Origin of the sequence: Coprococcus sp. RTP21281st1_F1_RTP21281_210402 (assembly GCF_040915325.1) — a bacterium.
Classification (GTDB): Bacteria; Bacillota; Clostridia; order Lachnospirales; family Lachnospiraceae; genus Coprococcus; species Coprococcus aceti.
Map to the genome: position 1 here is coordinate 1 of NZ_JBCPDQ010000011.1, position 56,455 is coordinate 56,455.

A 56,455-nucleotide genomic window follows, 5' to 3' on the forward strand; every position below is an offset into this window, starting at 1 on the left:
GGCCGCCATCAAACAGTGTGTACCATGAGTTGTTACATGTGTGGTAAGCCTTAGGGCCCTCCTCCCAGCATGTTGCAACTGCACACTTGACTGATGGGTACTTCTCCTTGATGTAGTTTGTGAGCTCGGCGTCCATGTAGTATGAACCAGTTGATTCAGGGTAGAAGCCAAATATATCATGGAACTTTCCAAATACGTCATCAACGATATTCTTCTTGTCCTCCATTGAGAACATCCAGATACAGAAGTCCTTGGTCTTGTACTTCTCTCTGAACTCTGTGCAAGGAAGTCCGAGAAGTGAGAGCGCTATCTCATCTCCGTACTTCTCGTGGTGCTCCTTTGCCAGTGACACAGCCTCCTCATTGAAAAGACTGGCATATGTCATCTGAATAGTAGTCTTGAGTCCGTTCTTGTGAGCTGTCTCCTGCTGGAACTTGAATATGTCCAGTGACTCTGTGAGGAGAGCTTTTCTTCCGATATCCTCTGCCTGACCATGGCCTGTAACCTTCTCGGCATACTCAGGAACCATCTCAGGACGATGGATAATGTTTACAATAAATGTATTCTCCATATCTTAAATCTCCTATTTCATATATGTTGTAACCTTTTGATCTAAAGATGATCGTCCCCTAACAAGTGACAATATCTTCATTTTTCATCCTGTCAGCCCTATTTTAGGGCTAATTATAGCAGGCATCCACACCACCATCCATATGTGGTCCATCCGGTACGCAGACACCTGCCCAAAATAAATTTTCTCATTTCTCTCAGACCGTCCGCCTTAACCCTTTACAGAACCGCCAGTTACACCCTCTACATAGTACTTCTGCATGATGACGAACAGTATTGAGATAGGGATAGCTACCACGATACCGCCGGCACAGAATACTGAGAAGTATTTGTTGACAAGTGATTTTTCAAGCATATTGTAAAGACCTATAGCTACTGTCCAGTCCTTCGAAACTCCTGAGTTGAGCATAAGCTTTGCGAATACAAAATCGCCCCAAGGTATAAGGAAAGAACTGATTACCTGATACACTACTATTGGCTTACACAGAGGAAGAATTACCTTCGTAAATATCTTTGCCTCCGAAGCGCCCTCAAGTCTGGCAGCCTCCTTAAGTGACATTGGTATTGTGTCCATGAATCCCTTCATGATGAGGAATCCAAGTCCCGATCCCGCTGAGTAAACTATGATCATACCGAAATGGCTGTTTGTAAGTCCCAGCATCTTCAGGATAAAGTAAATTGCTATCATGAGAAGTGGGCCAGGGAACATATTGAGTATCAGCGACGCACTCATGATCTGTTTTCTGCCGTTGAATCTCATACAACTCATCGCATAGCTGACCATAATTACAAATATAGTAGAGATGATACATGTAAATACTGCAATGATAAGTGTATTCTTGAACCATGACACATACTGCACAACCGAATCAGGTCTTGTGAGCAGCTGAACAAAGTTGTCCATAGACCAGCTAGTTGGGAAGAAATGCGCTGTGTTGATTCCCTTATATCCGCTGAATGAGGTGACAACCAGCCAGATGATCGGAACCAGCCAGATAACCGCGAGGACAAGTAATACGATATGTTTAACGATCGAACCTATTGTTTTCTTCATTACTGGTACTCCTCCTCTTTATCTCCTGAGATCATTCTTGAGAATGATATAAGTGTAAATGCTGCACATATGATAAATACTATGATACCGATAACAGATGCCATCTTGTAGTCGTAGTATTCATTTGTAAGTCTGAACAACCATGTAACAAGAAGGTCAACTTCCTTTGCATGCGAATTGGCAAGCGCCTGATTCTGTGTGACGAATACATCCTGTGTGAGCAGGTAGATTACGTTGAAGTTGTTGATATTCTTTACAAAGTCTGTTATAAGTGCCGGGCCCTGAATGAACAGGATATATGGCATTGTGATCTTCCAGAACACCTGGAAATTTGTTGCTCCATCAATCTTTGCACTCTCGATCTGATCTGTAGGTATATTCATCAGAACACCTGTTGCGATCAGCATCTGGTATGGAACACCGACCCAGATATTGATGAGAATGATCATTACCTTTGCCCAGTGAGGATCGGTCAGGAACGGTATATATGTAAGATGTTCACCGACAAGTCCTACATGCTTAAGCATGTCTGTGATACCAATATTTGAGCAGATAGTGTTCACAATACCGGAATCAGCGAAGAAGTTTCTAACCAAAAGCAGTGTTACGAACTGCGGAACTGCTATTGATATGATGAAAAGTGTTCTCCACATCTTTGGCAGCTTGGTTGTCTTGGAATTGATCGCCTTGGCAAGAAGGATACCGCCTATGAATGTGGTAAATGTTGCCATGACCGCCCATACAAGTGTCCAGCCAAGAACCTTTCTGAATGAATATCCAAATGTGACTGTCATGCTGTTTGAAAACAGGCTTGCGAAGTTCTTGAAGCCCACCCATGTAAACAGTGAGTTTGGTGGAAGGTGCTGCTGGTCATAATTGGTAAATGCCACCGCTATAAGAATAAGTATCGGCAGAATATTCATTATGACTACACCAATTGTCGGAAGTGTGAGAAGTGTTATGTGAAACTTCTCGTTGAAGAGTGACTTCATATCTTCCTTGAATGTATTTATATGTTCTCCATTTTCCTTCATCTGCTGAAGCTTGTACACTGTCTTGATATTGTGAATGTAGAAAAGCACGAATATAAGTATGATGAACAACGCAACCACCGAATTGAGAAGGATCTGGAAAGAATTGTCGTAATTATTAGTGGTTGTCTGCATGGTGAGTGGATCAAATACCTGCTCAAACTTTACAGTTCCAAGAGTTCCAAATTTGGCAAGGTTTGGTGCCGCATAGCCTACGCACATCAACACAAACGCAGCCTCAACGATGAGCATGATCAAACCATTGACGATCTGCTTTCTTGCGAAGTAACCTGCACCCATGATAACCGCTGAGAGCTTAACCCATATATCACCTTTTGCAAAAGCAACACCAAAATTCTTGAAGTATCTTCCTATGGCTTTAAAGAATCCTGATATTTTCTTCATGAAAAAGCTCCTCTCTTTTTAAAATGCCCCACATGCCACGAATGACATATGAGGCATTCTCATTATAACCTATAAATATTATTCAAAGTACTTCTTAATTGAGATTACTCCTGTGATACAGGTGCTTCAATTCCTTCTACAGCATTGTCGAGAAGCTTCTGAAGATCTGTTCCGTCCGGATTACCCTGGGCAAGGATTGAACCAAGTGTCTCAGCTGGTGTCCAGTAGTTGCCGCCTACACGCTGTGGTGTTGCATATGCTGCCTGAGCTGCAAGAGCTGATATAGCTGGATCAGCCTTAACTTCTTCTGACTCTGAAGCGTTGATGTTTGAAGGACCAAGGCCTCTCTGCTTAAATCTTGTAACCTGTGTATCCTCTGATGTAAGATACTCAGCAAGAAGCATTGACCAGCCTACGTTCTTTGAATGTGGGTTTACACCTACAAGCTTGCATCCTGAGAATGAAGCCATCTGAACCTGCTTGCCTGCAACTGTGTATGTAGGAAGCTTAGCTGCTGCATAGTTCTCGCCCCATGCTGCCTGAGCGTCTGCCGCTCTCCATGTTCCGTTAACTGCTGCACAGATCGTACCCTCAGCGATTGCTGTTGCCTGTGTAGGATCATCCATATCTACAAATGCGCCAGTCTTAAAGAGATCAAGAATTGCCTGAGCTACGTCTGTACCGCCTGCCTGATTCCAAGTACATGTATTTGTAAGTCCGTCATCGTTAAGTGTAAGGTCAAGACCTGCACCCTGGAAGAATGAGTATACATACCAGGCATCTGATACGTTCATAGCAATCTTCTTATTTGCCTTCTTTGCTGCCTCGATCATAGCATCCAGTGACTGAACATCATCCTCTGTGAATACTGATGAATCATAGAACATGAAGTATCCGTTATCTGCTGTCATTGGATATGCATATAATGTTCCATCAACAGAAGCTGCCTCAACAGAAGCTGCTACATTCTCGTTTGCAACATCAAAAGTATATGTAGCCTGTACCGGCTGAAGTGCTCCAGCCTTAACCAGCTCATTGATCTGATCATCAGCAAATGCGAATACATCAGGAGCAGCCTCAACGTCTACCAGGATATCATCCTTTGTCTTTGACTCTGACTCGGCTCCGAGTGTGATGTTGAAGTCAACATCTGAATACTTTTTCTTGAATTCTTCAATAACCTGTGTTGTGAGATCCTGATCTTCCTCAGAAGCCCATACCGAAAGATCTACAGTTCCTGTTGTTGCATCAATTAAGTTCTGAATCGCATCATCTGATGCTGCAGCCTGTGTTGTGCTGTCGCCAGCAGCTGCTGTTGTTCCTTCGTCCTTTGAATCTGCGTTGCCACATCCCGCAAGGCATCCTGCCATCATCGCAGCAACAAGTGTTAATGATAAAACTTTCTTTCTCATTCTTATGTCCTCCTCTTTAAATAAATAATAAGAAAATTAGTTGCCCTTATTGTTTCCCGTGCGCAATCGGTTGTTCTTTATGGTTATATATTATCAGTTCTGTTTATTGTTGTCAACTACTAATTCATATAACTTTTAAAATAAAAAAATATACATTTTGCACAAGCCGCTTCATTCGGAAACGTTTCCATGTTCGTTATATTTTGCGCACCCGTTTGCGTTGCACACTATATATGGTAATATTTGTTAATCATCCGCAATCCCATATGTGAGATTTTCATGTTTCATTTCCTTTTCTAGCCATTATTACACTCATTTAGGCCGTTTTTTCATTACTTTCCTCTTTGTTACACCATAGAATATTGCTATAACAGCAATATTCTATGGTGTATTTTCATGCCCGTCGCGCATCATTTTTTTGCGCATATTGCGCATATTCTGGCCCTTTTCACATAAAAACAGGGCGTCAGCCAAACACTGACGCCCCTCTAGGAAGGATATATAACTATGAATTACTTCGTTGACTCTTTTAATCTGAGTTCATAACCCAGATGTGTCTTCTTCTTAACTTCGTTGCCCTCTATAAAATCCACCAGCAGTTTACATGCCACCATTCCAAGCTCACGCGGATCAAACTGGAGCGATGTGATCGCAGGCTGGTAATTGTTCAGAAGTGAGCTGTTGTAGAATGACGCAACTCTCACATCAGTTGGCACCTTTATGCCCTTCTTATCCAGTATATTAAGTACATTCTGGCATATTCCATCATCCATACACAGTATGCATTCTGCTTTCTGCTTCATTATCTCTTCAATGGCATGTTCACATAATACGGAATTATCTATATCAAAGTATACCAGGCTGTTATCTACCGGTACCTCCATATCCTCCATCGCATCAAGATATCCTCTATACCTGTTGAGGGTTACCACATGATTCTTATTGCCACCCATGAGGGCTACCTTAGTCATTCCTTTGGCAAGCAGTATAGATGTAAGCTCACGGCATGCACTTCTGTGATCATGATCAACCTGGACAACATTGTCATCATCCATACTTCCAACCACAACAAATGGTATCTTTTTTTCCTTGAGATATTCTGCCGGGGCATCATTCACAAGAGTTCTTCCAAGTACAACCCCATCCACCTTATGATTCTCAACAATTCTCTCCAACTGGCTCATATCATCCGGTGACACTGTACACACAAGCACATCATAATCCACTGGCGCAGCCATCTCCAGCAATCCCATCAGGCACTTCTGAAAGAACGGCAGATCCACCACGCTGTAGTCGCTCGGCATGACCCATCCTATATTATAGGATTTTGACTGTGCCAGCCCCTTCGCTATAACGCTTGGCTTATAATTATGCTCCTCTATATACTCGAGAACTCTCCGCCTTGTCTCGGCACCGATCCTTCCCTTTCCGGAAATCGCTCTCGATACTGTAGTCTTAGATATATTTAACGCCTCAGCCACATCAGAAATGGTCATCTTCTGGCCTGACTCTTTTGTCTCCATGTTCAAGTCTCCTTTTGTTCAGCACATATCTCCGCATTTGCGCAACGCTCCATGCGCAATCGGTTGCCCTTGATATTATCATAGCTTTTTTTGTGCACAAGTCAAGATTTTTTTGATTTTTACCATGTCAAGTTGGATATTTTGTCAAAAAGAACAAAGATATTTTTTTTATTTGTGCAATTATATCTTACTTTGATGCCCACAGATCCCTGAGAGCCTGCTGCAAATAAGAGAAATCCACAGATGGCACATCCTGATTCAGTCTGCCCTCTTTCCTGCACACATCATATAATCTTATTCCAAGAGATGCCACATCCCGTCTGTCCTCCGCAGGCAGACTTGCATACAGCATGTCAAATTCAACCAGAGCTTTAAGGTCACCTGACCAACCCGATGCAAGCCAGGCTATATCAGCCGTCTTGTCATCTCCAAGTGCTTTAACGCTCTCAACCAGTTGACTATATTTACTGTTGACAGTTCCATTCTTCATACCCTGCCAGTGAAAAAGTGCAGTCTCAGACACACCGAGAACACTAGCTATAGCCGGAATGTGCCGCGCTGTCGGAAGCCTCTCCTCATTCTCCCACTTGTAATATATCCCTTCTGTTATCTTATGATTCTCCGGCAGGAGCTCATTTATCTCCGCAACCATATACTTTACCGTATACTTCGAAGATCTGCTGTTTTTGCGGATATCCCGCATATTGAAGCCTATCGTATCTACCATTTCTGTAGAATCCGACGCCCCCTTTTTTGTTCTCCTTCTATTCATCTCTCTCCTCCATTGTATACATTTATACATATTGTTTATTTTATAATTAATATATTGATATGTCAAAATATCTCAAAATGGCTTAAATACGTTACTTTTTGAAGGTACTTCGTGTAATAACATATCATGGCAAATCAATTTTTTGCCCCTAAATTGCCCCTAAATTGCCCCTAAAAAAAGCCCACCATATTGCTATGATGGGCTCTCTGTTCTACTTCAAAATCTCATTGACTTTGTTCTGGATTATAGTTGGATTATACCCCGCTGCCTTAAGCCTATTGATACGCTCCTGTCCGTTGCCCCACTTGCCTATGATGACTTCATGAGCAACTGCATTGATGATCTTGTCCTGTGTCATCTGTGATGCCTTGACAAGTTTGTTGACTGCTGCCTGAACCTTGCTATAGTCATAACCAGCCTTGGCCAGTCTACTCTTGCGATCAGCACCATTGCCCCATTTGCCCGCTAACACCTCTTTAGCCAGTGTATTGACGCTCTTCTTTGCTGTCGTGGATGCAGATGCGGTCTTGACCTTACCGGCCAGCTTATTCCAGCTCGCTGCACTGATATAAGCCTTATTGAGATCAAGGCTGCCGCTGTAACCTGAGAGCTTACCGACAGATGTGTACTGACGTATAAGGCAGTTGTAAGCTCCCTCATTCCATGGGTGCTCCTGGTATCCGGTCTCATTGCAATCTGGGTACTGAGCGACCCACAGGCCATATCCAGCTTTCTTCACGGCATCCATAGCGCTCTTCTGCACATATATGATCGGCTTGATGCCGGTCTTCTTCTGCACATAATTACACCACTTCAGGCACCACTCCAGATCCTTGACACCAAACAGATGGTTGTTTTTTGCCTCCCAGTCCAGAACAAGAATTGCTTTGCCGATATATTTCTTGCTATAGGCGATAAAATACTCCGCCTCACTGTGTGGATCTCCGCCATTTGCGTAGTGATACACGCCCAAGAGCTTCTTCCTATTCAGGACCTTATCACAGTGACTAGCAAAGTATCTGTTCTTGTAGTTCGTTCCCTCGGTCGCCTTCACGATGCAGAAGTCGTATGGCACTTTGGCAAGGTCTATTCCAGCATCCCCCTGCCATGCACTGATGTCAATTCCGTTCATTTTGATCGCCGCCTTTCTCTTCACTCTTTGATGTTAATATGTCTATTGCTTTATTGATTACCTCAGGAAGCGGTACGCCCATGAGACCAGCGTTCTCCACAATACTGATCGTCTCATTTACAATAAATCCTATTATCACCGCATCCCGGATATAGTTTGACCCTATCGCCAGATCGAGCCTATAGGCTATCAATACAAACAAAAGGGACATGCCCTTACGACATAATCCCTTCCATCCTGCCTTGCTCTCCAAGGCCCCTGACGATGTTTTCTTACTGTTGTGGAAAACTCCAGCCACCACCAAACCACTCACATAGTCAATTGCCATGAACATGACCAGTGTTGCCAGTCCAGCATCCCATCCACCAAACAAGGATGCTATCACACCGCCTATTGCTCCGGCGGTTGTACATATTGCATTTTTCATACTTTCTATCCTCCTAAATTAAGATGTCCATTTATCGCCTGTCAGCCATGTTCCAGAGAGTGATATCTCATCATTTGCTGCAAGTTTCACTGTAGTACCCATCATGCAGATGTTTCCGTCAGGCCCCACGATTCCTGTAACCGGCGGTCCCTGCTGACCGGATGATACAGCTACGATCGATACCGGCCTGAAACCAGTCGGGACGGATGCAACACCTACAGTTCCGGTCCTACCAACAGCGTATGACTTCTTGACCTTACATGACATGTACATCTGCACAACATTGCCGATACGTCTGAGGTTTCTGTTTGTTATATTAGATGCATTTGTGCTGTTAACCGTTATTGCACCGGATATACCTGTGCCATCAAGTGCCATTCCAATGCCGCTGTCAAGATAAGATGAGCTACCTGTCTTCCTGTTTGTACCGGTTGAATAGTCGCTATCTGTTGTCCTCGTAAATGCAAGTGCATTTCCATATAAGTTATTGTAGGTCGCCACTGCCCAGGTAGAATTTAAGGTTGGAAGCGATATGAGCGGGTAATAGTCGTTGTCAAGGATACTGTCGCCTGCATTAAATACCGCATTATCCCTTGCGGTCAGCCAAGTGGATGCTACGATTGAGCTTATTACCTTAAAAAGTGACGCTCCCACATCTCCTCTGACTGTCAGTGACGACTCGCCAGAGTTATCACCAATGATAGTATGCTTTCCAAGCTGTACCACACCTGACTTAGCTAAGCTGATTGAACTTCCATTTGTTATGTATATACCATCACTGCCAATCACAAGATGCTGTTTCAACCCATCTATACCTACTATGATGTTGCCATCCTTGAATGTAATATACTTTTCATAGTTGTCCGGATCCGCTTCGTCAACGTTTATAAGTTTCTCCCAGAATAGCTTCAATTCATTCCCCGACTTCTCAACTGACAGAGCCTTGTTGTAAGCTGCCTTTGCCGCTTCATAGCTGCTTGACTTAGATACATCCGAATAGGACACAGATCCATCACTCAAGATAGTTTGATCTACAAAGTACAAAGTATTGGTTGATCCACTGGTGTAGCTTGGCTCAGTTGTAACCCATTTCCCACCGGGAGGATTTGCCGTTGGCTTAGCTGGTGCTGTAGCTGTGGATGATTGAAGTAGATAATACCTTGTTACACTCTTGACATCCTTGACATTAAATATGGTTATTTCCGCTTTGGCTTTAATGATTGGTCCATTTGCCGCCATAGATACACCCCCTATGCTTCAAGCTGACATGTTATAGCCAGTGAGTTAGGTACATCTCCTGCACCCACCGCATAAGTATTTGAAGACTTCTGGTATACTCCGCCTGCATACCACTTGACTGTACCTATCCCAGATACTACTCCTGTTGAAGAAATAGTTTGTTCAGCACTGCCCTTGAATACATGTGCTGTAAGTACCGTAGAACCGGTGTTATTCTTAAAGATGATTCCGGCACTTGATGTAATTGTTAATGTCAGTGCATCCGCTCCTGCATTGCCCTGAGGGCCCTGTGGGCCTGTTGCTCCTGTTGCGCCTTTCTCACCCTGAGGGCCAGTTTCTCCAGTTGCGCCTTTATCACCCTTGGCGCCCGTTTCGCCTTTGATTCTTGCCCATGTATAAGCCCCTACTGTTGCCGGGTCTGCTGGGTTATAATCAGTGCATGTGCCGATATACATTCCAACATCTTCTCCTGAGTTGGATGTGAATGTCTTACCTCCATCGTTTGAATACTTCACATGAAAATATGGTGTCTTGCCGTTTGTTCCTGGAGTTCCCGGAGTGCCATTTGTGCCATCCTTAACAGTCTGAGTATGTGTGCCGTCCTTATCAGTGATAGTGATTGTTGTTACACCATTAGCCTTTGTGACAGATACAGTTGGTGATACCCCCTGCGGGCCCTGAGGTCCCTGTACTCCCTGATCACCTTTATCGCCTTTAGCTCCTGTTGCTCCTGTCTTCGCTACGGCAAACGAGAACTTCTTGTTGATCGTTACCCCATCAACAACAACTGGGATAGTTGCCTCGCATGCAGTTGTCAGCTTCGCCGTCAGAGTAAATGTGATTGTGACTTTTGAAGTTCCACTGTTACTTACCGCAGCTGTCACTCCTGTTGGGCAAACTATTGCCTTGGCATCTACTGTAACAACGGAACACATGTTATTACCACAATATGCTGCCGCATCTGTTGTGCATTTAGAACCGGCCGCAGCTCCCTGCGTGTCCCCAAGGAATGTGTATGCTTCGCTTGACAACACTACGTTGTAAGCATCTGATACATCAAGTACAGTAACCTGATCTGCTGCTTTTATTGTTGCCATATATATAATCCTCCTTAATCTGTTATAAGTTCACACATGAAAGTTACTTTTGTGTCCACGTCATCTGGTGAAAGGGTAAAAGAAAATCCGTCGTTACTCATTCTTGAATCGGCGGATGATATTATTCCATATTCTTCTTCATCAAGTTTCTGCCATTTCCACTGGATGTAGGCTGAACTTCCATACACTTCATGTAACTTATCTATATCTGTTATCCTGTCTTTTCCGTGGTATATCACCACAGACAAGACTGTTGATACTGCATTATTTTTAAATACGGTTCCTCTTGATGATTCTATCCTCAGGAGTGTGGTTATCTCATCTCTGACATTATCAACATCCTGTTTTATGTCACTTATAATGTTTTCTATGTTCTGCTTGCCAAGGGTGAATTTATCTGCCGATATAGCAAGATGGGATTCTCCCTTATTATCCACATAGAACATTATGAAATTGTCAGAATCACCAATGTTTATCTGGCCATCACTTCCGAGATATGTTCCCCGGGATGTATTACTCATACTCTCTTTTGTGCCAGAGTATAAACAACCATCCGCTATGTGCCAGCCGCCTATTGTTGCTCCAAATGCCACAAGATCATCAACAGCTATCTTAGTTGCCGTGATAGACTTAGCTCTGATCACACCGCCATCAAGGCTGTTGTAATCCGTCTGCTCTTTCTCTACTGTGTTACCATCAGTATTCAGTTTGTAATACAGACCATCTTCACCCTTGATGACGAGCTTATCCGCTATGACTGTACCACCCTTGATACTGTCTCCCAGGATAGTCACACCAACGAGTGTTCCTGTGACCTTCTGATCACCGACCACAACATCTTCAATCAATCCCGACTTGGCGAAAAACTGCTCCAGAGCTGCCTTACCTATATTTGCAAAATCTATCTGTGCATACTTGATAGCCGCATCTTTCGCATCCAGCTTATCTGCATACAAACGCCTGTATACCTGCTGCACATAGTTCTCGGTTGGGCTTACATATGTCGCTTCACTGAGTTCTGTACTGCCATATGATCCGATAGCCGTTATAAGCCCGCCGTCATAACTGAAATCCAAGCTCATGACCGGCACCGGATATGCTTTGCCATCTCTGCTCAATACCTGTACTATATCTCCAAGCTCAAGTCTCATATCACCCGCAAAACTGCATGTCGTTGGATGATAGCTCATATCCTTCAGCTTTGCATACAGGCCGTCAAGAATCTCCTGTGTCATCAGGAAGTTGCTTGTTGCTATTCCTGTAAGCCCCTGTCCTGATTTTATTGTGCTGTTCTCATCAACAGCACATGAGATATACCCAACCTGAAACATGTTCTCTTGCACAACAACATCATCAAACGACCTGTTAAGCCCTACCGAATAATCCGTTGTCGTGTACCACCTGAAATCAAGCACTCCGTCCCTGTCAAATGTTGCAAACTTGCCGTCAATGCCAGCTATGAATCCAACTGCCTGTCTGTATGTGTAGCCATCAAAGTTTTTTGATATGTTGATTCCTGACGGAGCATTCTTCATTCTGATGCCTGTCAATGTCTCTATCTCTGCACATACCTCCGATATATCACAAGGATATAAGAGATTAGACAGATAATATCCAGACAGCTTGTAAGCCATCCTGTCGTATGCAGTGAACGTGATCCTGCCATCATCAACAGTAGGTTTCTGCGCCATGAAGTATCCCATCTTGACATACTCTATACTGTCATCATCAAGCATGAGGCCTATCTCAAGCAGAAATTCCTTGCCGGTCAGACTTATATCCGGCTGTATCATTGTGATATCAAGCTGCGTGGAACTGGCGCACCCTATCTCTAAGGTGCTTGTTCCAGTTCCGGCTATACACTTCATATCAACACTGACAAAACCGGATTCTATGACAGTGTCATCACATGTTATACGTGCTCTGAAGGTTCTGCCATCGCCCATTATTCTATTGCCAAAGTTATCTGATACTTTCGTGTACATCCGATATCTCCTACTTCTCTATCAGGTCAACTCCAACCCCTGTATACCTGTACATTCCATCACGTATGTCATATACCGGGTATGTCGGAGTGCCTGCATACATCCTCTTTGTTACATATTGCTTTGTTCGTGGATCCTTGAATTTAACATCAAAAAAAGAATCATAGATTGCACTCTCTATAAGTGCTATCTGTGATTCTGTGAGGTAATTCCACTTAATCTTCAATGTCATCTTTCTGGCCACGATATCACCGAACATTTCTCCATCCGAGACTCGCCCAGTGTTCTTGCTCCAGATCTTCTCTGGCGCATAAGTGAGACCACCATTGATCGCTGGATCTGGCATGTCCACTCCATTTATAACAAGCTCTGCTGCCACAGTCTCACTCCTTTCCTATACCAATATTGGATTCTTGCCTGTCTGGATGGTCCTGTCGTTGATGTCCTTTATAACAACATCTGTAACCTGTTTGCCGCCGACATATACATTTATCACAGGTGTGTTTCCACCTGACTTGCCGCCACCACTGTTCGCCGCTGTGACCGCCCTGTATACACCAGCTTCAATACCTTCGACTATCTGAGCATTATTCGCAACCGCTGTCTTACCATTGCTGAACTTACCAACAAGCTCTCCGTGGTTCGCCATGAACAAGCCGTCCTCCGGGAAACCGCCAGTCGCAAATGTGGATATATGTCCAACATTAAAACCAATTGTAGTTCCATCGAATAATGTCTTATATTTTCCGTGAATAATATCATAATAACGGATAGGATTAATCTTCCAACTCAGCTTGTTAAGATTGTCGATAATGTAAGTATTTATCCATCCAATAACCGTATTTATGGCTGATCTGAAACCGTTTTTTAGTGCCTGCACAGAAGTAGCTGCTACGATTGTGAACCTTACAGTCTTATTTTTCCACTGTGCCGATCTATTGTTCCACCACGTTTTTATGCTCTGAATCGTTGTCACGGAATTAACGCTAAACTTTGATATCTTATTTTTCCACTGTGCCGATCTATTGTTCCACCACGTTTTTATGTTCTGAATCGTTGTCACGGAATTAACGCTAAACTTTGATATCTTATCCTTCCACTGATCCGCCCTGTCCTTCCACCATTGTCTTATAGCCGCTGGTGTAGTTGCTACAGTGGCAGTCAATATAGCGGTTTTATCTTTCCAGTCCTGCAGCTTATCTGTTGCCCAGTCTTTTATCTTACCAACAGTTTCCTCATCAAGCGCCGCTGACAACTTTGCAGCTATAGGCAGTGACTTGTTTTCTGAGTCTCCCCACAGGCTCTTTATCGATTCCCAAATATCTGACAAAGTATTCTTCAACTTGAGACCAACCTCAAGTGCTGTATCCTTGAGTTTAGCCCATACATCTTTGATACCTTCCCATATCTTCTGTGCCTGATCTGACCAGTCTGTGCTCTTGATCTGATTGATAATAGCATCCCAGATAGCAAGTACCAATTTGTAAAATGCGCCTGCAACACTGATGACAGCCTTGATAGCACCTGTAATGATTCCTATCCAGTCTACCGATGTTATTGCATCGACAAGATCTGTACCAATAGAATCCCAGTCCACTTCATCGAAGAATGTCGATATACTGTTCAGTACACCCTTTACACCCTCACCGAAGGTCTTACCACCCTCCTTAAAGTCTATCGCTCCAAAGAAGTTATTAACTGTCTTGCTTGCACTCTCCCCGGCTTTCTTCCAGTCAAACGTCTTGGCAAAGCCAAAGCCTGTATCTATGACATTCTGAACCGCTGTACCAAGCGTATCTCCAGCCAGCGACCAATCTGTAGTGGACAGCGTGCTGTTTAGTGTTTCCGCAAGGGACTCTCCCCACTTCTTAAAATCAAACTTCTTCTGGAATGTATTGATTGCTCCCAGAATTGTGTTGATTCCATTACCAAGTGTGGATCCTACAAGATTCCAGTCTGTCTCCTCAACTGCTCCATTTAAAAAGTCGGCTATCTTCTCGGCTATGCTGCTGCACTTCTTCTGGACACTGCTCCAATCAATAGATCCTAAAGCACTGTTTATCTTGTCTCCAAGGGCCTTTCCAACAGCTTCCCAGTTGCCACTCTTGATAGAATCTGCAAGGCTGCTTGATATATCAACCTTTGTGGTTTTCCAGTTGCCTGTATTCAGTCCGTTTCCGGAGCTGCCGCTTCCGGAGCTTCCACTGTTATCATCCAGCTTGGTGATCTCGTCAAACCCCAGCAGCACATTCTGCAGTTCTTTAGCACTTGCAGCCGACTGGTCAAGGCTTGCCGAATAATCTTTCTGAGTATATACAGCCTTTTCAAATGTTGTTTGACCTGTAAGGTATGCAAAGAACTCAGCCAGCTTGTTAAATGCATCAGCCACAGTGTTCACTATACTTGTAAGTATTGGTGTTATATAGCTGAGTAGAGGCTGAAATGCTGATAAAATGCTGCTCTTTAAGTAGGTAAATGAGGATGCCAGCAGTGACAGATCATTGTTCACGACAGCCGACTGCTTTGCAAAGCTCTGCAAGGTTTCACCCATGCCACTCATAAGCTGCATGAACAGCATTGAGAGCACCATAGACTTCACCATTCTGGCAGTCTGTGTAAACTTAGAGCTTAATCCTGACAGCTTATCTTTAAGTGATGATAATCCTCTTCCTATCAGTGTTGTATTCTCATAAAGAGAGAGCAGTCTGCGCCCAGCATTGCCCGCCGCAGTTCCAAAGTTTCTTATGTGGGACACACCATTTTGGAACCTATGAATCAGTGATGCAGTAGCATTACCGACATTCTTGACAGTAGATGCAAGTCTGCCAAAAAAGCCAGTAGATGTATTCTGAGATGTATTCTGCAAAGCGGCACTGAGCTGTGATATGCGTTCCTGTGCCTGCTGTATAGAATCCCTTGTCTGCTGCATATTTGCCTGAAGCATTTCCTGCTTACCGCTTAAACTTGCTGACTGTGTCGATGCCGTACTATATGCGTTCTGAAGTGATCTCAGTTTATTCTCCTGCTGAGTAATAATAGAGTTCATTCTCTGAAGCCCCTGTGTGCTTCCAAAGTTTCTGCTTTCGGCACTGACTCCTTCCATGGCTGTTTCCAACTTCTCAAGTCTTCCCCATGCCTGTTCACTTGATGTATCCAGTTCATTCATCTTTTTAGTCATGTCTTCCATGGACATGAACGAATTACCAACATCTATGATGTCATAAGGAGACTGCTTGAGTCTCTCCATGGCATTGAATAACTCGTTGGCTGATATTTTATTTTCATCAAGTGTAGTCTTGAGTCTGACCATCTCTGCATTTATGCTGTCGTCAATATTCAGCTCAGACATTATTGAGGACATCGCCTCATAATCTCTTTTTAAACCATCAAGTCTTGTTTGCTGTGCCTGTATATCATTACTGGTTTTCTGAACCTTCTGATTCTGTATATCGTACTTCTGATTCACTGCGTCCAGCTTTATCCTGTACCCATTGAGGGTATTCTGCAGCTTCTGGAGCTTGGCCTGTTCCGCATCAAGAGCTTTCTGTGTCTTTTCCTGTGTTGCATCACCGGGATTGCTCGAAACCTTATACGATCTCGTCTCGCCGCCATTGTTTGTATTCCCACCCCAATTAGCTGTTGGCCTTGAGTTGAATACATCCTGCATAGTTTCTTTGACTTTTTTCCATCCGGTCGTTATTTTGGCCGTTTCAGCAGTGCTCTGCTTTGATACAGTCTGCATCTTGGAATTTATCTCACCAACCGCCTTGCCTGTTCCGCTAACAGTCTTCGTAACCTCTGACATCTGCTTGTTATATGCAGCGCTCTGCTCTGTGAGCGTCCTGAGGTCTTTTGACATATCCTTGATAGGCTGCGTTATCTCATCCAAGGCACTTGCTATGTCCATGGTCTGTGCTTCAGTTCCCTTGAGAGTTTCGGTAATATCTGAAAGAGCTTTCTTCAGCTCATTGGTGTCAGCAGTAAACTTGACGGATATCTCCTCTATTGTCATATTCTGTCCCACCTCCTTCCTTTTCGTATTTCTTCATGATTTATTTTTTGCTCTTATCCACATGCCTGTACATTATTGCCTTGTACTTCTCAAGCTCTGCCTGTCTCTTTTCTTCCTCGTTCCAGTATGGGAATATATCTGATACATTTATATCTCCATCATTCTTCCATACCCACATGGATATAAGCTCAGCCTGCCTGAATGCTATGTTGGCTTCGTGCTGGTGCTTCCTGCGTTCCCGCTCGTTGTAAACCTTTATCATTTCAACAAGCTCACCCCAGGTATAATCCAATGCCTCAAAGAAGCCCACACCGGCTATCCTTGCTTCAAAGAGAAGCCTATCTATATCATAAGGGAGTGCTGTCTGACTTATCTTCGGAATCGCCCGCCGTTGGGGTCTGTCCATTATCCTTCTGCAGCTTCTCTACCCTTTCCTCAAGGCTGTCAAACATAGTCTTATATGTTGTATTGATGCTGTTCACAACACTGTTTGCCTGGTCCTTCTTGATGATTCCAGAATTGACTGCAATGTCGGTAAGGACCTTTGCAAAGTCCTCAGCTCCGCTTCTGCCGTTCTCAACAAGCAGATCGTAAAACTCCTCTCCATCTGTGATCTCGTTGTCATTGTCCTTGTAACCCAGAGCTATGCCAAGAATATCAACCGCTCTGTCTATATCATCTACTGCACCCATAAGAGTTGCCAGCATGTTCTCTTCGTACTTCTCCTTGAGAATCTTCTGACCACCTGCTGTAAGTCTCAAGTGAAACTTCTTCTCTGCTCCATCTACCTTGAGTTTGATTTCCAATGTCTGCATATCTGCTTTACCTCCTAAAAAGGCAGGGAGACCATGCCCCCTGCCTGTGATGTATTATTTCATATTGTTGTATTACAAAAATGGATTATGCTTCTACCGGATCCGTAACCTCCCACTCACCCTGAAGGTTTACAACTGCCTTTGCCTTAATGAGGTTGTTGACCTCGGCACCGGTAACTGTCGTTGTAACATATCCCTTATTCTTGAATACTGTCTTGTCAGGGAATGTGACCTCAACATCAACTATAGCCCCAGCATCCTCAAGGCCCTTGAGTATACGATAGTCTGAGGTTGCTGCTCCATTGTCATAGAGATACTCTACCTCCCAGCTATCGTTCTCCTGCACACCTGGAACACTTTTCTTTGACTTATCCTTGAAGCATGTAGCATCAAGTGATGAAGGTGTTCCTCCAATGTCTCCTATCTTTGTTGCATAATTAAGGGCTGTCTTGCCTATCTTGATATCAAGACCTATTGAGGCAAGTCCCTGCTTTGGTGTATCTGCCATTGTTTTATACCATCCTTTCTGCTTATGAAATAAGCCTGTTTGTTCTTGTGTCTACTTTGCTGCTATACCTGAGAGTCTTTCTGCAATATCCGCTGGCATCAACATTATCTCCATCGTCATCCGGGCTTTCGTAGTCCCTGTTGAATCCAAGATCCACCATCTTCTCATCAACCATCAGCATGATGGATATGCATTCCTTAAAGGTTCGGCTCCATATATCTATCTGAAAGCCCAAATTTTCAACAACACTGTGCATCCCTGTGCCAGTATTTGCTATCTGAATAAATGTAACCAACGGAACATAACTTATAGACTTTGGATATCCATGATTAACCTTTAATTCGTTATACTCTATGCTTTCAAGCAGCTCCTTGATCTGTTTTCTTGCATCTATCATCTAGTGATCTTGCTCTCCATTCTTACCGCTGATTTCAGCCTTTCTACTATGTGTTCCTCATTGTTCTTCATAGCCGGATAGAGGTATGGCTGTGGTGCCTGTCCTCTGGTTAAATATCCTATAACCTCACCATCCTTCTTTATCGGGATGAAGTGATATTTTTCAGCCTGAGCCTTATCTATCTTGTCAACAGGTATCATCCATGGTGTCTGCCTGTATCTGAGGTCTATTCCCTCAATCTTAAGGCCTGCCGCCTGTCCAACAGGTCCTGTGCCAAACTCCACATATGCTGCATAGCTCGCATTGTTGTATACCTCACCAACAATCTTATCCTCTGTCTCAGTAACCCTTGTCTGTATCTTCTCTCTGAGATATCCACCATCAACAGGCGCAAGCGCTCTGGCTTCTCCTGCTATGCGGTCGGCTTCCTGTTCCACAATCTGTTTTACATTGCCGTCAATCCCACTAGCAAGTTTATCCAGAGCGCTTATAAGTGTATCTAATCCTTTGATTTCAATAGGCATATCTACTTCACCCTCTCAATGATAACAAGACGATAAGATGGATAAGGCTTGATGGATTCCACGTTGTACATGTTATCGCCCACCTTCACCCTGTCTTTTTCTTTCAGACTGATGGAGTCATCGAAAACACATCCCTGAAGCATCTCGTTAACACGCTCACCATACTCAGCTACCTCAACCTCTGAAGATATAGGACTCCACAGAATCCTCTCAAGGATTCCTGATGGATCTGTCTCATATCCATATGATTCATGTCCATACTCATCCTCTTCAACATAACTGCGATATATCCCGCTATTCTGTCTCTTCTGTGCTATCTTTCTTCTTATGCTTGACATATACCCTCCTGTATCTCTTGAGGCTGTCCAGGACCTTATCAACCTGTGTATCAAAGCTCTCTCCTGTGAGATATGTTGTATTCTCGGACACAACGCCCTCTGAGTAGCTCTCAGACTTTATATGCTTGTCAGCCTGGTCTCTCTCATAGAGTATAGCTGCGATCTCGACCGCCTTTGAGGCAAAGGCTTCATCGAACTGCTTCACATTCAGAAACAGAACTATCTCATCCTTCGCCTCTTCCAGATAATCGGTAAGGATCTCATCGCTTATATCCTTATCAGAGCCTATCTTCCTCTTAAGCCTTGCCAGTGAATCCATCATGTATCACCTCTCAGTCGGTCGCCTTTGTGGCTGTCTTTGTTTTCTTCTGAGGCTTTGGCTCTTCCTCTGCCTCGGTATCCTCCACCGGCTCATCCTCTGCCGGTGCCACGCTGGCCGGCTCATCCTCTATAACAAAGGTCTTTATGTCCTTGCGGCAATGCTCTACAACACGCTCATTCCGGCAAGTGAAGCTGTGTCCTGTGATAATATTCTTTATAATAGCCATATCTGCCCTCCTACTTTCTATTTACTGTGAGAGTTGCAAGTGCATCCTTCTGCAGTACCTTGACACCACAGAGGTGAAGTCCCTTGACAGCATCTGAGAAGTTGCTCTCTGGTCTGTAGCCCTCTGTCTCAGTGATCTGCTCGGCAAATGAAGCACCAGCATTTGTACCGCCAAGTATCTTGTACTTTGTACCATCGGTGTTTGGTGTATTGTTTGATACATAGATCTGGAAGCCTGCAGCAGCTCCGATGTGTCCGCCCTGAAGGATTGCCATGTTGACATCTGTACCATTGCCAACGAATCTTGAATCCTTCTGAAGGAGTCCATGATAGAATGGCGGCACTACTACCCAACGGCCTACGAGCGGAACATTCTTCTCTGTGAGCTCTGTTCCAAGATCTACAAGCAAGTCATATGCATCATCCTTACTTGGAACAATTGGAGACTCATCACTTCCGACTGCTCCGGCAGCACCGGCTACCATGATTCCTGCAAGCAGTGAATCAACCGTATCATTCAGACCATATGCGGTTCTTGCCATAGCCTCGTTCATGAGCTTAGGGTTAGTCTGCGCATTGTCCACATCCTTGATGGCAAAATTGAAGTAATTTGCCTGATCAATAACAAGTGTATTCTGCTCACCTGTAAGCTCCTCTGGATCATCAATCTTTGCTCCTGTATACTTCTTGATCGTGATGTCACCGATCTGGTTGATCTTTACAGTATCACCATACTGCTTGATCTCGCCCTCATAGTCTCTGTTGACAAGTCCTGCATATACATGGATCTTGTCAAGATGTGCAAGAAGTCTTGCACTCCAAATCTGTGGAATAAAATTCTTTACTGACATATTTCATCGTCCTTTCTTACTTGTTCTGCTTGAGCACATTCTGCACCTCATCCCAGTGTGCATTGATCTCCTCGGCACTCATAGACTTAATGCTATCCATGGTTATTGTCGTGCCCTGGGTCTTATCCCTTGGTGCTGTGCCTCTCATTTTGTCGCTTACAGAATCCGCAACGGCTGTTCTGAAAGATGCTTCAAACTTATCAATCTTATCCGCTGTCTCTTCTGCTGTGTCGCCTGTCAGAACATCAGCAAATGAAGCATCAAGCCCTCTCTTGATCAGCTCCTTGCCTGTCGCAAGTACAAGCTGCTGTCTCTCAAATGCTTTCTTCTCAGCGTCAAAGGCGGCCTTATCCTTATCAAACTGATATTTTGCTCTCTGCTCCGCTGTCATCTTCTCCAGCTTCTTAGCCTCGTCAAGGTTTTCAATAGCTTCCTTGTCCCACTTCTCCTTGGCTGTAGCAAGTGCCTGTGTGACTCTTGCGTCCGAAGCTGACTGAACAGCCTTTTTGAACTCTGGTCTTGCCAGAATCTCCTCGACTGTCATAGTCTTAAGCACATCTTCAAGTGATGCTGTGCTTGTTGCCTGGTTCTGCTGTGCTCCCTGTGTCTGTGTACCAGGCTGTGTTGTTGCCTCACCAATCTGTGCCTGTGTCTGTGTTGTCTGCTGTGTTTCATCCATAGCTTATACATTCCTTTCTTGTGCCTGTCAGTTCATGCCTGCCAGTAGTCTATTGATATGTCCCCAGCAAGTTCATGCCTTGCTGTTGAGGTTTTAATGTCTTTTCCTTGACAATAAAAAAGACCATGTTTTTATCATGGTCTGAATTAACGATTATTCTGTTTCTTCTGTCGCTCCAGTGCATATGTTGTAAGTGATCCGCAACACGCACAATATGTATCATCCTCAGCATATACCCTATGTCTGCACATCTGGGTTCTCATCTCTGAACACATATTTGGTGATTCCTCCAGTGCGATTCCGCACTTTGTACAATAGTTGTCAAGCTCATTGTATTTCCGCTTGCACCTCGGACATATTCTATTCATGTATTCACTGCTCCTTTACTCAATGATTACCCAATCTTCAGCAAGGCAATCATTTATACTCGGCACCCACATGGAGTGTGAACCATCAACACATCTGATCTGCAGATATGGGTTACACTTGAATAAGTCGCCCTCGCTGATTCCCCAGGCTTCTGCGGTCTGCTTGTTACATGGTATGCCATCAGGATATCCCTTCTGGAATACAACAAACATTCCCTTGCCATTCCAACCCTTTCTTGCAACTCTGAAGCCCTTCTTGAGCATTTCAAGAGCAATTCCAAATGTCATGTTGTCACATGGCCTGTATGCTTCGTTAAACTGCTTCTCCGGTGACCAGCTCTCATATCCATCTGAATATTTTACGAGATAGCCTTCATCTGCTGGATTTTCTTCCGCTGGAATCTGCCATCCTCTGTAATTGTTATAGTCGCCTCTTGTCATCGGCCTTGCCTCAATCTGCTTTGTTCCAATGTACTTCTGCATTCTTTCATCCTCCTATTTTTTGCATTAAAAAAACACCATACATCTCTGTACAGTGCTTGTAATCACATCTAGCATTCTTTTCTACTCTTCTCCTATATGCCTTTTTCCGGGCTTATATAGTTCTTCTATAACTCCATTGGCTATATCTCCGCCTACGTATCCTGGACCATACAGTTTGTCCAAATGTGCTCTAACCTCCGAATCTCTAGGCAATGACCTAAATTTTTCTCTCTGCTTATCATATTCCTCATATGATGTAATACTTAAAAACTCTTCTTTTAAAGTCATCTTAATGCCTCCTCTATCAATTTGATCTCGTACTCATTGAGCATTGTTTTGTCCTTTTGATACACTCTGAAAAGCTCTGAAATAGCCTCCCACATAAATTCTGTATTTAAATTACCATCTGGGGTGATAGCCTCAGTTACGCTATCAATATATAATCTACCTTGATATTCGCTTATAAACTTATCACCATGCAATATATAAATATTGAATTTTTCACCTGAATCATTTTCATATATTTCCGAAGTAATATCTGCATCGCTTAATCCCTCAGTTAAGTATTTCTTATACTTTTCCACAATTTTAGGATCCATCATGCGTTCTTCTATCAGGTGTCCAAATTCATGATCTATATCCTCTTTCTCAGCGCCTTTGGCAATGTTGATAATGCCTTTTTTTACATCACAACTACTGCCATTCTGCCCCATATTAAAGGTTACATCAGCCATTGCTTTCTGCACTTTATCTGGCAACTGTGAGTATGCGTCAACAACAGCTTTTTCATCTCGAATAATGTTTACATCCGACTTTGACGTTTTAAACATTATATCTCTTATATTATCACCATTTTTTGTATTATCAACATCTTTCTTCTCCAACACATACTTCCTGTACCACTGTGCATAACTCATTTCAAACGGCACATGAATATTCTTACCAGTCTTCGGATCTCTTGCGATTCTTTCCTTTGGCAGGTCCTCTCTATATCCCATTGTTGTAGATCTGCAATGAGGATGCATAGGCGGGAAGTTTACACCCTGTTCTGCCTTTGACACAAAGAAAACCTCTTTATCCAGCTTTCTGCAGATGGATGATGTCCGCAAGTCCAGTGTAGCAAGGTATATGTATCTTAACACCCCTGCCGCCTTGTACGACTTCAATGTTCCCTGGTTACAGCAGTTGTTTACCTCGGTGCGGATTACTCTGTTTATGTTGTACCTGCCGCCATCTATCTTTGCCTCCAGCGCAAGATCCATATCTCTGATACTCTGCCCGGTCATAAGTCCCTGCGTTATAACCTGCTCGAGGCTCTTTGCCAACTTATCTGTGTTCTTCCATATTCTTTTAGAATAGTTGGACCCTGCCCATTCAGTCTCTATGGCTGCCTGTACATCCCTGTCAGCCAGCTTTGTAAAATCAAAGCCAGTCTCAGTTCTGCGCTGCATATCATATATGCTTCGGTAGTAGCTCTCGCTATATGTATCTATGAGCCTGTTTTCAAGCCTTCTGTGTGCATCGGCACCAACCATATAAGCCTGTGAGTATACCAAATCTTTCAGAGCTTCCAGCCTTGATATTCTCGCCGCATAAGCCGGAGCATTGAGCCTTGCAAGTATAGCCTGCCTGGCTATCTCCTCCTGACACTGTGCAAGTGTGATCATAAGATTGCGGCGCATAGTCTCCGTCTGTTTTTCATTAAGAAGCCTCAAGGCGGCATCCTGGCTTATTCCTGAATCACGTGCATACTTACCAAATATCTCCTCTATCTGCTTCTCTACGATATCCACAGCGCCATCAAAGAGCTTGTTTACATGCATAATATCAACATCGGCTCTGTCCTGGGAGAGCTTCTCAAGATCTACAGCTCTCTTCTCCCAATAGTTGTTGTCGCTCATAGATCACCTACTCTTTCTCAGGATCCTTTTCTTCATCATCCTTGATAGGTGTCTCCATATCCTGTGCATGCTGACTGCCAAACGTGGCAAGGTACTGCTGCTGTTCCTCGGCTTTCTGCTTCTTCACATTCTCTATGACCTCATCAACATCTTTGATAAACCAGAGCTGTGAAAGAAGTGTCTTATCATCCACTATGCCCCTGAGCTGAGTTACCATATTGATGATTGTTGGCTTATCTATTGGCATTGCAACTGTGAATACAACATCAAGCTCTTTCTTGTCTATGAGAGACATTTCACCCTTGACATTAAGCCAGTGGTTGTACATCTCGAATCTCTTCTTGAGCCCTTTCTCAAGGCTCCTCATCTTGTTCTTCACAAGCATATTCATAACCATCAACTTGAGCATGAGGGCCTGTCCTGAGCTGTTTCCTGCAAAGTTCTCATCTGTCATATCAACTGTAAGGGTCATCTTGTGGATTTCTCGGATAATATCATTACAGAGCACTGAAACACTGTTTTCATCAAATGCTTTCTGTATGTACTCTATCTTTCCATCCAGTGGCAAGCCATCAATGAAGCGGTTCTTCTTCAGTTCTTTCTCGTCATCGTCATCTAATGTCATACCGAACATGGCAAGGATTGAATTGACGAACTTCTTCTTGTCTGTCACTCGGTCGCTGAAAAGCTCGTTGAGTGCATCCTGCATAGGAATGATCTGTTCAAAGTCACCCTGTCTCTCATCGTTGTTCTGGTACTCCACCACAGGAACCTCACCAAAGTAATGCTCCTGTTCGCTGCCCTCAACAAGGTAAAATTCAAAGTTATCAAGGTCACGACTCCTGTATTCTTTGGTGTTGTGATCATTGCATACAGTGATTGAATAATACTTTGATTCATTCAGATCTTCCTGTATCTCATAAATAATCGCAAATAACTTATTGTGCTCCACTGTATTGTCTCTGACCATGATACAGTTCATAGGGTTCACTACTGTACTTCGTGGCTCTGGATTTTCATCGCTGTTGGCATAAAGCTGTTCATAGGCTTCGCCATATATGCCTATAGCCTTACCTATCTTGGAATCTATCTCTGATATAGTCTCATTGTCGTATACGTCCTGTATGCGGCTTATATCAAGTTTCTGGGACAAGTCAGGATCATACAGCTTCACGCTTCCATTCTTGATAGATGCTTTCACACCACCTTCAAGCTCCTTGCGCTGTTTATCCGCTTTATCCGCTTTGTCGCTGTTGTACTTGACCGGTTCACCGAGATAATAGCCAAGGCCGACATCAACCACATATTTAGCATAGTTGACATTGAACCTTACAACATCATCATCGTCATCCACTTTGTGTGCAAGAATATCATGTCTACCCTCGTAGTAATCCTTACACTTAGCCCATCTGGCAAGCTGCCCTTTATGCTTCTGTATGAGGTATTTGAAAACCCTTGAATCTATGTTGTCTAAGTCCGGCACCATTGCCGGATCTATGTATATTGCCATCGTGCATATATCCTTTCTGCCATGTGTTTATAATCCCTTCGGTCTCTTCCTTGACTTAACACGGCTGTTTCTTCGTATATCCTCTATTGAGTACCTGAGAGCCGCCATGGCATCGTCAAAGAACGGCACAGGCTCATCGGTGTACTCGTTTGTCTTCTGGTCAAGCTGCCATTTCCACTGTCTGATCTCGTCATATGTGTTTGTGCAGCTATAATGTATATGTATCTTTGGTATCTGCTTCAAATAATCTATCTGTGCATGTACGCTTCCCGGCTCCTTTAGGACTCCTCTGGCTCTCTTATATCCGGCTTTCTGCCACATCTTGATTCTGTCCGGCTCTGCTGAATCACAGTACATATTTAGCTTTTTATCAAACTGCTTTTCAGCTGCCATCTGTATGATCTCGTTCGTGTCTTTCTCGTACACATAGAGTTCTTTGCAGATGTACAATTCACCATCCTTGAAAGCCACCTCAAGCAAAGCATTTGCATGGTTAAATCCAAAATCCTGTGCATTCACTACATAATCGAAGTTGCTGTGATCTGTGTTAAAATCCTCAACAACATAGTTTGTAAGGATAAGGCCACCAACTTCGCCCCACTCCCCAAGTCCATAGACCCTATATCCCTCAGGATCCACCTTCTTACGTCTCTCCATTCTTGCCCTGTATGCCGCATCAATAAATCTGTTGTTGACATAGTTGCTTGAATGTGTCAGTACATTCTCGTCCTCAATATCAAAGAAGTTTTTCTTTATCCAGTGGGTAGCTGATACAGGGTTAAATGTCATCTTGATCTGATAGAACTGCCCTGGTGGCAGCTTACCTCTGAGACGGTCGTCTATAATCTCAAAATCACTCTGCATAAGCTCCGTAGCCTCTTCTATCCATACATCCGTGAGCTTTCCACGCTTAAATGTGATAGATTTCAGCTTTTCACGCTGCTTATCATCATTTACCCCTCTGAATATGATCTGGTTACAATTTGCCTTGCATTCGATCATGAGCGGGTTCTGCTTGATGGTCCAGTATTTCTCATATTTATCACCGAACATACGAAAAATAGCACCCTGCAATTCTGCAAAAGTGCTATCTCTGTTTGTTATATCTGATTTTCTTACACATAATAAATTCCTGCCTGGATCCTGAAGGAGCCTGAGTATATAGTTTGTGGCTGTGTCAACACTTTTCCCGGATCCAGCCGAGCCTTTCATAACTATATATCTTCTCTTGCTCCTGTTCACTTCCTTAAATGCAGGATTAAGCTCAACTTTAATGTTCATCGTCTGCCATATCCTCCACTTCTGAATTATCCAGAGGTGTTTCATCACCATACGACACATTTATATTCAATGTCATATCTTCGCCCTCGGTATTCAGATTGATAATATCCTCCGGTCTCTGCCCCACTGTATCCCTGATGAACTCAGCACTGGCAATTGAACCTTTGAGGGCTTTCTGAACTTGGGCTATGAGTATAGCGTCCTGGACTGTGATATTCTTGCCCTTTATATCTGCTATGTTCTTTATCTTGTCGATATTGACCACAGCGCCTTTATGCAGGCTCATGGACAGGATAGTCTCAAAGGTATCTTTCATCTGCTTCTTTGCAGCTCTTGTCTTACCTGATTTGACGCCGCCTTTCTTGCCTGCTTCCTGAAGCTCTTCTTTTGTCATGTCCTTAAAGCTCTTTCCCATCCGTTTCACCTGCCTTTCATATAATCTAAAAAAGTACAAAAAATGGAGCCTTGCTGTTATAGCAAAAGCTCCAAATATAGTAATAGTCAACCGGAATTGAACCGATGCCTCGTCAGTGGCTACTGCCATACATCAACACGTTCTGCCAGCCTAAACTATCTTCTATTACTATTATTATCATACCATGCTCTATTTACCATTTCAACCAACGCTTTTTCCTTGCTGGTCAATCGTGCTGCCCCCTTATCTGAATCATTCTCACTATGAAAATAACCATGATGTGTATGTGGCTTTAATCCCTTATGTGGATGATCTAAATGTATTGTTTTGGTGCGTTTTCCATCACTGTCAAAATAGGTGATATCTGTGGGGCCATCTTTTCCAACAATCGCATACACTCTTCCTTTTGTCATTGTCTCCATTAGTGGTTCTGATTGCCTATTGGTCTTTTTTATAAACTTCACATTTCCAACTGTGAGTAATGATTTGTATTGAGAACCATACTTTTTACCTTTACCACTTATTCCGCTACTCGCACCACGTCCGCCCATTATTTTACCTTTCTTATCTATTTACACCTTATTCTTCGCTGGCTTATATGAATATTCATATCCATACTTCTTTGCGTTTCTGCTGAGCCACTTACTGAGATCCGCATCATAGTTGTCACTACTTACCTTGACGCTATGAATGGCTTTGTTGAACTCCGTAGCCTTAAAATGTGGTTTCTTTTTAATCGTATACGTTCCCGCTCTTCTTTTGCTGTATAGCTTAGGATCTATACCTCTAGGCGGCAATGCGTTTCTGCTACTTGCTGTTACCGCCTTTTGTCCACTACCTGCCCATGTCTCAAGGTCTGCCCCACTAAAATTGCCCCATCCATTCGCTGGATGATTGTGTATAAAGTGCTTACCTTCGCTTTCAAATGCATCATAACTCACACTACCTCTGGAACCCTTATAATAATGTGTCACATATCCATTATCATCCACTTGGACTCCCCATTCTCGACCACTCTTGGTGTGCTTATCATTAAAATTCTTGATAACCCTGTCTATACTTCCTGTATTCTTTGAACCATTCATCCAGGCAGGAAACAACTTCTCAGATGGTTTGCCTCTTCCGTTCGAAAATGATAGCCCTCTATCTCCTTGCTTTGTCCTGAATGCGTTTGCTCCTCTGCCACCCAATTGCTTTACCTCCACGAAAAAAGGACACTTCACAATGAAGTGTCCTAACATACTATAACTATGTAATATCTATTCTTCCTCTATCGGGAACCACAAACTGCTGTCGTCATTCACGCACATACATAAAGGATTGTTAAATGCATCCTCCTCAGATTCCCAAAACTCTTTAAGTTTTTTATCTCCAAGCATTCCATTCTCATAGAGGTCATCTATATTCTTGAATGTTATCTCCTCATCCGTATCATAATTAACGATTGATGCCGGACTATAATATATAAAATAATCTCCAATCCTGAATGCCTGAGCTTTCTTCATATGGTGTAAAAATGTGTCCTTAAGCATATCTCCCACCTAACCTCTCTTAAATGCTTTATTGTCATAATATTTCACCTGAATACTGTCAGGGAATTTATAACCTATATCACCGCCATATACAAGCACTCTCTTTGGCCTGATGCGCTTGAGTGCTTCTGTCATTCCATTATACCACATCTGCTTATTTTCGTCATCCAGCTTGACTCCAATAGTTGACACTGAAACAGTTCCACCCTGCTGTATACCGTCAAAACAGAATGTATATGTTTCTTTCTCAGCCCATGAAAGAGTTGGTATAACAGTGATACCAACGTCCTGCATCATCTGACCGATGAGGCGGCTTCTGTACACGTTCCATATCTTCATAGGCATTGGCATGTCCATGTACAGGCTGAAGTCTGGAGTAAATACACAGTCAAACTCTCTCAGCTTGTCCATGTACTGTTGCGGGCTGTTCCAGATACGTTCAAACTGGTAGTCGTCAATATAAAAATGCACTCCACATTTACGCTTCTTGGTGGATAGAACATAATTGAATGATATCAGCTCATCTGGCTCTGCGTTCTGCGCCTCGATAATCGGCATCTGGTAAAATCCCTCTGCCCTTGCTCCGTCAAAATCATCAAGGTTATATTCCTCGTATGTTCGCTCTCGTTCATCGCCGTAGTATCCGTCATCCTCATCATCCTCAAGCAGATCTGGAACATCAAAACCAAAGTCTGCCATGTCAAAATCCTCTATGGCTGTAAGCTCCTGGTTGAGTAAATCCAAGTCAAAACCACTGTTCATAGTCAGTTTGTTGTGTGCCAGGATGTATGCTTTCTTCTGCTGCTCTGTGAGCTCTGTAAGCCTTATACAAGGCAGTTCGGTATATCCAAGCTCCTTGGCTGCCAAGAGCCTACCATGTCCCTCTATCAGGACGTTGCCCTCGTCTATTGCAAGCGGATCATTGAAGCCAAACTCACTGATAGACTGCTTTATCTGCTCAACCTGTTCCTGTGGATGCTTCTTTGCATTCTTGGCATATGGTATTAACTTATCAATATCAACATACTCTATCTGCATATCTGCCTCTTCCTAGCTTCGATATAGGTTCGAAGCTATACTTTCTTACTCACTCTCTTCGGGATCACAATCTTGTACAGCGGTTTACATACATTCTTTACCTCTCCACCCCAATTTATAGTTGGCTGAAATTTGTATATCTTAGTGCACTTAACTATCACCTTTATCATAGCTATCGGTAAAGCCAATCTACCAAGTATCGGATGTATATATTCAAAACTATATTCAGGTCTCACAACCTCGAATCTTTTAATCTTACTCATATCTCACACCTCAAACAAAATAGCCCAGTGGGGAGAGATCAGCGTTCACTTTTCACAAGGGGAGTTTTACAACCACTGGGCACAAGAAAAGGGACACAACCGAAATGGCAAACAGTCATGTCCCTTATGAATCAATATTTCACGGTCTATATTACACTAAAACCATGTGTTGTGTCTGTGCTTTTAATGTGTTTTGAATGTGTCAGATTTTAAATAATCATTCCATATCATTTGAAATTCTTGCAGAGCCCACCCATGAGCATGTCTCACCCAATCGTAAGAGTATCCCATTTCGTCTGCGATTGCTTTCAATGACTTATAGTTTATATATCTTTGATATAATATCTCTGTATGTTTTGTGTTATACAACTGACACATCTGGTGAACTGCTTTATTTCGGAAATCTTCAAATGTTTTTCTACATTCGTTCATCTCAGTTTCAAGATCAACATACTTTCCAACTGTACGGCTCATAGTATCTGCCACGGCACTGGTTTGTACTCTTTCCTTTGAATAGTCAAATCCACCCGGATTCATCGCTATCGCTTTCATTTTGAAGTATTCATTGCTTAATCTGTCCATGTGATCTTCAAGCATTTTAACCTGGCTTAAATACTCTTTTGCTTTCACCGCCTCACCTCCTACTTGTTCTCCCGGATGGTGAAATCCAAGCCTGTTTCTTCCTTTAGTGTCTGTATCAGATCATCCCAGATAATTTCTTCATCACACAGCGCATCAGTCTTTAAATTAAATCTTTCGCAGAATCTCTCAAGCCTCTTCTGTCCAAAATCAAATTCATCTCGAAGTACCATGCAACTCATTATCAAAATACAATCTATTGTATTCAGTTTGATTTTATACACAGCTTCGTCAAGCTGCTTCTGGTTGACCTCAAGCGGAACAAACATGGCTCCTCTGACCTTGAGTTCTTTCTCTGCCGCTTCCATGCCCTGTGTCTTGATGACATTCATCAGCCATGCAGCCCCCGCCATTCTTGCTTCGTGTAGCTTTCTATCTGATTTTGCCATCCTTACACCTCCACTTCATCATCTGCCGGAAACCGGAACACCTTCGGTGGTGTGAAACAGAATGCCTGTTGATAGCCACTACCCTGTAGGATTCCTGGACCGCCGCTACAAGATATGTAACTTCCATACACCTTCGTCATATCTTCCAGTACCTTTTCTGCCTTTTCCATAGAACTATATTCAGCCATAATTGTGGATTTTTCTGAATTGTTATCACAACTGTATATTATTCTTGTTCCTTCACTCTTATAATGCATAGTGATAGTTCCATTTTCATACTCAACATCTACATATCCCCAGCCTTTCTGACTAATTAACCTCATTACTCATCAACCTCCCTTAACAACTTTCCATTTATGTCGTAATCGTATCCAAAAACCTCAGAGTCCCTGTTTAAATAATCACAAAATGCCTGACACTCTTCCTTCGTTGTGAAGAATACTTTTTTTCTCAATTCTTTTTCCTCTATTTCTTTGAAATCCTTGTTGTGATCTATTATCGTCTTTGCATATTCAGTACGGATATCTTCTACAAAATATTCTTCTCCCTTATCTCCTTTTGCCTTATACCATGCCATGAACTCTCCGTTTCTCTCGCTTAATTCATACAGCACATTCTCCTCTGGATAATACACCTCCTTGTTTACTCTGCAGCTGCACTCATCATCTACAGTTCTTCCGGATGGTAATGTCACCTGGATTCTTCTGGTTTCGTTGCACTTATCGCATTTCTTTTTATACCGATAGCCCCAGCTTACCGCCCAAAGAGTAACCTTGAAATGTTCCATTAACTCTTTCAGTCTGGCCTGCTTGGCTCTGCTTTCCGCATCCCGCATTACTCTGTCGCACTCGTCTTTCTTTTTTTTAAAGTCTTTTTTTATTGACTCGAAGTTTTTCTTAATGTCCTGCAGCTCCTTATTTTCTTTGCGAAGTTTCTCGATTCCATCGTTAATTTCTTTTTTTACCGATTCTCTAAGCTCGTTCTTTAACTCTTCGATTTTCTCGTCAAACTCTCCTGGTTCAAAAAAATTTTCTTCATTCCAATAACACATCCTACTCCTCAACCTTCCTTTCCGCCTCCAGCCATCTGCGGGTACACTCACAACAATGCCCTGTGCATTTATTGCCATCAAACCCTATCTCATTCGGACACATGATTATCTACGCAAGATCCGCATCACTGAGCGACCGGATGTAGTCGCCGTTGGTCATCGGCTCATAGTTATCCACAGCGTTCTTAGTACAGTGTGCGCATGGTTCCTGTGTCTCATATCTATCTTTGTATTTGCAAGTTTTGCAATTATCTATTCTCTCTGGTGTTATTTCCATCGTATCTCTCCATTCCTAATCATCTCTCTAATGTTTATGTTGCTTAAACTCTCCTTGTAGCCCTGTTCACTCTTCATAAGTACGTGGTGTTCATATATCTTGATAATCGTCCAGCACTTCCAAACCCTTATAGGAACATTCTCCTCTTTTCCGTTCTTCGTGAGTATCCTCACCACCCGCCCAGGTCGGCAGATGGTGTTAAATGCTGCATCTATCTCAAATTCTGTCATGTGTCTCTTCCTTATCCATATTTTTGCACAAAAAAATACCAACCATTAAATAGTGATGGTTGGTATTTTTATCATTTATTTTATTTCTGTAGATTTTCCAAATTCAAATTCACCCTTCTTTATGCTATCATTCTTTTTATAATAAATTTGTTCATATAATTTACTAGAATTGTTATGTTCATTACTGCAATATATAGATAACTTTAAATTTGTATGTTCATCCTCAGTCCACAAATTTTCTAAAGCCTTAGGTAAAATAAATCTAACCGCATATGTAGCATTAGTATCTTTCTTATCATAAGGCGCAATTATTTGTATCTTTTTGTACGGAATATCTAAATTGATAGCATTTAGTATATTTCCTCCATTACCATTATATACCGTTATTAACTGCGCTTGTATAAAAACATTAGTAACATAAAATTTTGATAAGTTAACTATTTTTACCCTATATTCATCTTTATCATTTTTTGCTATTTTGTCTGATATAATTATTTTAGGACTTTTGTTCCAATAATAAAAGTTCATAAAAACAGATGATATAACACCTGAAATTACACCTGATACAATGCTCATAAAAAATGCCATATAGCTCCCCCCTAGTTATATAAAATTTATTAATATTGTATCATTCCAACCATCATTATTCAATTATCAATGTACTACTATTCCGCTCATATATTTAATAAACTGATTATCTCCATGGTGTTTGTGCTTGTTTTCCATGATTTGATGTATTCCACAGTCTCCGGCGAAGTTATCAACGATAAGCTCTCCGTTTATAATGGCAGCACCTCCGGATAATCATATATGCTCATCTGTACCGCCGGTACATCTTCCCACGGCACTCCAATATAGTCCAGGACTCTTCCCCAGCCGAATTTTTCTCCAGTCTCAGGATCCGTGCAACACCTGTACATGTAGAACTCCCATTCCTTTGGATTACGCTCTCTTAGTCTGTCAAACCTGTGTGGCCGTTCTTCCATGTGGATTCCAAAGCCACACATGCTGCAACCTGTACGCTGCGCTCCTGTCGTTCTGAGATTGCCATGTCCATCATCCTGTATTTGTCCATATATAGCCGGTATGATTGTCTCAACCGGTTCATAGGGTATTGTGTTGCCAGCCTTATCCTTGCTGTATGGCTGCTCATAATAAAGTTTTGCAAACACATCTGAATGTGCGTGATACCAAGTGTCCATCTCCTGAGCAAGTCTCAATATGTCATTTCTGAGGTATGGTGCAAATGGCGCTGATCTCATTACTGTCTTGCCATAGTAATTGCATCCATGGTCTATGAGAGCTTCTTCTCTCTGTCCACCCTCAGATGCCATCATGCCAAGGAACGGATAGCTTGAATGAGCCTTAGCCCAGTCATCGCATGGCTTCTCTTTCAGCCAATAGCAACAATCATTTGACACCTTGAAATTTGGCTTGTAATACATAACACCTTCATTCTCGTTCTCATATCCTCCGAACAGGTTAAGCCACTTCTGTGGCAACTTCATGCGGCTGTTCTTCTGGAAGTGTCCAAGCTCTCCACATTCGCCTGTGATTATTGCATGTCGAACTGTCTTATTGTTTTCAGTCGGATTCTGAAGCAGCGCTATCTTTCCCGCTATTCTCTTGCTGATAACCGGGAACCCAACTTCATTGAGTACCTCAACTTTTGTCTTGAGCGGGTTCAGGATTGTCACTCCAAGAGCTTTATGTACCCGCTGTATACTCTTATCTTCCAGAGATGAAACCGAGACCGCTGGAACATTGATCCCTATCGACTTCAGGAATACGTGTAATGTAATACTGTCAAGACCGCCAACACTCACATGAGCCGTGTTGCCTCGTATCCGCATCTGCTCCATGAACTCTTCAGCTCTAAGTCTGGATCGCCGCACCTTAACTTCATACGGCTGGTTCTGGAGCATTATCATTTTCTCCCTGGCTTCTTTCTTGCGCTTCTTGTATTCCTCTAAGCCCTTGTCCGGGCTGTCAAGTTCGCCGTCCTCTCCGAAAATTCTTGTTATTAAGTCTTCGTTCATTCACTTCTCAGGAACCCGCTATAGCATTACCCCGGCCGGAGGTTCGGCTCCTTTCGTGTGTTATTTGTTTAGATCATCGGCAAGGGTCCTCACCGTTTCCTCATTTCCTCTATTTTTTCCCTAATCCTATCTGGTATCGGAACACCCTCTGACTTATCTTCCAGTACCTTAATTCTGCTTTCATTTCCTGCAGGCAAGGAACTTATCGCATGTTTCCTTAAATTGTCTATTTCAGTAGAACTGCCCTGAGCGATATTCTGAATGAGCTGCCTTACTTCGGTTGGCATTTTGGAGATTTCCTGTGCCCTTGCGACCTCTGTCCGATAGCAACGCTGAAATTGTGACATTACAACCTGCTCATTGTAATCTTCATCTAACGCCCAGACCCGAAGTTGGCTCGGAAGTCCAACTGCTTTCTGAACCACCGGAGGCAACTTTGCATATTCTTCCGCCGAATTGTATGCACTGTTTCGTATTGCTCTGCTGACCAATGCCCATGCCTCCATTTCGTTCAGCTCCTGTGGTTTGGTGATTGAGTGAATTTTATCAATCAGTTGTCCGGGAGCTGGTGCGAACCCGCTTGTATTTGTTTGCATATAGACCTTAAATGCCATGGCAATTTCATCTTTGCTGTATTCCTCTAATGCCATAGTCCACGCATTGACCGCTGCTGTTCTGCTTGGAGGGTTGTAATTTGGATATGTAGCCTGCACCATAGCAAGTAAATCTTGCACATCTTCTCTTGTCATCAACTACTCCTCCATTCATTTAAAATGTCCCGCTCACCATTTCTTGAAAATGGCTGCTGATTGTTATTTTTGCTGATCTTATCCCATAAGATCCCCTTGTAGCTGTTTCCCATTGACAGGTCGATTACATCTACCACCGCCGCATCTCCATTTTTCTGTGCCTCTTTGGATATTTTGGTTAGTAACGACTTCATGCCCTGTTCAACATAATCCTCTTTTCTGGCAACCTTATACTCAATCCATTCTCTGACTTTCTCCAAAAGAAAATCCGACATGGAATAATTCAGTATGAGCCTATCCAAAATCTGAATACTATCCTCTTTGGTCTTACGTACTCTTTTCGTTTTGGGCTCATCATTTGCCACCTGCAAGGGGGCTATAAGGGGTGTATTGTCTAATCTTGTTTCCTCTAATTTCCTTTCCTCTTCTCTACTTTCCTTTCCTTTACTCTGTGTATTCCTTCCACCATTTATTGAATTTCTTCCGTCAAAAATTGAATTTATTACCACTTTTTTATTATTTTCGGGTACAGCAATTAAAAGGTACTCTTTTTTCAGTTCAATCTTTTCTCGCTTGGACGTAGCATTCAAATATCTTTTTTGCACCCCTTCAGATGTTAAGATATTGAAATCATTAAAAAGTTGTTCTGAAAAAATGTCCCTTCTGATACAAGCTGCCACTATATCTGCTATTAAATTTTTATTGTCACTCGGTAAACCGTTCTCCGACATAAAGAGCAACAACGAGTCTGTAGTCCATTCACAGTAGTAACCAAATCCTCCATAGATTTTCTGATAGAGTTTGACAAGTACCGCAAAGCCTTTCAGTCCAAATTCAGCTTGTATCAATCTGACCTTTTCTTCCATGTGGCAATCCAATTCAAAGTAATCAAGTCCTGCTTTGGTTGGTCTGCCTGCCATTTATCATCTATACCTCCTTGATTCTGATTCCATATATGTGGAGCATCAACTTGCGCTTTATAATGTATTTCTTTGTTCTCATGCCCTTCGCATCTTCAACAACCATGCAGTTGTTTTCTAAGTCCCAATAAACAAAATCAGCCACATATGAGCACTTACGCTCCAGGAGCTTTCCCGGTTTGAATCTGCCCTTGTTGGGTCCTTTTTCATATATCTCATTCGTGTGTTCTCTCTGAGCTGGTATCAGTTCAAATTCTCGTTGAAGCTGCAAGCCTGTTATCTTGCTCGCTTTCTCAAGGATCTTTAACTCTGTGTATCTGTGTGCTTCTCTTTCGCTGTCAAATGTGATGCCGTCTATTACAGCTTTCCTGTTGCCGTACTTGGCTCTTGACCTGTTCCAAGCCATCAATGCTCCTTTCCCCCTGCCGCCCTCAAATAAGAGCAACAGGGATATATGCTAAGACATTACGTTACTGTGCTTGTGATGTATTAAATGTAATGTCAATGTAACCTACTTGAAACTTCCAAACAGTGCCGCCTCGGCAGCGTTCATCTCTGGCTGTGGATTTTCTGCCGGTGCTGGCTGTGGATCCTGAACACTGTTCTGTGTATTCTGAGCATTATTCTGAGTATCCTGTGGCTCTGCCTGTGGAGCCTGTGCTTCTGGTTCATTCATCTCTGTTGCTGTGGCTTCCACATACTCATCATTGTCATTCTCAACGTATGTAGGGTGTCCCTCAGCGTCCAAGGTTGCCATGTCACCCTCAAATGCTTTCTGGAGATCTATGCTCATTACTCCCCACTTACTGATTAGCTGACGGAGCATTGTCTTGTAAGCCATTCCATCAAAATTCTTGTACCAGAATGATGAATACATCCATGAATCTCTCGGATCATAATTGCCAGTCTCATAGTCAGCATATGATACTCTCTGCTTCTCTCCGTACTTTGTCTTGACCTTTCCAGCGTCCTTGTAGAATGCCGGTGCATACTTGTCCGCATGAGCAAGCATCTGAGCCTTACTCCAATACATTGTCTTTCTGAATCCGTTCACAAGCTCAAACATTGCATAGTAGCCGATGGTCTCAGCCTCTTCACGCTTGTCCCAGTCATCAACCATGAGATTGACCTTGATATCCTCGTTGAGTGGGTCGAAGTATTCCAACTCCCCTTCCTTGATTGCGACAACATTCAGTCTCTTATACTGACCGGAACGGATCGCAAGCTGGATATATCCCTTATATCCCATCTGGAACTGAGCTTCCTTGACACCAGTCTTTGTATTGTTGAATGGAACCATATAATAGTGTCCGAGCTGTGGAGATGGTGAAAGCTGTAAGCTCTCACCAAGAAGTGCAGCTGAAAGAATCGACTGATTCGTACACTCCTGAAGTGTAGGGTTGGTGTTGTATGCTGATACAATAGCAGATATGAACCTCTGTCCATTCTTACCACCAACTACCTTGTTGATCTGATTCTTGATTGCATCTTTTGTAAGATACTCTGTAATTCCCAGATTCTGCTGTGCTTTACTTTTTGCTACCAAACTGTTATTTACTGCCATTATTTTCTACCTCCGCTATTATACTCATTAACTCTGTCCCCAGGTCTAACATATCAATACTGCTACTATTTAACTTTGCGATCTCTACAGTCTTGTCTATAATCTGCTTTGCCGCATCTGTTCCAAAGTTTTCTTCCACGATGGCTCGTACGCCTCTTATAGCTGCCATCATTTCGACGATCAGCATGATTGTTGACCCATCCAAGTGCACCGAACCTTTATTTAATACGATCATCTTGTATACCTCCTAATGCATAATCATATCTTCTAACATCTTGTGCAGTACCTCTTTCAGAGCCTGTGGCATTTCCCTTATGTTGTCCTTGTTTATATTGGCTTTTGGCAATATCTTAAATAAAACATCATCTATGAGGTCACTCATAATCTCGTTAATGTCTCCCTCAGCTTTGGACGCTTCCATGGCTCTGCTTATCATTTCTTCTGTAGCAACCTCTCCATATCTTTTAGCAAGCGACTCTCTTAAACTCTTCATTGCAAGTGCTAATTCTGATATAAGCACAGGTGTTGTTCCTCTCATTGATACTGATCCCATTTCTGACTTAATCATCTTGTTACCTCCTACTTAATCGCTCTAAATGTTATATTTCTGCTCTGGAAGAACTCTCTCAAGGCTGCTGCATCATCCGTTGTAAGTTCTACCTCAAACTTGACTACCATTTTCTGTGGTTCCGGCTGTGACTCCTGTACTGGTGTCGGCTGTACATCCTCTGGTGGTGTCATAGCCTTTGCCATTGCGGCTCTCTGCTCCTCGGCAACCTTTTCCTGTGCCTTGCGCTCTTCCTCAGCCTTTCGTCTTGCCTCTTCTGCTGCTTTTCGTGACTCTTCCTCAGCCTTTCTCCTTGCCTCAGCTTCTGCCTTTGCCTTGGCAATCTCTGACATCCTCTTAGCCTCTGAGATGGCCTTGTTGATGTCTAATGTCTCCTTGAATACCTCTGTAGCCTCAAATCCAAACTCCGGGAGCTGGCTGAGTGTAAGCACTCCGTTGCCGATCTCATACATCTTTGACCTCATCTGATCTTCGATACTCTTCATTGATACCGAAGCATTCAACCACTTAGGATCCTGTATCTTCTCAAGCGTTACGAAGTTCTGGAAGCCGATAGTCGCAAACAACTCTTCAATGGCTTTCTGCTTCTCGATCTTGCGTTTCTCGTCAAATGCCTTGACCTGTTCATCTATCACCGCTATAGGCTTGTCTATAATGCCTATAATCTCGTTGATCTGAGCCTTAAACACATTAAACGGCTGCATGTATTCTTTCTCTCTTCTGATGCGCTCATCATTGAGGGCTCTCTTCAGCTTGTTCAGATTGGCCTTGTCTGCCTTTGCGTCCTTGATCTGGTCATCTGTGTAGACAAGCGTCTCATAAAATGAGACCTTAGATGTAAGCTCAGCCTTGAGCTCCTCATAGTTAAAATCAATCTTCTCTGGTATCGCTACCTCATTAACTCTTAATTCCATTTTTAACCTCCTAATTCAGCACCAGCTCCATCTGGTGACTCTCCTTGTTCTCTCGCACCATTGCCATAATGCGTGCTGTCTGTCGCTGTCTCTCTTCCTCGCAGTCACAGTGTTCGCCCGGGTCCAGGCAAGCACCGCACTGTGGACATTCGTTGTAATACATTGCCATTTCCTTTCATATCTCCGGGAGTATCAGCGGCGGCTCTTTCTTCACCTGTACGCTCTCCCAGAACTCTCTCTCAGCATCAATAAGATACTGGATGTCATCCTCTACCTCCGACCGCTCTATCGGATAGTGTTTGGTCTGCAAATATACCTCTCCATCAATTTCAAACTTGAGCTGTGCCTTGAGTACCGCATATTCAAACTCTGTCACCATCAAGTAATGAAGCACCTGTATGTAATAGTTATCTGGCACTCTGTTATCCCATTTTTTCTTCTGACTTGACTGCAGGATCTCTGTGGTCTTGATCTCAAGCACACCATTGCGTCCATCCCGGTCCATAAGCCATCCGTCAAGGCTTGCATGCGCCCATGGGTACTTATCATTCGTGAACATGTTGTTTTCCACATATCCAACTTGATACTGTGGATAATCCAACTTGAATAACTCCCTCAGATGCTTTTCTGCCTCTGTTCCATACTTGACATAAGGCTTATCTGATATGTCCTCCGGCTCTATGCCGTATGCTTTCTCTTTAAACAGTTCCACGTTTGTCTTGTATGGGCTCATCCCAAAGATGGCCGAGGCATCAGAACCGCCTATCTTGGTTCTTGCCCTAAGCCACTCTTCATGACTTCCGAGCACTTTCATCTCAACCATGTTCTATTCCTCTCTGGCATCTTCAATGCTGTTCATAAGTTCAAGCACGCCATAAAGTCCCAGCTCCGTGAACACGGTTCCAAGCAAGTACGCCACCAATCCTACCGCCGGCAGTGCAAGCAGCACTTCTGCGTTGAATAAGATGTTGTAGGCCAACAGCAAAAATAAAATAGTCATTATTACAAGGCTCACCATCTTGACAGCCTTTGTATCCATGTTCTTCCTCTTCATTGCTTTTCTTCCCCTTTTCTGCTATGATTTTATTGAGTATTTTTCTATGCACCGGCGGAACTGCTATTCCAAAGGTGCTTTTTTACTGTCAGGGATCTAATTCATCCCAGTTTATGACGGCTTCTTTTGCTACCTTATTTATGTCGAACGGCGGCACTCGTCTGCCAGCGTCAAGCTGTTTCTTGTACTTCAGATAATCCACCAAGGCAAGCACATTGACCCTTGTTACTCCGGCACCATCCAGTATGGTGTATGGTCCATATCTGCCAGACTGGACATATCTGTCAAGATCTGCTATACGTCTGGTTGCTGTAGATAATGACATCTCAAATATCTTCATCATTTTCGCCTTGCTTATGTACGGCAACCGGCCAATCTCCCTGACACCTATTACCTGTATGTCTTTGACCGCTCTGCTCATTGCTCTCATCTCCTTTCTCTTATCCGTTTAGTCCACATTTTGCAAACTCATATGGTAAAAAAATATTTTCCTCTGGGAATCCACAAATGCTTGCAAAGAGACACAAATCTGCTTTAGACATCTTAGTATTGTAGCTTTCCCAACTGCCTATAGTAGCTCTTGATACTCCCATTTTATCAGCCAATTCCTGCTGTGAAAGCTCTGCATTTACTCTAACGGCAGCTAATTTAATTTTAATTGGCAGCAAAAACTATCATCTCCTTTCATTGAGCATACTTGAATAATACTCCGCATTTTGCAAACTGTCAATACATTTTGCAAACTTTTTTTACTTTTTGCATTGCTATATTCCACAAAATGAGTATAATCAATATTAAAGGAGTGTGAAAGAGATGGGAACTAACCAATTCGCAAAATTATTAAAATATTATCTTAATCTTAATGGTAAAACTCAGTCCGATATGGTGAATGCATTGGGTTATGACAAATCTACTGTATCCGGCTGGTGCTCTGGAGCAAGAGTGCCTAAACTCGATACGATTATAGATATAGCAAATTATTTACATGTTGAACCTGGGGATCTGATTGTTGAAGGTGATTCAAAACCATCTTACTATTTTGATGAAGAAACTGCTCAGAAAGCACAAGAGATATTCGAGAACAAGCAGCTCTCTCTTCTCTTCGATGCCGCAAGGGACGCAGAGCCAGAGGACTTGGAGACAGTTCACACAATGCTCATGGCTCTCAAGAATAAAGAGAAACGATAATGCACATAAAACATCCCACTGATTTTGTTATTGTTTTTCTGATTACATTTGAAAGGGATGATTTCTTTGGAATATATAAACGTACAGATGATGGATTTAAAATCTACCAAGATTAAAGAAACCGTGACCAGTAACGAAGATGGCTCTTACACTATCTTCCTCAATTCACGATTCACTCAGGAACAGCTAAATGACGCTTATATCCACGCTATCGGACACATAGACAGGGACGACTTCAACAAAGGCTCTGCCGATGTTATTGAGGCTTATGCGCATGGATTGCAAAAATAATTAACAAATGAAGGGATATACTTATGCAAGAATTTCAATTTCTCTTATATAAAACAGAACAAGAGGATGTATCTGTTAATGCTTTGATAAAGGACGATACCATATGGCTCACACAAAAAGGTATGGCTGAGTTATTTGGTGTCCAGATTCCAGCCATCAATAAGCATTTGTCTCACATATTTGCCGATGGCGAATTAAACAAGGAAGTGGTTATTTCCAAAATGGAAACAACCACTCCACATGGAGCATTAGACGGCAAAACCCAATCAAAAGAGACTATGTTTTACAATCTGGATGCCATAATATCGGTAGGATATAGAATCAACTCCATACGAGCTACACACTTTAGAATATGGGCAACCAACATTTTAAAAGAATATATAACAAAGGGCTTTGTATTGGATGATGAACGTCTTAAACAGGGCAAAACCGCATTTGGCAAAGATTACTTTAGAGAACTTCTTGAAAGAGTTCGTTCGATCAGAGCCAGCGAACGCAGAATATGGCAACAGATTACAGATATATTCGCAGAGTGCAGTATAGATTATGATAAAAATTCACAGATCACTCATGACTTTTACGCAATGGTACAAAATAAATTTCATTATGCAATCACTGGACAAACTGCTGCTGAAAAAGTATATACCTCTGCCGATCACACAAAAGAGCACATGGGACTTGTTACATGGAAAAACGCCCCAGATGGCAGAGTTTTAAAATCCGATGTCTCTATAGCAAAGAACTATCTTGACGAAAAGCAAATTCGTCAGCTTGAACGTACTGTTACCGGATATTTTGATTATATTGAAGACCTTATAGAACGTGAGAACACATTTACCATGGAAGAGTTTGCCAATAGTGTAAATGAGTTTCTTACATTCAGAAGATATAATATTCTGCCTGACAAGGGATATATATCCTCAAAGGCTGCAAAAGCTAAAGCAGAGAAAGAATATTCGTTGTTCAACAAAAACCAAAAAATAGAGTCAGACTTTGATAAAGCTGTTAAGAAGATGATTGATAAAAATAAATAAAAGTCCAGAGCGTTGTCACTTCCCTCATAGCGGGAGGACGTTGCTAAGGACTTGTTATTAAATCCCCCAGGTGCTGGAACACCTGAGGGAAGTTACCCACAAACCAAAGGCTTATGAATAACGCTCTGATCAAGCTACATTATATCATAAGCCTTCTCATTTTAGTAGGCTTATTTTTTATGCCTATTTTTAGATAGGAGTTGATATTATGTGGTCAGAAATACAAAAAAATGGAACCGTAAAGTATTGTGAGAGGTACACAGATCCACTCACAGAGAAGGTGAAGAAGGTCACTGTGACGATGCCTAAGGCATCACCTCAGAACAGAAACAAGGCGGCAAGGATCCTTGCCGGGAAGATTGAGAAAGCCGAGACTTCCTCTCCCGTCCGATCTGATACAACGCTAGGGGAGCTGGCTGATGCTTATATAGCATCATTACGGCAGTGCAAGAGGAAAGAAAGTACAATTGTAACTGAGAAATCATATATATATCGTTGTGTAAGCACAATCGGTAATGATGTACTCGTTGACAAACTTTCTCCCCGCTATATATATGATCAACTTCTTGCTACCGGTAAAAAAATCAGCACAATAAACGGATATATAAAATATCTGAAATTCACTCTAAAATGGGGGGTGAAAAACGACTATCACTCAAATCATGATATACTATTAAAACTCGACTATATCAGTGAAGAGAGCTCCGACGAAATACCAGAGGTATATGACATCAGCAATGAATATCTGGAACATGATGAGATAACAAAATTACTTAATTACTTTATAGACAATAACCACTGGCAGGACTACTATATATCCTATTTTCTGATTCTTACAGGCATGAGGATTGGGGAGCTTGTGGCACTTGAAGATTCAGATGTGGATATTACATCTAAAACTATTCGTGTTACTAAGACTTACTACCCTGCAACCAAATACGCAACGTCAGCCAAAACAAGTGATTCAATCAGAAATCTTCATATACAACCTGAGCTTCTCTTACTTATAAAAAAACTCAGACTTTGGCGAAAAGAAACAATGTTTGAAAATGGAATTAAAAGCACACTTTTTATGCCGCACTTGAAGACAGGCGGCTATTTATCCTATGGAACCTATAACCTACACTTGAAGACAGCCGCCTCTGAAGTTCTTGGCAGAGAGATAACTCCGCACAAGTTGCGCCACACACACGCTTCCATTCTGGCAGAAACTATGTCAGCAGAACAGATATCACGTCGTCTAGGCCACCATGACGACAAAATAACAAAAGCTATTTACATTCATATCACTAAAAAAATGAAGCAAAAAGACAATGCGGCTGTCGACACAATATCAATTATCAACTAAAAAAAATGACCACTCAGTTTTCACACTGAATGGTCATCTTTTATTTTTTTGCCCCTAAATTGCCCCTAAAGGCTCTCTCGCAATTGTCGTACACAGCATAAACCCTTGATTCTTCTAGGTATTCATACATTATAAAATTATACATATTGTACAATTTTGTATCCATAAATATCCTACCACTTATCGCGTTAAAGTGCTACATTTTTATCCATACAAAAACAAAGGAGATCATTATGACAGACTTAAACAATGCCGAAACACAAACCGATGCCCCCTGTTCCGCCATCAATTATTGTAACCTCAACGGATACGAACTCACCGCAGAAGAGAAGATAATCTTTCTTAGTTCCTATGTATCCCGCATTGACAACGAGACAGTGTATCAGCCCGCAACCAGGGAATTTGTCCAGAATTTCAATGTAGATGCAGCCATCAGCATAATAAACAATTATGCCACAGCAGACTCATTTTTCAGAAGAATGACAGGTTCATTTCCGTATATCAAAAACTCGCAGCGTTTTTCATCCCCGGATATATATTTTCTTCTATTGGAGTTAAAACTGTACATCAACGAGAGACGGCGCGTAATAGCAAAAAATAATTCAGCGGACACGCTCTCTATCATTGAACAATACAAAAACCGTTACTCGTTCAACCAGTCAGCCACCCAGAAAATGGAAGCCCTGCACAGCATAAAAGGTTTCGCACATCCATCTTTCTTTGTGCCGGAAACCGTACTGTACATAAACGAAAACTCTATCCTGTACGTACACTCAGCTTTGCGCTATATCGATATGCTTCTCGAATACATGCAGCGGAATGACAATTCTATAGATTATGAAATTTATTCTTTTTTTCAGAACTTCAAATCCATGTTATTCAACAACGAGCACGACACAACGCCAACATATATAATCGAACAGTCAAGAGATTATATCTATAGCATTCTCGGAAATAGCAAAAGAAAATCTAAGATGACTGACATATGCAAATACGCAGCCTTCGTGGAAAGTCTCACAGAACTCGGTAACGCCATAAGCGCATCCAATATGAAACTCTAAATCCCCCTGTTTTTCAGAACATAAAAACAGCCCGTCGCTTATGCGACAGGCTGTTAAGAAGGGGGGAGTGGAGGATTCCTATGTTTTGGGGTTTGGGGTTATGGGGTTACATTACATCGTATAAAGGGATTTCTACGAATTTCGTGCTAAGGGAACCCTCCGTCTATCAAAATATAAGTGATTGTCTTTTTTATAACCAGAAGGCTTGTTGATCACAACTCATCTCCTTGTTATGCCCATATACTATCAAAACACTTTGAAATTGTAAATACGCAAAAATTTATAAAACGAAGGCTTTTTTTTGTGGTAATTTATCAACAGTTGCGCATTTCAATAGTTTTTAGAAGATTTTTGAATGCAAAATGATTGTTTTTTTCACGTTTGAACGGTTTATTGTTCATTATGATCACTTTTCGCAACAATAAATTTCAGATTATCGTGCAAAGCTGTCAAATTCGTTTGACTGTTGGCGAAGATCGGAGTGTTGTAATATAATAGTAAGAAGTCAATCATCTCGGAGGACATGCTATGAATGAAAACGATATTCTAAAGGGGCGGTTAAAGGATCTGGCAAATGCCGCCTTCCGCCAGAACAGATATACATATACTAATTTTCTGAGTGCTGCAGACATGGAAGTATTTTACAGCAATCTTGAACAGTTGTCATTTGCAGGATATACCATCTTTGGAGGCAGGGAATTCTGCGACCGCGTTATGATCGCCTTTGGAAATGAAGCCGACTGCGGCTACGCACCGGCTTTTCCCATCTGCACCATGAAGGTTTCCGCTGTTTCGGACAAATTCTCAGATGATCTGAACCATAGGGATTTCCTTGGGGCACTTATGAATCTTGGCATTGAGAGGGAGATGGTGGGCGATATACTGGTCACCGAATCCACTCATTCTGACAAACACAACAATGCCTATATATTCTGTGTGGACACTGTTGCCGATTATATCGCAGAAAATCTGACAAAGATAAGGCACACAAATGTAAAATGTACTTTTTGCAGCACCCAGGATACTGATGAGATACAGATAAAAAAGGAACCTCTGCACATAATCGCAGCATCTGCAAGAGCTGACGCAGTGACCGCCACAATAACAGGCCTTTCAAGAAGCAGCACATCCCTGTTGTTCAGGGAAAAGAAATTTTCACTAAACAACAGGTTGTACGAAAACATCAGCCACCAGTTAAAACCGGGCGACGTATTTTCAATACGTGGATATGGCAAATATGAATTTGTCGAGACAGGCAGCGCAACCCGGAAGGGCAGACTGAACATAGAATTACTCAGATATATTTGATCTTCTAACAACTAGCAATTGATCAGTTCATTGTAGTATCTTTTCACATCAGCGCGTCTTGTTGCGCTGATGTGTATACTTTTACCATTTGTCAGTATCATTTCATGAGCCGTGCATCTGCTCACATGATCCGGATTTACAAGATAGGATTCATGTGGTCTGATAAATCCCCCGTAGCCCACCTTCATGCGTTTTTCCATCTCGCCAATACTTCCATAAAAAACATATTTTTGTTCCGTTGTGACCAGATTTATGCGACGCAGTTCGCTTTCAAAATACATTATGCTCCGGCTATCTACACTGTATCTCACCCTTCCGGATACAAATGTGAATCTTCTCTCATCCCGGCTCCCCTCAACCGCCATCGTCATCACCTTTTTGAAATTTGCCGCATTAACAGGTTCATACAGAATATAACACGGTTGGATATCATACAATCTCCGGTTTATTCCTGCTGCTATCATCACGAGACTACCTACCCTGCGGTCTTTTTTCAAGACATCGGCCACATCCCAGGAACGATACACCACCACTACATCGTAAATTCCTTCAAGATCCATGTCGACCATGATCGCATGCACATTGTCATAATATCTCACAGCGCACACACATCCCGCATCTCTCTGCCATATACCCATGTACTCCTGCAACAACGGGCTCATTACTTTCTCCTCACTGTACACAGCAATCTTCAGCATATCTCCCTCCAAAGCTGCAGAAGCTTCCGCTCCTGTTCATCCCGGATAACGATTTCCTCCCTCGGAGTCACATCCTCCTCCATCACATCGATATCCCATATGAAATAATCACATGTGCGGTTAAGCACCCTCGACAACAGCACCAGCCGCTTCAGGCTCGGCAGACTTCCGCCATTTTCAAGACGGCTTATATATTTGCCATCTGCATAGATAAGATACCCCAGCTCCTTCTGTGTGAGGTTCATAGACTTGCGGGCATCCTTTATTCTCTGCCCAATAATAACACTGTTCAATTTTTTCTCCTCCCTATCCGTCCCCGCGGACAACAATATTACTTTACAATAAAATCGCAAAATAAAAAACCGCATCCCATGCGGACTTTCCACATAAGATGCGATTTTTAGTACACTTATTTACTAAATATTTCGAAAAACTTTATTTTTATTCTTATTTTGTAATTCCAAGCTTTATTGCCTCGTCAGCTACAGCCTTGGCAACCACCTTAGCAACTCTCTCGTCAAATGCTCCAGGAATGATGTAATCCTCCTTGAGCTCATCATCTGTTACAATGGATGCGATAGCCTTGGCTGCTGCCATCTTCATCTCTTCAGTTATGCCTGTTGCCTTGGCGTCCAGGGCACCTCTGAATATTCCCGGGAATACTAGAACGTTATTGATCTGGTTTGGATAATCCGAACGGCCCGTCGCCATTACTCTTACTCCGCCCTTTGCCGCTTCCTCAGGCATGATCTCAGGTGTAGGGTTTGCCATGGCAAATACTATAGGATCTGCTGCCATAGATGCAACCATCTCTGCTGTCACGATATTTGGAGCTGAAACTCCGACAAATACATCCTTACCCTTCATTATCTCGGCAAGAGAACCTGTCTGTCTGTCCTTGTTTGTAATCTCTGCCATCTCTGCCTGTGCCGGATTCATCCAGTCCTGTCCAGGACACAGAGCACCCTGCCTGTCCACGAGAACCACATTGCCTATACCGAGCTGAAGCAGAAGCTTACATATTGATATACCTGCAGAACCTGCTCCGTTGATAACCACATTTGCCTCGTCAAACGGCTTGCCGACAAGCTTTAACGCATTGATGAGTCCTGCTGACACAACGATAGCTGTACCATGCTGATCGTCATGGAATACAGGAATGTCAAGTTCTTCCTTAAGTCTTTTCTCTATCTCGAAGCATCTTGGAGCTGATATATCCTCCAGATTGATTCCGCCAAATACAGGTGCAATGCGCTTTACTGTCTCAACGATCTCATCCACATCCTTTGTGTCAAGGCAGATAGGGAATGCGTCAACTCCGCCGAACTCCTTGAAGAGTATGGACTTTCCTTCCATTACAGGTATAGCTGCCTCAGGTCCTATATCTCCCAGGCCGAGAACCGCTGTTCCGTCTGATACCACGGCAACCATGTTGCCCTTGCATGTATATTTGTATACGTCAGCCTTATTGTCACGGATCTTTCTGCAAGGCTCTGCAACGCCCGGTGTGTAAGCTGTGCTCAGATCGTCTCTGTTCTTCACTGCCACCTTGGACACTACCTCTACCTTACCCTTGTGCTCCTCATGCATCTTAAGACTTAAACTATTGTAATCCATGTCTGTTCCTTTCTGCGCACCCGCGCATCCTGTATTTTATCTACTGTATATATAACAGCGCCTCTCCTATATAGCGCTGCTCCGGAATCCCTTTTTCCCCGGCAACACCGCTTATTCCATAATAACCTTGACTCACATTTTAGTCAACGATATGTGCCAGCATATGTACTCTGTTGAATGGGAACGAGAAGTAATATCCATCTGCAAAATCCGAAGTGTACTCAAGTATATCTCTGGCGATCTGTATGCCGCACTCCTCGCCTTCCTGCCTTGTGGCATTTCCACTGTATCTCTCTATAATCTCGTCCGGGATCTCTATGCCCGCCATCTCATTTTTCATGAACAAGGCATTTCTCCTGCTGACAAGCGGCATGATTCCCACAAGTATTGTCGCGCCGGTCTCAGCCTTCATGTCTCTGAGGATCTGTGCCTGCTCTCTGGAGAACACCGGCTGTGTCAGAAAGAATTCAGCCCCGGCTTCCATCTTTCTCTTTATTCTGTCTATCTCAAACTTTGTGTTAAGTCTGTTCTGGTTGATTGCTCCGCCGTAGGTGATCTTATCCCCGCTGAACACCTCTTCGTTCATAGACTGCAGCAGCTTCATCATTCCGACTGAATCAAAGTTGAACACGCTCCTGGTCGTCTGTCTGAACATGACCGGAACCGGATCACCTGTTATGACAAGGAAATCCTTTATGCCATTAAGCTGTGCACCGAGCACGCTTCCCCTTATGGCTATGGCATTCTTATCACGGCAGCACAGATGCGGCATGACCCTAAGTCCTGTCTCCTTATGCACTTTCTCCGCCATGAGTATGGAATCCGCTCTGGTTCTTCCCGATGGCGAATCAGGGAATGTCACCACATCCACATGTGACTGCTTAAGTATATGGGCTGCATCAAGCAGCTTCTGATCATTGACATCCACCGGAGGTGCCAGCTCCACAGCAATCAGCTTGTGCTTGTGTCCGTCGGCATTTTTTGTGGCTGCCCCGCCACGCTCCAGACGTCCTTTGAGGAAATTGTCCTTTACAGCACTGTCAGCCTGTACCTTTTCCACATGAACCTTGGCAGCCTTTGCAATATCTCCGGTTTTCACCCGTTCCATGATCTGATGTATGTATTCAGGATTTGTTCCGCAGCATCCTCCTATGATATCTGCACCAAGCGCCGCTATGTCCTGGATCTTATCTATGAATCCCTCTTTGTTGTCATTGAACACCAGTCTGCTCTGTGTAAACTTCGGGTATCCCGCATTCGGCATGACTGATACAGGCTTTCCGCAGTCTATATCCAGCTTTTTCAGAAGCTGAAGCATATGGTACGGACCAACTCCGCAGTTGAATCCAACACAGTCCACGTCCTGATTTCCTGCCACCTGGGAGAGCAATGCCCTTGCCGAAAATCCACAGTTGCTGTACCCAAACTGGTTCACGCAGAACGACACCATGACCGGCGTGTCCTTTCTTGCCTTCAGGTGCTTCACCACAGGCTCGAGCACATTGAACTCAGGAAATGTCTCAAACCAGATGATATCCACTCCCATGTCCTGCATCGCCTCACCCAGCAGCTTGTACTGTGACGCCCTTTCATTCAGTGTAAGACCGGCATCCGCAGGTATTGGGCCTATATCTCCGGCAATGTATACCTTTTTGTGATCCGTTCCAGCTTCGCCGTCCGCAGCCTGCTTCGCAAGCTTTACCGCCGCACGCACATTTGAAATGACATAATCCGTGTCAGCATCAAGGCTCGCTGTATTTGCCGCAAATGTATTTGTCCTTATAAGCCCGGCTCCCACCTTCACATACTCTTTATGGATTTCAAGTACCCGCTCCGGGTGGCGCATGTTTGCAAGCTCAGGAGCGACAGTTCCCTGCTCTCCGTACATTCCCACATAACAGGTTCCAAATGCCCCGTCTGCAACAAGTAATTTATCCTTTAAACTCTCAAGTATATTCATCTAACATCTCCATCCTAATATTATTTTTCACCTGCGTCTATATCCGTACGATTATACAGTACTTTTTGAGCAGATGTATCTATTTCTACGCTGAGTGCGCATTTATCTTTAGCACTTTACCATATTAAACTGTCCTATATAGAATAATATAGGAATTGCGATTAGTCAAATTTACGCTAAAAAATTGCCAGGTTCAAAAAATCTATTTGAACCTGACAATTTTATAATATCTGATCACTGGAGCAGCGTGTACTGCTCCAGATTCCACACGTCTGTCACAAGGCCATCATAAAATTCAGGCTCATGACATACCAGAAGTATAGACCCCTTATACTCGGAAAGAGCACGCTTCAATTCATCCTTGGCATCAACGTCAAGATGGTTTGTCGGCTCGTCAAGCAGAAGCACATTTGTATCAGTGTTGATTAACTTGCAAAGTCTCACCTTCGCCTGCTCGCCGCCCGAGAGGACCTTCACCTTGCTCTCGATATGCTTGGTGGTAAGTCCGCATTTGGCAAGAGCCGCACGTACCTCATACTGGGTATATCCCGGGAATTCCTCCCAGATTTCCTGCAGGCATGTATTCTCGCTCGGCTTAACCTCCTGCTCAAAGTATCCAATGTGCAGATAGTCGCCAAGCTGCGCCTTGCCGGATATAGCTGGGATAAGTCCAAGCACACTCTTCAGGAATGTCGTCTTTCCTATACCATTCGTTCCTGTGATGGCTATCTTGTCACCGCGCTCCATGCGGAGATTCATCGGTTTGGAAAGCGGCTTGTCCTTGCTGTAACCTATCACCAGATCATCAGTCTCGAATATGACCTTACCAGAGGTTCTCGCTTCCTTGAAGTTGAACTCAGGCTTCGGTTTCTCACGCTCAAGCTGAATGACATCCATCTTGTCAAGTTTCTTCTGTCTGGACATAGCCATATTTCTTGTGGCAACCCGGGCTTTATTTCTCGCCACAAAATCCTTCAGCTCAGATATCTCCTGCTGCTGCTTTCTGTACGCAGCCTCAAGCTGGGATTTCTTCACCGCATACACCTCCTGGAACTTGTCATAATCGCCGACATATCTGCCCAGCTGACAATTCTCCATATGGTATATGATATTTACAACTGAATTCAGGAACGGAATGTCATGGGATATAAGAATAAACGCATTCTCGTATTCCTGAAGGTATCTCTTGAGCCACTCTATATGGTGTGCATCAAGATAATTCGTAGGCTCGTCGAGCAGAAGTATCTCCGGCTTTTCAAGCAGAAGCTTCGCCAGCAGAACCTTGGTTCTCTGTCCGCCCGACAGCTCAGTTACATCCTTGTCCAGTCCAAGCTGCAACAGGTCAAATGCCCTGGCAACCTCCTCAACCTTCGAATCTATTATATAGAAGTCATGGCTGTCCAGAAGATCCTGAAGAAGTCCCATCTCCTCAAGAAGAGTGTTCATCTCATCCTCGTCAGTGACCTCCGCCAGCTTGTCACATATCTCATTTATCCTCTTCTCCATATCGAAAAGTCTGGAGAACGCATCCCTCAGCACTCCGCCTATGGTCATGCCCGGCTCAAGGACCGTGTGCTGATCCAGATATCCGACCTTCACATTCTTCGCCCAGGTCACTGTACCCTCATCCGGCATGAGACTACCCGTAACTATATTCATGAAGGTTGATTTACCTTCACCATTTGCGCCGACAAGCCCTATATGCTCACCTGCCAGAAGTCTGAATGACACATTTTCAAATATTGCCCTGTCACCAAATCCATGGCTAAGGTTGCTTACATCTAATATCATAATCTCTCCTTTTTACTAATCCACCGGCTTTAAATACATTACAGACAGAGCTGGAAGATCAAAGCCGAAGTCACCGCATACGCCCTTGATACTCTTCACGGTGTCTTTAGTGTTTCCACCGTATTTATTCCAGTCCGTGTTCATGAGAACTTTCATGGAATTGCCCTCGCCGTATCTGAAATGATAATCCCTGTATGTATTTCCTGATAGGTTCATGACTACTACTATCTTATTTTCCTCAATAACTCTCTGGAATATATATACAACATCCTGCTCTTTGCCACAGAGTATCCAGTCAAACCCGTGAGGATCATCATCCCACCCTGACAGCGCAGTCTCTTTCAGATAGAGCTTATTCAAATCTTTTATAAATCTGTTAAATGAATCGTGGTTCGGGTATTTCAGTATATCCCAGTCCTGCTCACGCTTCTCGTCCCACTCTCTTAGCTGGGCTATCTCGTTACCCATGAAGTTAAGCTTCTTGCCCGGATGCGCATACATGTAGGCGTAGAGCGCCTTTGCATTTGGGAATTTCTCTTCATATGATCCCGCCATCTTCTGGGCTATGGTTGCCTTGCCATGTACAACCTCGTCATGCGAGAGTGGCAGCATGTATCTCTCATTATAAAAATACATCATGGAGAATGTCAGCTTGTGATACTGGTCGCCTCTGCAAAACGGCAGAGTTCTGAAGAAATTCAATGTGTCATTCATCCAACCCATATCCCATTTGTAGTCAAATCCCAGTCCGCCGTATCCGACTTCCTTGGTGGTTCCCTTGTAGTCCGTGGAATCCTCGGCGCAGAGAATACATGACGGGTGTCTGTCCTTAAGTCCCTGGTTAAGCCCCTTTATAAACTCAACCGCCCTGTCATTTACACCTCTAGACTCGTCGCCCATCCAGTAGATTATCCTGCTGATGGCATCCATTCTTAGGCCATCAAAATGATACTCTGTGAGCCAGTAATTCGCCGCACTCTTGAGAAATGTCTGAACTTCTCCCTTGGAATGGATGAAATTCTTACTACCCCACTCGCTGTAGCCCACATCATCGGTCGGATGCTCATACAGATTGGTTCCGTCATACTTTGCAAGTCCATATCCATCCAGTGCAAAATGCACAGGCACATAGTCCATGATGGCACCTATGCCGTTCTTGTGAAGCGTGTCGATGAGGAACTTCAGGTCATCCGCCGTTCCGTATCTAGCCGTCGGACTGAAGAATCCGGTATTCTGGTAGCCCCATGACTCATCACATGGATGCTCCGAAAGCGGCATAAACTCCACATAATTGTAGCCCTGCTCTTTCAGATATTCCACAAGCATCGGTGCTATCTCTCTGTATGTATACCAGCCCTCAGCAACTCGGTCAGTCTCAATGACTTCTTCCGGTGTCAGCTGTTTTCCATTCTCATCATACACCGGCTTGCAGTGCCATGAGCCCATGTGCATCTCATACACATTGAGCGGACCACCCTTGCACTCATTCCGTGTCCTCATCCATCTTGCATCGCCAAATGTATACTCATCCATATCTCTTATTATAGATGCAAATGCCGGTCTCAGCTCCATGCCGAATCCATACGGATCACAGTGATCCACACAATATCCATCTCTCTGGTATATCTTATATTTATACATCTGTCCGGCCTTTGCCCCCGGCACAAAACACTTGAAAAAGCTGCCATCGTAACACCTCTCCATGGCAGTCTCTCCCCATGAATTGAACTCACCTGTAACCGTCACCGACTCCGCATTCGGTGCATACGTCACAAAGTCCACTCCTGTCACTGCTTTCCTCCTGCTCTTGCCCACGTTCTCCTTCACAACGTGTGCGCCGAGCTCATTGTAGGCATCAAAGCACCTTCCCGAATAAAACTCATACAAATCCATAACTTTTCCTCCATACAAAGTTAGTATTCAAGTTCCATCATCCAAGCCCTCTCAGTCATTTCTTGACTGTAGTAAATTACCTTCAGTATACCGTTGCACATCCGCTATATGAATATTCGTTTTTTGATAAAAGTAAAATAATTTACTCCAGACAATTATTGACAATTAGATTTAATATTTATATACGTTTTTTTGACTATATCTTTCTTTTGTTGTATTCTATATTATAATGCATAGAGCATCATCAGGGCGCTTACAGCCATTTATAATCATTACCCGCGTACAGCTTTTGTATGATCAGAAAGGAGCTTTTATGGACAGAAGGATTCAGCGTACACGCAACAGCTTATTCAGCGCATTTATCGAACTGCGTGCCACCAAACCTGTGGAGAAGATCACAGTGAAGGAACTCACAGAAAAGGCCAATATCAGCAAGCAGACTTTCTATCTGCATTTTCAGGATATATATGATCTGTCGGAATACCTCGAAAATGATGCTCTTCTGTCCCTCATCGGTGACATTCCAAATCCAGAATATATGCTTACCAATCCTGCAGAAGCAAGCAGGCAGTTATGCAACGCATTTATCAACCAGGGACATTTGTTCTCCATACTCTTTCCTGATGACAATAGAAGCTATGGAGTCCTGACCAACAAGCTCGACGCCCTCATCAAGGAGAAGATATATGACGCCCGTCCCGAGTTCAGAGATGACCTTGCCAAGAATGTTGAGGTGTCAATGTTCGTACAAGGCTGTGCTTATACTTTCCTGAAATACAAAGATCAGGATGCCGCTATGGTCATAGATACCCTTGCTGGGATCATAGACAGGGCAACCAGAGCGTAAATAAATGGCATGTGAGCTTTTCAGACGACAAGCTCGCATGCCACATATTCATAATTCACTTTCTCTCTCCGGTTTATCTTAAGCTGATATCCTTTATCTATGCCACCAGAATGACCTGTATCAGCATTTTCATCGGAATGTACCTCCAGCACAGCATATACAGTTTCGCCTCTGCCAGCAAGCGTCTCATATGGATACTCTGCAAGCAGCCTTCCTTTTCGCACCTTCTCACCATCACCACATGTAAGTCTTATATCTACATAGCTCTGTGTCCTCTGCCATCCGGTGTCGATCTCTGATATCAGATATATCCTGACCACGTATCCTTCCTCAGATGTACACTCTATCTGACCTTCTCCGGCTTTACTATATCCAGCCTTGCAGTCAAACGGCGCTCTGATCTCTCCCCGTGTGGCTCGAATCGCACACAAGCCGACACTCCCGTCTCCCAGGTTCTGTAGGCAATGTATATCAGATACGCGCACAACATCACCTTCAACAGGCACATACACCTTCTTAAGCACTCTTTCATAATCGATCTCAGCCTCCTGTTCAATATTATCTTTCCTGTGTCCATCTATATATCTTCCAAGCTCTCGGCATATCCTTTCCACCTGATCCTCATAGAATACCTGCACCTGCCTGCCCTTTGCCAGTATTCCCAGAGCTCCTGTGGCTTTCAGTTTTCTCCTGTCCACCAGCGCCCCGTTGTTCACCGTAACTCTAAGTCTTGTATCACTGCTCCTCAGACTGTAAATATTTGCTGTTCCTCCCAAAGCTCCAGCAATGGCAATGGCTACAGCATCACCATCGATGTAGTTATCCTCCGATGAATACTCCCTGTCCTCCCGCTCATCCTGACTATCTTCCAGACTGCCTGAGGCATTTCCCCTGACGTATTTTCTTATCCATACGG

General features: G+C 43.1%; 68 protein-coding genes and 1 pseudogene (1 of these 69 cut by a window edge). 7 read left to right on the plus strand and 62 right to left on the minus strand.

Annotation, left to right across the window (positions count from 1 at the left end):
• The 55 genes and pseudogenes from AB5150_RS13370 to AB5150_RS13640 all read right to left on the minus strand — a co-directional run.
• Nucleotides 1–571, minus strand: a pseudogene (locus tag AB5150_RS13370) (hypothetical protein); the annotation flags it as partial.
• A 210-nt stretch (nt 572–781) separates the two neighbouring features.
• Complete coding sequence (locus tag AB5150_RS13375; protein WP_022217052.1) at nt 782–1,624, minus strand: sugar ABC transporter permease; 843 nt, start codon at nt 1,622–1,624, stop codon at nt 782–784.
• Nucleotides 1,624–3,060: a carbohydrate ABC transporter permease gene (locus tag AB5150_RS13380; RefSeq protein ID WP_055272114.1), complete on the minus strand. Its 1,437-nt coding sequence runs from the start codon at nt 3,058–3,060 to the stop codon at nt 1,624–1,626. The genes AB5150_RS13375 and AB5150_RS13380 overlap by 1 nt, the downstream gene beginning before the upstream one ends.
• A gap of 104 nt (nt 3,061–3,164) precedes the next feature.
• Nucleotides 3,165–4,472 carry an extracellular solute-binding protein gene (locus tag AB5150_RS13385; RefSeq protein ID WP_015534549.1) on the minus strand — a complete coding sequence of 436 codons (1,308 nt, stop codon included), beginning with the start codon at nt 4,470–4,472 and terminating at the stop codon, nt 3,165–3,167.
• A gap of 512 nt (nt 4,473–4,984) precedes the next feature.
• The gene (locus AB5150_RS13390) at nt 4,985–5,995 is read right to left on the minus strand and encodes a LacI family DNA-binding transcriptional regulator (RefSeq protein ID WP_022217055.1); all 1,011 of its coding nucleotides are present in this window, start codon (nt 5,993–5,995) and stop codon (nt 4,985–4,987) included.
• Between the two features lie 187 nt (nt 5,996–6,182).
• Nucleotides 6,183–6,767, minus strand: a complete 585-nt coding sequence (locus tag AB5150_RS13395) for a transcriptional regulator (RefSeq protein ID WP_015534548.1) — start codon at nt 6,765–6,767, stop codon at nt 6,183–6,185.
• Between the two features lie 211 nt (nt 6,768–6,978).
• Nucleotides 6,979–7,899, minus strand: a complete 921-nt coding sequence (locus tag AB5150_RS13400; protein ID WP_368292031.1) for a GH25 family lysozyme — start codon at nt 7,897–7,899, stop codon at nt 6,979–6,981.
• Nucleotides 7,886–8,326: a holin family protein gene (locus tag AB5150_RS13405; protein ID WP_368292032.1), complete on the minus strand. Its 441-nt coding sequence runs from the start codon at nt 8,324–8,326 to the stop codon at nt 7,886–7,888. Before AB5150_RS13405 ends, AB5150_RS13400 begins: the two co-directional genes overlap by 14 nt.
• Before the next feature lie 18 nt (nt 8,327–8,344).
• Nucleotides 8,345–9,565 (minus strand): hypothetical protein, encoded by a 1,221-nt coding sequence (locus AB5150_RS13410; protein WP_368292034.1) that lies wholly within the window; start codon nt 9,563–9,565, stop codon nt 8,345–8,347.
• An 11-nt stretch (nt 9,566–9,576) separates the two neighbouring features.
• A complete protein-coding gene (locus tag AB5150_RS13415) occupies nt 9,577–10,662 on the minus strand; it encodes a collagen-like protein (RefSeq protein WP_055222266.1) in 1,086 nt (361 codons plus the stop codon).
• Between the two features lie 14 nt (nt 10,663–10,676).
• Nucleotides 10,677–12,647 carry a hypothetical protein gene (locus AB5150_RS13420; protein WP_368292035.1) on the minus strand — a complete coding sequence of 657 codons (1,971 nt, stop codon included), beginning with the start codon at nt 12,645–12,647 and terminating at the stop codon, nt 10,677–10,679.
• 10 nt (nt 12,648–12,657) lie between these two features.
• Nucleotides 12,658–13,026, minus strand: a complete 369-nt coding sequence (locus AB5150_RS13425) for a DUF6711 family protein (protein WP_055222268.1) — start codon at nt 13,024–13,026, stop codon at nt 12,658–12,660.
• A gap of 15 nt (nt 13,027–13,041) precedes the next feature.
• Nucleotides 13,042–16,659, minus strand: a complete 3,618-nt coding sequence (locus AB5150_RS13430; protein ID WP_368292036.1) for a hypothetical protein — start codon at nt 16,657–16,659, stop codon at nt 13,042–13,044.
• 40 nt (nt 16,660–16,699) lie between these two features.
• On the minus strand, nt 16,700–17,065 hold the full coding sequence (locus AB5150_RS13435) for a hypothetical protein (protein ID WP_368292037.1): 366 nt from the start codon (nt 17,063–17,065) through the stop codon (nt 16,700–16,702).
• Nucleotides 17,007–17,474 carry a hypothetical protein gene (locus AB5150_RS13440; protein WP_055222271.1) on the minus strand — a complete coding sequence of 156 codons (468 nt, stop codon included), beginning with the start codon at nt 17,472–17,474 and terminating at the stop codon, nt 17,007–17,009. The genes AB5150_RS13435 and AB5150_RS13440 overlap by 59 nt, the downstream gene beginning before the upstream one ends.
• A gap of 85 nt (nt 17,475–17,559) precedes the next feature.
• On the minus strand, nt 17,560–17,982 hold the full coding sequence (locus tag AB5150_RS13445) for a phage tail tube protein (RefSeq protein WP_368292038.1): 423 nt from the start codon (nt 17,980–17,982) through the stop codon (nt 17,560–17,562).
• Between the two features lie 22 nt (nt 17,983–18,004).
• Entirely contained in the window at nt 18,005–18,379 is a 375-nt protein-coding gene (locus AB5150_RS13450) for a hypothetical protein (protein ID WP_368292039.1), read from the minus strand.
• Complete coding sequence (locus AB5150_RS13455) at nt 18,376–18,903, minus strand: HK97-gp10 family putative phage morphogenesis protein (RefSeq protein ID WP_346998009.1); 528 nt, start codon at nt 18,901–18,903, stop codon at nt 18,376–18,378. The genes AB5150_RS13450 and AB5150_RS13455 overlap by 4 nt, the downstream gene beginning before the upstream one ends.
• Nucleotides 18,904–18,905: 2 nt before the next feature.
• A complete protein-coding gene (locus AB5150_RS13460) occupies nt 18,906–19,241 on the minus strand; it encodes a hypothetical protein (RefSeq protein ID WP_346998010.1) in 336 nt (111 codons plus the stop codon).
• On the minus strand, nt 19,198–19,563 hold the full coding sequence (locus tag AB5150_RS13465) for a phage head-tail connector protein (protein WP_055222276.1): 366 nt from the start codon (nt 19,561–19,563) through the stop codon (nt 19,198–19,200). The genes AB5150_RS13460 and AB5150_RS13465 overlap by 44 nt, the downstream gene beginning before the upstream one ends.
• A gap of 10 nt (nt 19,564–19,573) precedes the next feature.
• Nucleotides 19,574–19,789 (minus strand): hypothetical protein, encoded by a 216-nt coding sequence (locus AB5150_RS13470; RefSeq protein WP_161171376.1) that lies wholly within the window; start codon nt 19,787–19,789, stop codon nt 19,574–19,576.
• 10 nt (nt 19,790–19,799) lie between these two features.
• Entirely contained in the window at nt 19,800–20,639 is an 840-nt protein-coding gene (locus AB5150_RS13475; RefSeq protein ID WP_346998011.1) for a hypothetical protein, read from the minus strand.
• A 16-nt stretch (nt 20,640–20,655) separates the two neighbouring features.
• Nucleotides 20,656–21,318, minus strand: coding sequence for a DUF4355 domain-containing protein (locus AB5150_RS13480; RefSeq protein WP_161171378.1), 663 nt, complete (start codon nt 21,316–21,318; stop codon nt 20,656–20,658).
• A gap of 146 nt (nt 21,319–21,464) precedes the next feature.
• Nucleotides 21,465–21,686, minus strand: a complete 222-nt coding sequence (locus tag AB5150_RS13485) for a hypothetical protein (protein WP_368292040.1) — start codon at nt 21,684–21,686, stop codon at nt 21,465–21,467.
• A gap of 15 nt (nt 21,687–21,701) precedes the next feature.
• Nucleotides 21,702–22,169, minus strand: a complete 468-nt coding sequence (locus AB5150_RS13490; protein WP_368292041.1) for a DUF2829 domain-containing protein — start codon at nt 22,167–22,169, stop codon at nt 21,702–21,704.
• An 81-nt stretch (nt 22,170–22,250) separates the two neighbouring features.
• The gene (locus AB5150_RS13495) at nt 22,251–22,457 is read right to left on the minus strand and encodes a hypothetical protein (protein WP_055222281.1); all 207 of its coding nucleotides are present in this window, start codon (nt 22,455–22,457) and stop codon (nt 22,251–22,253) included.
• A complete protein-coding gene (locus AB5150_RS13500; protein ID WP_368292042.1) occupies nt 22,454–24,070 on the minus strand; it encodes a minor capsid protein in 1,617 nt (538 codons plus the stop codon). The genes AB5150_RS13495 and AB5150_RS13500 overlap by 4 nt, the downstream gene beginning before the upstream one ends.
• Nucleotides 24,071–24,077: 7 nt before the next feature.
• Nucleotides 24,078–25,580 carry a phage portal protein gene (locus AB5150_RS13505; protein WP_349818614.1) on the minus strand — a complete coding sequence of 501 codons (1,503 nt, stop codon included), beginning with the start codon at nt 25,578–25,580 and terminating at the stop codon, nt 24,078–24,080.
• 27 nt (nt 25,581–25,607) lie between these two features.
• Nucleotides 25,608–26,861, minus strand: coding sequence for a PBSX family phage terminase large subunit (locus AB5150_RS13510; protein WP_368292043.1), 1,254 nt, complete (start codon nt 26,859–26,861; stop codon nt 25,608–25,610).
• Nucleotides 26,851–27,276, minus strand: a complete 426-nt coding sequence (locus AB5150_RS13515) for a hypothetical protein (protein WP_055222285.1) — start codon at nt 27,274–27,276, stop codon at nt 26,851–26,853. Before AB5150_RS13515 ends, AB5150_RS13510 begins: the two co-directional genes overlap by 11 nt.
• Nucleotides 27,277–27,431: 155 nt before the next feature.
• Nucleotides 27,432–27,827, minus strand: coding sequence for a hypothetical protein (locus AB5150_RS13520; RefSeq protein WP_055222286.1), 396 nt, complete (start codon nt 27,825–27,827; stop codon nt 27,432–27,434).
• A 21-nt stretch (nt 27,828–27,848) separates the two neighbouring features.
• A complete protein-coding gene (locus tag AB5150_RS13525; RefSeq protein ID WP_055222287.1) occupies nt 27,849–28,466 on the minus strand; it encodes a hypothetical protein in 618 nt (205 codons plus the stop codon).
• A 69-nt stretch (nt 28,467–28,535) separates the two neighbouring features.
• Nucleotides 28,536–28,808 (minus strand): hypothetical protein, encoded by a 273-nt coding sequence (locus AB5150_RS13530; protein WP_156327880.1) that lies wholly within the window; start codon nt 28,806–28,808, stop codon nt 28,536–28,538.
• Nucleotides 28,809–28,817: 9 nt separating this feature from the next.
• Complete coding sequence (locus AB5150_RS13535) at nt 28,818–29,846, minus strand: DUF4417 domain-containing protein (RefSeq protein WP_368292044.1); 1,029 nt, start codon at nt 29,844–29,846, stop codon at nt 28,818–28,820.
• Nucleotides 29,847–29,881: 35 nt separating this feature from the next.
• Nucleotides 29,882–30,109 carry a hypothetical protein gene (locus AB5150_RS13540; protein WP_368292045.1) on the minus strand — a complete coding sequence of 76 codons (228 nt, stop codon included), beginning with the start codon at nt 30,107–30,109 and terminating at the stop codon, nt 29,882–29,884.
• Nucleotides 30,110–30,292: 183 nt separating this feature from the next.
• The gene (locus tag AB5150_RS13545; protein WP_368292046.1) at nt 30,293–30,739 is read right to left on the minus strand and encodes a hypothetical protein; all 447 of its coding nucleotides are present in this window, start codon (nt 30,737–30,739) and stop codon (nt 30,293–30,295) included.
• A gap of 11 nt (nt 30,740–30,750) precedes the next feature.
• Nucleotides 30,751–31,137: a hypothetical protein gene (locus AB5150_RS13550; protein WP_055222291.1), complete on the minus strand. Its 387-nt coding sequence runs from the start codon at nt 31,135–31,137 to the stop codon at nt 30,751–30,753.
• A gap of 2 nt (nt 31,138–31,139) precedes the next feature.
• Nucleotides 31,140–31,460 (minus strand): hypothetical protein, encoded by a 321-nt coding sequence (locus AB5150_RS13555; RefSeq protein WP_368292047.1) that lies wholly within the window; start codon nt 31,458–31,460, stop codon nt 31,140–31,142.
• Complete coding sequence (locus tag AB5150_RS13560; RefSeq protein ID WP_368292048.1) at nt 31,460–32,266, minus strand: hypothetical protein; 807 nt, start codon at nt 32,264–32,266, stop codon at nt 31,460–31,462. The genes AB5150_RS13555 and AB5150_RS13560 overlap by 1 nt, the downstream gene beginning before the upstream one ends.
• Nucleotides 32,267–32,297: 31 nt before the next feature.
• Entirely contained in the window at nt 32,298–32,465 is a 168-nt protein-coding gene (locus AB5150_RS13565; protein ID WP_368292049.1) for a hypothetical protein, read from the minus strand.
• Entirely contained in the window at nt 32,456–32,695 is a 240-nt protein-coding gene (locus tag AB5150_RS13570; RefSeq protein ID WP_368292051.1) for a hypothetical protein, read from the minus strand. The genes AB5150_RS13565 and AB5150_RS13570 overlap by 10 nt, the downstream gene beginning before the upstream one ends.
• 75 nt (nt 32,696–32,770) lie before the next feature.
• Nucleotides 32,771–33,283, minus strand: coding sequence for a hypothetical protein (locus tag AB5150_RS13575; RefSeq protein WP_120000271.1), 513 nt, complete (start codon nt 33,281–33,283; stop codon nt 32,771–32,773).
• A gap of 191 nt (nt 33,284–33,474) precedes the next feature.
• Nucleotides 33,475–34,734: a hypothetical protein gene (locus AB5150_RS13580; RefSeq protein WP_368292052.1), complete on the minus strand. Its 1,260-nt coding sequence runs from the start codon at nt 34,732–34,734 to the stop codon at nt 33,475–33,477.
• Nucleotides 34,735–34,823: 89 nt separating this feature from the next.
• Nucleotides 34,824–35,483, minus strand: a complete 660-nt coding sequence (locus tag AB5150_RS13585) for a replicative helicase loader/inhibitor (protein WP_368292053.1) — start codon at nt 35,481–35,483, stop codon at nt 34,824–34,826.
• Complete coding sequence (locus AB5150_RS13590) at nt 35,483–36,403, minus strand: DUF4373 domain-containing protein (protein ID WP_022217095.1); 921 nt, start codon at nt 36,401–36,403, stop codon at nt 35,483–35,485. The genes AB5150_RS13585 and AB5150_RS13590 overlap by 1 nt, the downstream gene beginning before the upstream one ends.
• A 7-nt stretch (nt 36,404–36,410) precedes the next feature.
• Nucleotides 36,411–36,809, minus strand: a complete 399-nt coding sequence (locus tag AB5150_RS13595) for a DUF1064 domain-containing protein (protein WP_368292054.1) — start codon at nt 36,807–36,809, stop codon at nt 36,411–36,413.
• Nucleotides 36,810–36,914: 105 nt separating this feature from the next.
• Entirely contained in the window at nt 36,915–37,967 is a 1,053-nt protein-coding gene (locus tag AB5150_RS13600; RefSeq protein WP_368292055.1) for a recombinase RecT, read from the minus strand.
• Nucleotides 37,954–38,202 (minus strand): hypothetical protein, encoded by a 249-nt coding sequence (locus AB5150_RS13605; RefSeq protein ID WP_368292057.1) that lies wholly within the window; start codon nt 38,200–38,202, stop codon nt 37,954–37,956. Before AB5150_RS13605 ends, AB5150_RS13600 begins: the two co-directional genes overlap by 14 nt.
• 12 nt (nt 38,203–38,214) lie before the next feature.
• On the minus strand, nt 38,215–38,535 hold the full coding sequence (locus AB5150_RS13610) for a hypothetical protein (RefSeq protein WP_349818632.1): 321 nt from the start codon (nt 38,533–38,535) through the stop codon (nt 38,215–38,217).
• Nucleotides 38,536–38,546: 11 nt separating this feature from the next.
• Nucleotides 38,547–39,449, minus strand: a complete 903-nt coding sequence (locus AB5150_RS13615) for a DUF1351 domain-containing protein (protein ID WP_368292058.1) — start codon at nt 39,447–39,449, stop codon at nt 38,547–38,549.
• A 10-nt stretch (nt 39,450–39,459) separates the two neighbouring features.
• On the minus strand, nt 39,460–39,618 hold the full coding sequence (locus tag AB5150_RS13620; RefSeq protein WP_368292059.1) for a hypothetical protein: 159 nt from the start codon (nt 39,616–39,618) through the stop codon (nt 39,460–39,462).
• A gap of 6 nt (nt 39,619–39,624) precedes the next feature.
• Nucleotides 39,625–40,272, minus strand: coding sequence for a lambda-exonuclease family protein (locus AB5150_RS13625; RefSeq protein WP_368292060.1), 648 nt, complete (start codon nt 40,270–40,272; stop codon nt 39,625–39,627).
• A gap of 3 nt (nt 40,273–40,275) precedes the next feature.
• Nucleotides 40,276–40,503 carry a hypothetical protein gene (locus AB5150_RS13630; protein WP_368292061.1) on the minus strand — a complete coding sequence of 76 codons (228 nt, stop codon included), beginning with the start codon at nt 40,501–40,503 and terminating at the stop codon, nt 40,276–40,278.
• Nucleotides 40,504–40,591: 88 nt separating this feature from the next.
• Entirely contained in the window at nt 40,592–40,924 is a 333-nt protein-coding gene (locus AB5150_RS13635; RefSeq protein ID WP_022215959.1) for a hypothetical protein, read from the minus strand.
• 19 nt (nt 40,925–40,943) lie between these two features.
• Nucleotides 40,944–41,171, minus strand: coding sequence for a helix-turn-helix transcriptional regulator (locus AB5150_RS13640; RefSeq protein ID WP_368292063.1), 228 nt, complete (start codon nt 41,169–41,171; stop codon nt 40,944–40,946).
• 145 nt (nt 41,172–41,316) lie between these two features.
• On the opposite strand from AB5150_RS13640, the gene AB5150_RS13645 reads away from it, so the two are divergent.
• From AB5150_RS13645 to AB5150_RS13670, 6 genes are all read left to right on the plus strand, one after another.
• Nucleotides 41,317–41,691, plus strand: a complete 375-nt coding sequence (locus tag AB5150_RS13645) for a helix-turn-helix domain-containing protein (RefSeq protein WP_368292064.1) — start codon at nt 41,317–41,319, stop codon at nt 41,689–41,691.
• 66 nt (nt 41,692–41,757) lie between these two features.
• On the plus strand, nt 41,758–41,982 hold the full coding sequence (locus AB5150_RS13650) for a hypothetical protein (protein WP_368292066.1): 225 nt from the start codon (nt 41,758–41,760) through the stop codon (nt 41,980–41,982).
• 23 nt (nt 41,983–42,005) lie between these two features.
• Nucleotides 42,006–43,016, plus strand: coding sequence for a virulence RhuM family protein (locus tag AB5150_RS13655; RefSeq protein WP_055222310.1), 1,011 nt, complete (start codon nt 42,006–42,008; stop codon nt 43,014–43,016).
• Between the two features lie 208 nt (nt 43,017–43,224).
• Nucleotides 43,225–44,364 (plus strand): tyrosine-type recombinase/integrase, encoded by a 1,140-nt coding sequence (locus AB5150_RS13660; RefSeq protein ID WP_368292067.1) that lies wholly within the window; start codon nt 43,225–43,227, stop codon nt 44,362–44,364.
• Nucleotides 44,365–44,597: 233 nt separating this feature from the next.
• Nucleotides 44,598–45,425 carry a hypothetical protein gene (locus tag AB5150_RS13665; RefSeq protein WP_022215969.1) on the plus strand — a complete coding sequence of 276 codons (828 nt, stop codon included), beginning with the start codon at nt 44,598–44,600 and terminating at the stop codon, nt 45,423–45,425.
• A gap of 528 nt (nt 45,426–45,953) precedes the next feature.
• Nucleotides 45,954–46,733: a YlmH/Sll1252 family protein gene (locus AB5150_RS13670; RefSeq protein ID WP_368292068.1), complete on the plus strand. Its 780-nt coding sequence runs from the start codon at nt 45,954–45,956 to the stop codon at nt 46,731–46,733.
• 11 nt (nt 46,734–46,744) lie between these two features.
• Here the strand turns inward: AB5150_RS13670 and AB5150_RS13675 are convergent, their stop codons facing one another.
• The 6 genes from AB5150_RS13675 to glgB form a co-directional block, all read right to left on the minus strand.
• Nucleotides 46,745–47,431, minus strand: a complete 687-nt coding sequence (locus tag AB5150_RS13675) for a LytTR family transcriptional regulator DNA-binding domain-containing protein (RefSeq protein WP_055222313.1) — start codon at nt 47,429–47,431, stop codon at nt 46,745–46,747.
• Nucleotides 47,425–47,724, minus strand: coding sequence for a helix-turn-helix domain-containing protein (locus AB5150_RS13680; RefSeq protein ID WP_022215971.1), 300 nt, complete (start codon nt 47,722–47,724; stop codon nt 47,425–47,427). The genes AB5150_RS13675 and AB5150_RS13680 overlap by 7 nt, the downstream gene beginning before the upstream one ends.
• A 154-nt stretch (nt 47,725–47,878) precedes the next feature.
• Complete coding sequence (locus AB5150_RS13685) at nt 47,879–49,048, minus strand: NADP-dependent malic enzyme (protein WP_022215972.1); 1,170 nt, start codon at nt 49,046–49,048, stop codon at nt 47,879–47,881.
• Nucleotides 49,049–49,187: 139 nt separating this feature from the next.
• Nucleotides 49,188–51,008 carry a bifunctional homocysteine S-methyltransferase/methylenetetrahydrofolate reductase gene (locus AB5150_RS13690; protein ID WP_349818646.1) on the minus strand — a complete coding sequence of 607 codons (1,821 nt, stop codon included), beginning with the start codon at nt 51,006–51,008 and terminating at the stop codon, nt 49,188–49,190.
• Nucleotides 51,009–51,242: 234 nt separating this feature from the next.
• Nucleotides 51,243–52,802: an ABC-F family ATP-binding cassette domain-containing protein gene (locus tag AB5150_RS13695; RefSeq protein ID WP_055280133.1), complete on the minus strand. Its 1,560-nt coding sequence runs from the start codon at nt 52,800–52,802 to the stop codon at nt 51,243–51,245.
• A 12-nt stretch (nt 52,803–52,814) separates the two neighbouring features.
• Nucleotides 52,815–54,692, minus strand: coding sequence for a 1,4-alpha-glucan branching protein GlgB (gene glgB / locus AB5150_RS13700; protein ID WP_349818647.1), 1,878 nt, complete (start codon nt 54,690–54,692; stop codon nt 52,815–52,817).
• Nucleotides 54,693–55,005: 313 nt separating this feature from the next.
• Between glgB and AB5150_RS13705 the strand changes: the two genes are divergently transcribed.
• The gene (locus AB5150_RS13705) at nt 55,006–55,539 is read left to right on the plus strand and encodes a TetR/AcrR family transcriptional regulator (protein WP_015534540.1); all 534 of its coding nucleotides are present in this window, start codon (nt 55,006–55,008) and stop codon (nt 55,537–55,539) included.
• Nucleotides 55,540–55,559: 20 nt separating this feature from the next.
• Here AB5150_RS13705 and AB5150_RS13710 read toward each other — a convergent pair whose 3' ends face one another.
• Nucleotides 55,560–56,455, minus strand: partial view of a PTS sugar transporter subunit IIB gene (locus AB5150_RS13710; protein WP_349092866.1) — the 3' portion only. The gene runs 124 nt beyond the window's last position; only the last 896 of its 1,020 coding nucleotides appear in the window; its start codon lies off the right edge, out of view; the stop codon is at nt 55,560–55,562.

What these genes read in the sequence shown, in the direction of transcription:
- AB5150_RS13375 (WP_022217052.1), bottom strand. Translation starts at nt 1,624, where the DNA reads ATGAAGAAAACAATAGGTTCGATCGTTAAACATATCGTATTACTTGTC.
- AB5150_RS13380 (WP_055272114.1), bottom strand. Translation starts at nt 3,060, where the DNA reads ATGAAGAAAATATCAGGATTCTTTAAAGCCATAGGAAGATACTTCAAG.
- AB5150_RS13385 (WP_015534549.1), bottom strand. Translation starts at nt 4,472, where the DNA reads ATGAGAAAGAAAGTTTTATCATTAACACTTGTTGCTGCGATGATGGCA.
- AB5150_RS13390 (WP_022217055.1), bottom strand. Translation starts at nt 5,995, where the DNA reads ATGGAGACAAAAGAGTCAGGCCAGAAGATGACCATTTCTGATGTGGCT.
- AB5150_RS13395 (WP_015534548.1), bottom strand. Translation starts at nt 6,767, where the DNA reads ATGAATAGAAGGAGAACAAAAAAGGGGGCGTCGGATTCTACAGAAATG.
- AB5150_RS13400 (WP_368292031.1), bottom strand. Translation starts at nt 7,899, where the DNA reads ATGAACGGAATTGACATCAGTGCATGGCAGGGGGATGCTGGAATAGAC.
- AB5150_RS13405 (WP_368292032.1), bottom strand. Translation starts at nt 8,326, where the DNA reads ATGAAAAATGCAATATGTACAACCGCCGGAGCAATAGGCGGTGTGATA.
- AB5150_RS13410 (WP_368292034.1), bottom strand. Translation starts at nt 9,565, where the DNA reads ATGGCGGCAAATGGACCAATCATTAAAGCCAAAGCGGAAATAACCATA.
- AB5150_RS13415 (WP_055222266.1), bottom strand. Translation starts at nt 10,662, where the DNA reads ATGGCAACAATAAAAGCAGCAGATCAGGTTACTGTACTTGATGTATCA.
- AB5150_RS13420 (WP_368292035.1), bottom strand. Translation starts at nt 12,647, where the DNA reads ATGTACACGAAAGTATCAGATAACTTTGGCAATAGAATAATGGGCGAT.
- AB5150_RS13430 (WP_368292036.1), bottom strand. Translation starts at nt 16,659, where the DNA reads ATGACAATAGAGGAGATATCCGTCAAGTTTACTGCTGACACCAATGAG.
- AB5150_RS13435 (WP_368292037.1), bottom strand. Translation starts at nt 17,065, where the DNA reads ATGGACAGACCCCAACGGCGGGCGATTCCGAAGATAAGTCAGACAGCA.
- AB5150_RS13440 (WP_055222271.1), bottom strand. Translation starts at nt 17,474, where the DNA reads ATGCAGACATTGGAAATCAAACTCAAGGTAGATGGAGCAGAGAAGAAG.
- AB5150_RS13445 (WP_368292038.1), bottom strand. Translation starts at nt 17,982, where the DNA reads ATGGCAGATACACCAAAGCAGGGACTTGCCTCAATAGGTCTTGATATC.
- AB5150_RS13450 (WP_368292039.1), bottom strand. Translation starts at nt 18,379, where the DNA reads ATGATAGATGCAAGAAAACAGATCAAGGAGCTGCTTGAAAGCATAGAG.
- AB5150_RS13455 (WP_346998009.1), bottom strand. Translation starts at nt 18,903, where the DNA reads ATGCCTATTGAAATCAAAGGATTAGATACACTTATAAGCGCTCTGGAT.
- AB5150_RS13460 (WP_346998010.1), bottom strand. Translation starts at nt 19,241, where the DNA reads ATGTCAAGCATAAGAAGAAAGATAGCACAGAAGAGACAGAATAGCGGG.
- AB5150_RS13465 (WP_055222276.1), bottom strand. Translation starts at nt 19,563, where the DNA reads ATGATGGATTCACTGGCAAGGCTTAAGAGGAAGATAGGCTCTGATAAG.
- AB5150_RS13470 (WP_161171376.1), bottom strand. Translation starts at nt 19,789, where the DNA reads ATGGCTATTATAAAGAATATTATCACAGGACACAGCTTCACTTGCCGG.
- AB5150_RS13475 (WP_346998011.1), bottom strand. Translation starts at nt 20,639, where the DNA reads ATGTCAGTAAAGAATTTTATTCCACAGATTTGGAGTGCAAGACTTCTT.
- AB5150_RS13480 (WP_161171378.1), bottom strand. Translation starts at nt 21,318, where the DNA reads ATGGATGAAACACAGCAGACAACACAGACACAGGCACAGATTGGTGAG.
- AB5150_RS13485 (WP_368292040.1), bottom strand. Translation starts at nt 21,686, where the DNA reads ATGAATAGAATATGTCCGAGGTGCAAGCGGAAATACAATGAGCTTGAC.
- AB5150_RS13490 (WP_368292041.1), bottom strand. Translation starts at nt 22,169, where the DNA reads ATGCAGAAGTACATTGGAACAAAGCAGATTGAGGCAAGGCCGATGACA.
- AB5150_RS13495 (WP_055222281.1), bottom strand. Translation starts at nt 22,457, where the DNA reads ATGACTTTAAAAGAAGAGTTTTTAAGTATTACATCATATGAGGAATAT.
- AB5150_RS13500 (WP_368292042.1), bottom strand. Translation starts at nt 24,070, where the DNA reads ATGAGCGACAACAACTATTGGGAGAAGAGAGCTGTAGATCTTGAGAAG.
- AB5150_RS13505 (WP_349818614.1), bottom strand. Translation starts at nt 25,580, where the DNA reads ATGGCAATATACATAGATCCGGCAATGGTGCCGGACTTAGACAACATA.
- AB5150_RS13510 (WP_368292043.1), bottom strand. Translation starts at nt 26,861, where the DNA reads ATGAACATTAAAGTTGAGCTTAATCCTGCATTTAAGGAAGTGAACAGG.
- AB5150_RS13515 (WP_055222285.1), bottom strand. Translation starts at nt 27,276, where the DNA reads ATGGGAAAGAGCTTTAAGGACATGACAAAAGAAGAGCTTCAGGAAGCA.
- AB5150_RS13520 (WP_055222286.1), bottom strand. Translation starts at nt 27,827, where the DNA reads ATGGGCGGACGTGGTGCGAGTAGCGGAATAAGTGGTAAAGGTAAAAAG.
- AB5150_RS13530 (WP_156327880.1), bottom strand. Translation starts at nt 28,808, where the DNA reads ATGCTTAAGGACACATTTTTACACCATATGAAGAAAGCTCAGGCATTC.
- AB5150_RS13535 (WP_368292044.1), bottom strand. Translation starts at nt 29,846, where the DNA reads ATGCAGATAGAGTATGTTGATATTGATAAGTTAATACCATATGCCAAG.
- AB5150_RS13540 (WP_368292045.1), bottom strand. Translation starts at nt 30,109, where the DNA reads ATGAGTAAGATTAAAAGATTCGAGGTTGTGAGACCTGAATATAGTTTT.
- AB5150_RS13550 (WP_055222291.1), bottom strand. Translation starts at nt 31,137, where the DNA reads ATGGCAAAATCAGATAGAAAGCTACACGAAGCAAGAATGGCGGGGGCT.
- AB5150_RS13555 (WP_368292047.1), bottom strand. Translation starts at nt 31,460, where the DNA reads ATGAGGTTAATTAGTCAGAAAGGCTGGGGATATGTAGATGTTGAGTAT.
- AB5150_RS13560 (WP_368292048.1), bottom strand. Translation starts at nt 32,266, where the DNA reads ATGGCAATAAATGCACAGGGCATTGTTGTGAGTGTACCCGCAGATGGC.
- AB5150_RS13565 (WP_368292049.1), bottom strand. Translation starts at nt 32,465, where the DNA reads ATGGAAATAACACCAGAGAGAATAGATAATTGCAAAACTTGCAAATAC.
- AB5150_RS13570 (WP_368292051.1), bottom strand. Translation starts at nt 32,695, where the DNA reads ATGACAGAATTTGAGATAGATGCAGCATTTAACACCATCTGCCGACCT.
- AB5150_RS13575 (WP_120000271.1), bottom strand. Translation starts at nt 33,283, where the DNA reads ATGGCATTTTTTATGAGCATTGTATCAGGTGTAATTTCAGGTGTTATA.
- AB5150_RS13580 (WP_368292052.1), bottom strand. Translation starts at nt 34,734, where the DNA reads ATGAACGAAGACTTAATAACAAGAATTTTCGGAGAGGACGGCGAACTT.
- AB5150_RS13585 (WP_368292053.1), bottom strand. Translation starts at nt 35,483, where the DNA reads ATGACAAGAGAAGATGTGCAAGATTTACTTGCTATGGTGCAGGCTACA.
- AB5150_RS13590 (WP_022217095.1), bottom strand. Translation starts at nt 36,403, where the DNA reads ATGGCAGGCAGACCAACCAAAGCAGGACTTGATTACTTTGAATTGGAT.
- AB5150_RS13595 (WP_368292054.1), bottom strand. Translation starts at nt 36,809, where the DNA reads ATGGCTTGGAACAGGTCAAGAGCCAAGTACGGCAACAGGAAAGCTGTA.
- AB5150_RS13600 (WP_368292055.1), bottom strand. Translation starts at nt 37,967, where the DNA reads ATGGCAGTAAATAACAGTTTGGTAGCAAAAAGTAAAGCACAGCAGAAT.
- AB5150_RS13605 (WP_368292057.1), bottom strand. Translation starts at nt 38,202, where the DNA reads ATGATCGTATTAAATAAAGGTTCGGTGCACTTGGATGGGTCAACAATC.
- AB5150_RS13610 (WP_349818632.1), bottom strand. Translation starts at nt 38,535, where the DNA reads ATGATTAAGTCAGAAATGGGATCAGTATCAATGAGAGGAACAACACCT.
- AB5150_RS13615 (WP_368292058.1), bottom strand. Translation starts at nt 39,449, where the DNA reads ATGGAATTAAGAGTTAATGAGGTAGCGATACCAGAGAAGATTGATTTT.
- AB5150_RS13620 (WP_368292059.1), bottom strand. Translation starts at nt 39,618, where the DNA reads ATGGCAATGTATTACAACGAATGTCCACAGTGCGGTGCTTGCCTGGAC.
- AB5150_RS13625 (WP_368292060.1), bottom strand. Translation starts at nt 40,272, where the DNA reads ATGGTTGAGATGAAAGTGCTCGGAAGTCATGAAGAGTGGCTTAGGGCA.
- AB5150_RS13630 (WP_368292061.1), bottom strand. Translation starts at nt 40,503, where the DNA reads ATGAAGAGGAAGAACATGGATACAAAGGCTGTCAAGATGGTGAGCCTT.
- AB5150_RS13635 (WP_022215959.1), bottom strand. Translation starts at nt 40,924, where the DNA reads ATGAGCAGAGCGGTCAAAGACATACAGGTAATAGGTGTCAGGGAGATT.
- AB5150_RS13645 (WP_368292064.1), top strand. Translation starts at nt 41,317, where the DNA reads ATGGGAACTAACCAATTCGCAAAATTATTAAAATATTATCTTAATCTT.
- AB5150_RS13655 (WP_055222310.1), top strand. Translation starts at nt 42,006, where the DNA reads ATGCAAGAATTTCAATTTCTCTTATATAAAACAGAACAAGAGGATGTA.
- AB5150_RS13660 (WP_368292067.1), top strand. Translation starts at nt 43,225, where the DNA reads ATGTGGTCAGAAATACAAAAAAATGGAACCGTAAAGTATTGTGAGAGG.
- AB5150_RS13665 (WP_022215969.1), top strand. Translation starts at nt 44,598, where the DNA reads ATGACAGACTTAAACAATGCCGAAACACAAACCGATGCCCCCTGTTCC.
- AB5150_RS13670 (WP_368292068.1), top strand. Translation starts at nt 45,954, where the DNA reads ATGAATGAAAACGATATTCTAAAGGGGCGGTTAAAGGATCTGGCAAAT.
- AB5150_RS13675 (WP_055222313.1), bottom strand. Translation starts at nt 47,431, where the DNA reads ATGCTGAAGATTGCTGTGTACAGTGAGGAGAAAGTAATGAGCCCGTTG.
- AB5150_RS13685 (WP_022215972.1), bottom strand. Translation starts at nt 49,048, where the DNA reads ATGGATTACAATAGTTTAAGTCTTAAGATGCATGAGGAGCACAAGGGT.
- AB5150_RS13690 (WP_349818646.1), bottom strand. Translation starts at nt 51,008, where the DNA reads ATGAATATACTTGAGAGTTTAAAGGATAAATTACTTGTTGCAGACGGG.
- glgB (WP_349818647.1), bottom strand. Translation starts at nt 54,692, where the DNA reads ATGGATTTGTATGAGTTTTATTCGGGAAGGTGCTTTGATGCCTACAAT.
- AB5150_RS13705 (WP_015534540.1), top strand. Translation starts at nt 55,006, where the DNA reads ATGGACAGAAGGATTCAGCGTACACGCAACAGCTTATTCAGCGCATTT.